The following is a 54,061-nucleotide window of genomic DNA, read 5'->3' as shown; positions in this document are numbered from 1 at the left end:
CTAGCGAGGGTTGCTGTGCGAACACCGCCTATGCCATATCGTCTATTGAGACTGGCTGATGTTTGTGGGTAATCAGGTATGTTTTTGCAAAATAGTCGCAACAAGCTCCTTATTACTTATGAGAATATCTTCCAGTTTTGCCCTGACATTTGTAAATTTCGTGAAAAATAACTTGTTATTTTGCAGCAACTTTTCATTAAACAGCTTTACTGCACCTAAAAACATTGCACTAGAATGACGACCAGTTGGACCATAAAAATATATTGCAGGATGAAGGCCAAGACTGCCACGATCATTACCCGTAATTCTTGATGCTAAAGCTATAGTTTTTTTCAGAACCTCTAAAGTACCTTCACCAGAAATATCATCAGCAAATTTTTCTAATTTCATAATTCCAAATTGCTGATTCGCATTTGCTATTAGAATGAATTCAATCAAAATTTGGATAGCTGCTCTGATGCCCTTAGAGCCACTTAACGGCAAATCCAATGTTTTAATAGGTTTTTTAATTTCAGGGTCGAACAACAAACGATGTAATTTAAGTGACTGAGCTTCAATTATTTCAGCTTTTTCTTTTTCAAATGACGACCAATAACGATGTCCTTTACCTGCTCTAATTATCGCTCTTGCAGCAATTGGTACTGGCTTTTTCCTATTCTTTAATAACAATTCTTCAAGTTGATCTAGCGGGGTACCCTTCATATTAATATTAAAAAAAGAAGTCTCTGCTTTATCTGTATCTCCTTTTACCCACTGAACGGGTAAACCTCGTGCAGTTAAAGTACTTAGCTTTTTCCTTTGCTCTGGGGTCATATCGCTAGTGTCGTTGTCATTTAGAAGATTTTGGTAATAACTCCATGAACCAATTTTCTCATTAACGAGTTTGCGTGTTTTCGCGGCTGCTTTTTTCTGTTCAGTTGATATTTCATGACCAAATAATTTATGAGAGATTTGGCCATCACCGTAATCATCCTCCATCCAGGCACGAATAACACTTAGTCGATGTCCTCCATCAATAACAAATAAATACGAAGGAGACATCCATAGAATTACAGAAGGAATGAGATCCCCGTTGATATAACATTCGAGCAAAGACAATACTTGATCAGGCGTCCAATGATTTGTTTCTCGTTGAAAATCCGGCTTTCTCAATAATGCTACAATTGGGCTACCAGAAGCCAACTCTCGGGCAGGAATACTGTTAAAAGTTTCAAAAGTCGGGTTTTCTTCTTGTTTGTGTGCAAAATCAGCTCTTTTGATCATTGCATCAAGGTTTACTAGGTTGGATTTCGCAGCCATGTTAGTTCCTTTTTAAATTTATTTTTCCAAGTGAAAGCTATTGCTTACGACAACTCTCGAATTAGGCTGTCTGAATAATCATTTGCACCTCTTACCTATTTCCTTATTAGTAACAAATTCAACAACTAATAGCGAATAGTTAGCCCAATGTTAAGTCAGGCTTTAGCCTGACTAGGTTTAAAACCAAACCTTCACATTTCTTAGCGACAGCGGGCAAGCGGAGCTTGGCTAATCGCGACTCCAACTTGCCTTGTGGAGGTGAGCTTGTTCGAACGGGAAAACAGGACGTTTTCCCGAGGCGCGTGTTTTGCACGGATTGCTGCCTCGCGCCGGTTCGATTAAACAAGTGAAACCGGAACAAGATTAGCAAGTTGGCGGAGTTATGCACTTTTCCCCTGTTTTGGTGCGTCAAAACAGGGTCGCGCCCCGGGAAGGGCGTGAAAAAATCATGGATGATTTCGCCAATTCAGTCCCCACTTCAATCAGGGATTTTTACTTCGGACTTCCTGTCCTTCGCCTTTCAGGCCGCACTGAAGTGCGTTTAAATTTGTTCCCGACAAATTTATCACCTCTTTCTTATCCCTAAGAAAGGGGCTCGCCCTGCATGAATGCAGGGAGAATAAAGCTAGGGATAGCGATGAATTTCAACTTTATTAAAGTACCGCTGTCGCCAGCGCGACGCCCAAACTATTAACCTATAACCAAGCCAATTTGCGCAGCAATTAATACAAAGCTTAAAATTAACCGCGCCCAAAGTTCACGACTAAAGTCGCTCCTACTAAAAAGAGCGCAAAGCGCTCTTCAAAAACAAAAAACGCCGCTTAATCAGCGGCGTTTTTAAACAATCAACGGCTACAGGCTACTTAACCTTTGGCACGCTTCTCAAGCATTGCTACTGCAGGTAATACCTTACCTTCAACAAACTCAAGGAACGCGCCACCACCGGTGGAAATGTACGAAATTTTATCTTCCAAACCGTATTTATCAATCGCAGCTAACGTATCGCCACCGCCAGCAATTGAGAATGCATCACTCTCGGCAATCGCGCGTGCGACCACTTCAGTACCTTTGGAGAAGTTATCAAACTCAAATACCCCACAAGGGCCGTTCCATAAAATGGTTTTGGCGCCTTTTAAAATCTCGGCGGCGGCTTCTGCGGTTTGTGGGCCGTAGTCCATGATTTCTTCGTTATCTGCTACCTGATCAACCGATTTGATGGTTGCCACAGCAGTATCAGAGAACTCGGTACCTACGCGCACATCGATGGTTTCAGGAATATCCAGCGTATCCATTAAGCGTTTGGCTTCCGGGATTAAGTCTTTTTCGTGTAACGACTTACCAACATTGTGGCCACGAGCTGCAACAAAAGTATTGGAGATACCACCGCCCACCACTAACTGGTCAACGATTTTAGATAAGGCATCCAGCACGGTTAACTTGGTCGAGACTTTAGAGCCACCTACTACTGCCACCATAGGGCGTGCCGGGTTATCCAGTGCTTTACCTAACGCCTCCAGCTCTGCCGCCAACAAAGGGCCAGCACAAGCAACCGGTGCATATAAACCTGCGCCATGAGTAGAAGCTTGAGCGCGGTGCGCGGTGCCAAAGGCATCCATTACATACACATCACATAGTGCGGCATATTGTTTGGATAAAGCTTCATCGTCAGATTTTTCGCCCGGATTAAAACGCACGTTTTCCAGTACCACCAGTTCACCGGCATTTGCATCCAGACCGTTTAAATAGTCACTGGCCAAACGCACCGGGAAGTCCACCTGCGCGGCGATGTAATCCACTACCGGTTGCAGTGAAAATTCTGCTTCAAACTGGCCTTCAGCGGGTCGACCTAAGTGCGACATCACCATCACTTTAGCGCCGGCATCAATTGCTGCTTTGATGGTAGGTAAAGACGCGCGAATACGCGCATCGGACGTGACTTTGCCATCCTGCACCGGCACGTTTAAATCCTGACGGATCAATACACGTTTACCGGCTAAATCAAGATCAGACATTTTAATTACTGACATGAGAGTTCCTTCAATTTTGTTGTTTCAAATTTAAATGATGATTCGTTATTGCGGCCGATTGCTGCGTTGCAACAGCCGCTATTTATTCCATTTATCGTGCGTAACCTAACTGGTGCATCACATTGGCGGTATCCAGCATGCGATTAGCAAAGCCCCATTCGTTGTCACACCATACCAGTGTTTTTACCAGCTGTTTATGACTGACGCGTGTCTGGCTGCCATCCACAATGCACGAATGCGGGTCGTGATTAAAATCACAGGATACCAGCGGCTCTTCAGTATATCCGAGCAAACCTTGCAAACGCCCCTGCCCCGCTTGTTTCAGCACCTGATTTACATCGCTAATGCACACTTTGCTATCCAGCGTGACACTTAAATCCATTGCGGTAACATTGATGGTCGGCACCCGCACCGCAATGGCTTCAAACTTACCGGCAAATTTCGGCAGAATCCGTTCAATACCCAGTGCCAGTTTAGTATCCACCGGAATAATCGACTGGCTGGCTGCGCGGGTACGGCGTAAATCCGGGTGATAAGCATCAATCACCTGCTGGTCGTGCATGGAGGCATGGATTGTAGTAATGGTGCCGCTGGTCACGCCAAAAGCGTTATCCAGTGTTTCAATTACAGGCACAATACAGTTAGTGGTACAGGAGCCGTTGGAGACAATCGCATCGCTGGCGCTAAGTACATCGTCATTAATGCCAAAAATTACGGTGGCATCTAAATCGTGGCTGCCCGGCTGTGCAAACAACACTTTTTTCGCACCTTGTTTTATATGGGCTAATCCGGCTTCGCGGTCGCCATACACACCTGTACATTCAAGCACGATATCCACATCATGTTGCTGCCAGTTAATATCGCTAATCTGCTCATGGCATAACAAACTAATGGGATTGCCTGCCACTAACAGCGTTTTGCCATCCAGCGCCACATCAAAGCCAAAACGCCCGTGTGAGGTATCGTATTTAAGCAAATGTGCAATGCCTTTGGGCTCGGCAAGTTCGTTGATGGCTACCACCTGAATGTGCTGATCACGGCCGGTTTCATACAAAGCGCGCAATACGTTGCGACCAATACGACCAAAACCATTAATTGCCACTCGCAACATAATGCTTATTTACCCCAGAAAATGAAAAATGGCTAAAACCCGAAATTTAAAAATAAAAAGGGCGCTGAAAAGCGCCCTAGTGTACCCGTTCAACTTACGACTGAACAGCCGTCAGTTACAGTTTGCTGGCCGCTTGTGCTACCGCTTCGGCAGTAAAACCAAAGTGTTTCATCAACGCGCCACCCGGTGCCGATTCACCGTAGGTTGTCATACCAACCACAGCACCATCAAAACCGACATATTTGTACCAGAAGTCCTGATGCGCCGCTTCTACCGCCACGCGTTTAGTCACCGCTTTTGGCAGAACAGATTCTTTATAATCCGCATCCTGCTGGTCAAATACGCTAGTGCTTGGCATAGATACCACACGAACCGCTTTGCCTTGTTCGCTCAGTAGTTTAGCGGCATCAACTGTAATGCCTACTTCAGAACCGGTAGCGATTAAGATCACATCGGGTGTGCCAGCACAATCCACTAATACGTAACCACCTTTGGCGATATTTGCCAGCGTTGCTGCATCACGGCTTTGCGCAGGTAAACCCTGACGGCTAAATACCAATGATGTTGGGCCAGAAGTGCGTTGCAACGCCGATTTCCATGCTACTGCGGTTTCTGCCGCATCACACGGACGCCAGGTATCCATATTCGGGGTTAAACGCAGGTTAGCCACTTGCTCAACCGGTTGGTGAGTTGGGCCATCTTCGCCCTGACCAATTGAATCGTGCGTGAAAACATAAATGTTTGGAATGCCCATTAGTGCCGACATACGTACCGCATTACGCGCATATTCCATAAACATCAGGAAGGTTGCGCCATACGGGCGGAAACCACCGTGCAAACCCAGACCGTTCATAATACCGGCCATACCAAATTCACGTACACCATAATAGATGTAGTTACCGCTGGCATCATCTGCCGTTAAGCCTTTAGAGCCAGACCATAAGGTCAGGTTAGAGCCGGCTAAATCGGCAGATCCACCTAAAATTTCCGGCATGAAAGAAGCAAAAGCACCGATAGAGTTTTGTGATGCTTTACGACTGGCTACGTTTTCTGCTTTATCCTGGGATTCCTGAATAAAGGCCGCCGCTTTTTGCTCAAAATCGGCTGGCAATTCACCGGCTAAACGGCGCTCGTATTCAGCGGCCAGCTCTGGATGCGATGATTTGTATGCTTCGAATTTTGCATTCCAGCTGGCTTCACGCTCAGCGCCAGCCGATTTTGCATCCCAACCTGCGTATACATCGGCAGGCACTTCAAACGGTGCATGTGGCCAGTTAAGGAATTCACGTGCTGCGGCAATTTCGTCATTACCTAATGGTGCACCGTGACAATCATGGCTACCCGATTTATTCGGAGAACCAAAACCGATAATAGTTTTGCAGCAAATTAAAGTGGGTTTTGAGGTTTCAGCTTTAGCCGCTTCAATCGCCGCTTTGATTGCATCTGGGTTATGCCCATCTACATCTGCGATAACGTGCCAGCCGTAGGCTTCAAATCGTGCTGGGGTGTTATCGGTAAACCAGCCTTCCACATGACCATCGATAGAAATACCGTTGTCATCCCAGAATGCAACCAGTTTGCCTAAGCCTAACGTGCCGGCCAGTGAACATACCTCGTGTGAGATACCTTCCATCAGACAACCGTCACCTAAGAAACAGTAAGTGAAGTGATCAACAATATCATGACCTTCACGGTTAAATTGCGCAGCTAAGGTTTTCTCAGCAATCGCCATACCGACCGCATTACTGATGCCCTGACCTAACGGGCCAGTGGTGGTTTCTACGCCTTCGGTATAACCGTACTCCGGGTGACCCGGGGTTTTAGAATGCAGCTGACGGAAGTTTTTCAACTCTTCAATTGGTAATGCATAGCCACTTAAATGCAGCAGTGAATAAATCAGCATGGAGCCGTGGCCGTTTGATAATACAAAGCGATCACGGTTGGCCCATTTCGGATTAGCCGGGTTATGTTGTAAAAAATCGCTCCACAACACCTGTGCGATATCGGCCATGCCCATTGGGGCGCCGGGGTGACCAGAATTGGCCTGTTGTACCGCATCCATACTCAGGGCACGGATCGCATTAGCTAGTTCTCGACGTGAGGCCATAGCATCTCCTATATAAATGGTTTACCACCTCAACTGTGGTATCTAATCTCAAATGGGTTGCCATTCTGGCTTAGCTGCCAGCTAACTGCAAACACAAGTGAAATAACATAAGAATATATAAAAAAATATTTAACACAGACAAAATGTAACAATCTAAACCGGCTGATATTTCATCAATCACTTAAGTTTTTTGTTTGTGGAACGATAACTTAACAAACAGCCATTTAGACGTCTAGATGTAAATACTGACAAACTAAATTTTTCAGGCTAGAATTACGCCCATTGTGCCGGTCTCACCGGAAAATTGTAGTAAAGGATACCCTATTATCATGGCTAAACAGCTTTTTACCTCTGAATCTGTGTCTGAAGGACATCCGGATAAAATTGCCGACCAAATCTCTGATGCCGTATTAGACGCCATTTTAGAACAAGACCCTAAAGCGCGCGTAGCGTGCGAATCGTTTGTTAAAACCGGTATGGTACTGGTGGGCGGTGAAATCAATACCACTGCCTGGGTCGATATTGAAGAACTAACCCGTAAAACCGTGCGTGAAATTGGTTACACCCATTCGGATATGGGTTTTGATGCCGATTCCTGTGCGGTATTAAACGCTATTGGTAAACAGTCCCCCGATATTAATCAGGGTGTTGACCGCAGCCGTCCTGAAGATCAGGGCGCAGGCGATCAGGGCCTGATGTTCGGTTATGCCTCTAACGAAACCGATGTATTAATGCCGGCACCGATTACTTATTCGCACCGTTTGGTGAAACGCCAGGCCGAAGTGCGTAAAAACGGTACCCTGCCATGGTTACGCCCCGATGCCAAAAGTCAGGTGACTTTTGCCTATGAGAATGGCAAACCAGTGGGCATTGAAGCGGTAGTTTTATCTACTCAGCATTGCGACAGCATCAGCACGGAAGACTTGCGTGAAGCAGTGATGGAAGAAGTCATTAAACCGGTACTGCCTTCTGAATGGCTTAACGCCAACACCCAGTATTTTATTAACCCAACCGGCCGTTTTGTTATCGGCGGACCAATGGGTGACTGTGGTTTAACCGGCCGTAAAATTATCGTTGATACCTACGGTGGTATGGCACGTCACGGTGGTGGTGCATTCTCAGGTAAAGATCCATCCAAAGTTGACCGTTCAGCTGCCTATGCCGGGCGTTATGTTGCCAAAAACATCGTGGCAGCTGGTTTAGCAGAGCGCTGTGAAATTCAGGTGTCTTACGCCATTGGTGTGGCAGAACCAACCTCAATCAGTGTAGATACTTTTGGCACCGGCAAAGTCGACAACTTAACCCTGGTTGAGCTGGTACGTCGTCACTTTGATTTACGTCCGTACGGCTTACTTAAAATGCTTGATCTGGAGCGTCCGATTTATCAGGCAACTGCGGCCTATGGTCACTTTGGCCGTGATGAATTCCCTTGGGAAGCCACCAATAAAGCCGACGATTTACGCGCGGATGCCGGTTTGTAAATCATAAAATAATGCAAAGCCCCGACGGTTAACACTCTCGGGGCTTTTTTGTCGCTACTGATTGTGGCAAATTGACGTACTAATAATTTTCCCTGATTGAAACGGAGTTTTATATGTTAAAAACATTGTTATGGAGCGCAGTATTACTAACACTGACCAGCTGTAGTACCTCTCCTACGGGACGTAAACAACTCAAACTCTATTCTTCAACTCAAATGCAACAAATGGGTGTGCAGAGTTTTGACAATATCAAAAAAGAAACCAGTGTATCCAGGCAACAAGTGGCTAACGAATTTGTGCAATGTGTTGCCACGCAAATTACCTCACATTTGCCGGAAAACGTATTTCAGGGAAAATGGGAAGTGGTGGTTTTTGATGACAAACAGGTAAACGCCTTTGCCTTGCCAGGCGGAAAAATTGGTGTTTATACCGGCTTGCTTGAAGTCACTGAGAATCAGGATCAACTGGCCGCAGTCATCGGTCATGAAATTGGCCATGTAATAGCCGATCACGGTAATGAACGTTTGTCGACCAGCAGTCTGGTTGGTTTAGGCTTACAGGGTGCGGACATTGCACTAAAAGCAGGTAATGTAGAACACGCAGGTACCATTATGCAGGCCATTGGTGCAGGCTCCCAGGTATTAATTCAGTTACCTTTTAGTCGTATTCAGGAAAGTGAAGCCGATGAAATTGGTTTGCAACTGATGGCGAAATCCGGCTTTGATCCCAGTCAGGCGGTTAATCTGTGGCATAACATGGAAAAAGCTGGCGGGGGCCGCCAACCGGAATTACTCTCCACTCACCCTTCGCCACAAACCCGTATTCAGGATTTGCAAAGTCAAATGGCCCAGGCGCAGCAATTAAGAGCGCAGAGCACTAATCACCCTAATTGCCAAAAGAGTTAACATGCAGTCTATGATCGGGCAACTTGAAAATGCAGGTTACCGCCTGAGCATGGAGAAAGACGAATTACAGTTCGACGTTATCCATGGCTTTTTAAAAGATGCCTATTGGTGTAAAAATATTCCATTTGAGGTGGTGCAACGGGCTGCACAAAACGCACTGACTTTTGCTATTTTCCAGCATGATAAACAGGTGGCCTATTGCCGGATAGTAAGCGACTTCGCCATATTCGCGCATTTAGCCGACGTATTTGTGCTGGATGAGCATCGTGGTAAAGGCCTTTCCAAATGGTTGGTGCATGCGGTAAAACAGCATCCGCAACTGCAAGGATTGCGCAAATGGACACTCGCTACATCTGACGCGCATGAGTTATATCGTCAGTTTGGCTTTAGTGAGCCAACCAGTCCACATACCTTAATGGAAATAAGTAATAACCAAATATACATGGCTTAAATCAGAGCGTGTTGAAATAAACGCTGATGTTGACGGGTCATGGGCTACATACAATTTTTGGAGATTTTTTATGCATATAGTCTGTGCGGCCTGTGGCGCCATTAACAATATTCCTGATGACAAATCGCATCTCGATGCGAAATGCGGCAAATGCCAGTCAGCATTACACACTCATCATCCCGTTGAACTGAATGATGCAACCTTTTATCGCTACATTGAGAAAAATGACTTACCTGTATTAGTTGATTACTGGGCAGAATGGTGTGGCCCATGCAAAATGATGGGGCCGGTTTTTGCCAGCGTCGCCGCGCAAACCGAGTCGATTTTATTTGCCAAGGTTGATACTGAAAATGCGCAACAAGTGAGCGCCGATGCCGGTATTCGTAGCATTCCAACCCTGATTTTGTTCGCTGGCGGTAAAGAGATTGAACGTGTTAGTGGTGCGTTATCGGAATCCCAGCTTAAAAGCTGGCTAGCGCAAACCGTTCAGAGCCATTTTAGTCGTTAGTCAAACTGACAACTCAGAAACACAAAAAAGGCGCTAACTAAACGTAAGCGCCTTTTTTCATTTTGATGAGCCGTCCTAAATAAAGTTAACGCCCGTCACCTTCCCAGCGGAATAACCAGGCACCTAACCCTAAAAATACCACTATCATCGCCAGTAAAATACTGACCTGGTGCTGTAAATCGATCAAGGTTGCTCCGTCTGTCATAATCGCCCGGGCAGCGCTGACTAATTGCGTTAATGGCAGAAATTCAGCGAAAGTTTGCAACGCTTTAGGTGCACCTTCCATCGAAAACCACACACCGGACAGCATCATCATTGGCCAGCTCACCAGATTCAGCAGCCCACCGGCCAGTTCCTCACTGTTACTTCGCGCTGCCATCAATAATCCCAGCGCTATCATCGCCATTGCACCTAGCGCCGCTATTACCAGTAAACTGAAATAACTGCCTAACATGTAAAAATCGAACATTAAATCGCAGGCAGTAAATACCCCGCCGGTAATCACCAACACAATAAACAAGCGTGAAAATATCTGCGCCAGTAAAAACTCGGCGGCATGTAATGGCGTGGCTTTCAGGCGTTTGAGTACCGAGCTTTTGCGGTAACGCACAATTACATAACCCACGCCAAACAAACAACTGAACATCATATTCATACCTAAAATGCCCGGCAGAACCCAGTCGATATAACGTATTTCACGCCCTTCCAGCACCTGTTTGTGATAATCAGGCAGACTGCCCTGAATTAATCGTTCAGTAAAATAGCCTTTAGGTGAGCTGGAGTTGATCCAGTATGTTTGACTTGAAGGCTCGACCAGCAAATCCAGTCCGTGTTGCTGCAATTTACGTTTAGCGACCTCAATATCCGAATAATCCACATATTGCACATGTTGCATGCTATAAAAGCTGTTGTCGGAACTGTGTTCACCCAATACACCAATTTTGTATTCAGGACGTCCGTCACCACTGAAGATAAAGGCAAAGCCCACCACCAGCAATAATGGGAAAATCAGGTTCCACCCCAGTGAAGACCGATCGCGGAAAAATTCCAGATTACGTGCTTTAAATACCGCCCAGAAACGACTTATCATGCGACTTCTCCTGCACTTTGTGGCTCAACTTCCATAGGACGCTCGGCAGTTAATCCATGCCCGGTGAGTTTCAAAAATAAATCGTCCAGATTAGCCGATTTTACATGCAACCCTTCCAATACCACCGATTCTTCCACCAGCAGTTTTAAGGTCTGCTCAACCTTGTCAGTATTGATATACCAGTAATTTTGTTCGTGACTGGGCAGACACTCACTCATTACCTTGTCACTAAGCTGCTGATGCTGCAATCGGATCAACACACCTTTAAAGTGTTCGCTTAACAAGGCTTTAGGTGCACCGCGAGCGATGATTTTGCCTTTATCCATAATGGCAATGTCATCACACAATTGCTCGGCTTCATCCATATAATGGGTGGTCAGAATAATGGTTTTGCCCAGTGTTTTAATTTTATTAACCAGATCCCAGAAATTGCGTCTGGCGTGCGGATCTAATCCGGTGGTGGGTTCATCTAAAAACAACACTTGTGGATCATTGACCAATGCCAGCGCCAGCAATAGTCGCTGTTTCTGTCCACCGGATAATTTGCGGTGTTCGGTATTGGCAAATTCATGCAAGTCGCACATATCCATCAGCGTATGTTCGTCTACCCCGTGATCGTAAAACTTGCGGAACAGGCTTAAACATTCGCGGGTAGTTAAATAATCCTGCAACGCAGTATGCTGAAACTGAATCCCAATTTGCGGTGCAACTTTACGGGTTAATGGCTCACCGTTAAACAAAATAGTACCACTGTCAGGTTTGGCGATACCTTCCATCATTTCGATGGTGGTGGTTTTACCGGCCCCATTGGGGCCGAGCAAACCAAAACAAATCCCCTTCGGTACTGAAAAACTCAGGTTATCCACTGCTTTCACGCCTTTAAATGCACGATTAAGTCCCTGCACCTCAATCATGGCAGGCGTGTTGTTATGCACCATCTTTGCACTCCACCTTGTTATTTCACACTATGGTTTTTATTTGCCTCACTTTATCTGGCTGATACCATTAACACCATTATTAAATGTAAGTGGTTATTTTAGCGTGCGAATTCCCCGTATTTACCATTCCGGTATTGTAAAAGTAGATAGTGAGATTGAACTGGAAGCAGACACGGTCAACCATCTGGCGAATGTACTCAGAGTCAAAACCGGCCAGCCGGTAGTGATATTTAATGGCGACGGAAATGACTATCCAGCTGAATTAATCGATGTGGCTAAGCGCCGTATTGTGGCGCGTATTGATGCCAAAATCGGTTTAAGCCCGGAGTCACCATTACCGATTCATTTAGGCCAGGGGGTCTCCAAAGGTGATCGCATGGATTTTGTATTACAAAAATCCGTAGAACTGGGTGTCACAGACATCACACCGCTAATAACCGAACGTTGCAATGTAAAACTCAACGATGACCGCTGGCTGAAAAAACACCAGCAATGGCAAAAAATTATCATTGGCGCCTGTGAACAAAGTGGCCGCAATATTGTGCCTAAACTGCACCTACCCATTAGTTTGCATGAATGGTGTGCCCAGTCCACCGAACAACTGCGCTTAACCCTGCACCCTAAAGCCGAAAAACGCATGGCAGATTTAAAAGTGCCAAAGGCAGGTGTGCGATTACTGATTGGCCCTGAAGGCGGATTAAGCGAGCAGGAAATTTACCAGTGCGAAGAAATGGGCTTTGATAGCGTATTGCTTGGCCCACGGATTTTACGTACCGAAACCGCCGCATTAACCTCAATCAGTATTTTGCAAAGTCATTTTGGTGATTTGTAATAATCAGAGCGTGCTGATCTTTGCGGTATGAATTTTGTTCTAACTAAACGTTTTTTAATCGCGACGCTTATTTGCAGGCCTAATGGATTAAGTCAAAAATAAGCAAAAAAGAGTAAAAAGGGTTTAGAACGAACCCTTTGGGCAACGTTTGCTTGGTATTTCTACTGCCTCAGCACTCATTTATGTAGAACAACTACACCACATTCGCGCTTCATTGTATAAATACCAAGCAACTCGTTGCAAAAATATACCGCAAAGATCAACACGCTCTAAATCCTTGGTAAGTATCTGGTCGATTATTCGGTCGTAGACATTGTTAAACGCTTGAAAATTCAGATATCTGACACCATTTATCTGCAAACAGCCTTAAAGAGGAAATCGCCTTGAGTATCAAACTCGGTATCGTGATGGACCCTATTCAGTCCATCAATATTAAAAAGGACACCAGCTTTGCGTTTTTGCTCGAAGCGCAGTCCCGTGGTTACGAACTTTATTACATGGAAATGGCTGATTTATACCTGAATCAGGGCGAACCGATGGCGCGTATGCAAACGCTACAGGTAGCGGAAAACCCCACTGATTGGTTTAACTTATCCAGCGAAGTGCATCAAAGCCTGACCGAGCTGGACGTGATTTTAATGCGTAAAGATCCTCCGGTGGATAACGAGTTTATCTACGCCACGCATATGTTTGAACTGGCAGAGCAAAGCGGTACGCTGATTGTTAACAAAGCGCAAAGCCTGCGTGATTTTAACGAAAAATTATTCACCGCCTGGTTTAGCGATTTAACCCCGCCCACACTGGTTACCCGCAATGCCACGCTTATCCGTGAGTTCCACCAGGAGCACAGTGATATTATTTGTAAACCATTAGATGGCATGGGCGGCGCGTCTATTTTCCGGGTTAAAGATGACGGTAACAATTTAGGTGTCATAATCGAAACCCTGACCGAAAAAGGTCAGCGTTTTGCTATGTTCCAAAAATTTGAACCGGCCATTAAAGACGGTGATAAACGTGTATTAATTGTAGATGGTGAAGTCATGCCTTATGCATTAGCACGCCTGCCAACCAAAGGCGAAAACCGTGGTAATTTGGCAGCTGGCGGCAGTGGTCGCCCACAACCAATTAGCGATTCTGACCGCGCCATTGCACAAGCGATTGCACCGACTCTGGTTGAAAAAGGTTTATTATTTGTTGGATTGGATATCATCGGCGACAAAGTCACCGAAATTAACGTCACCAGTCCAACCTGTGTTCGTGAAATCGAAGCTGCGTACGATATCAATATATGCGCTAAGCTGTTTGATGCAATTGAACGCCGCGTAAAACATTAATTTGAGACCAATACATAACCCTAAGGTAGTAGGAGTTAAATGCAAAACAGTTTTGAGAATCATTTTTTAATTGCGATGCCGGATTTACAGGATCCCAATTTTAGCCGTTCACTCACTTATATTTGTGAGCATAACGAACATGGCGCCATGGGAATTGTAATTAATCAGCCTGCGGGTATGACGGTTAAAGAACTGTTGAAAATGGTCAATATCGATAAAGACATCGACCAGAAAAAAGGTGAGCATATCGTGGTTGCCGGTGGCCCGGTAAGCCGCGATCGTGGATTTATTCTGCACACACCACAGCCGGGTTACAGCTCAAGTCTTGAAATTACCTCCGATATTATGGTGACGACCTCCAAAGATATTTTGGAAAATATCGCGGGTGACGCAGCACCACAAAAGTCGATCGTTGCACTGGGTTATGCAGGCTGGGGAGCGGGTCAGCTGGAAGAAGAAATTCAGCAAAACTCATGGCTGGTGATCGAATCAGATCCAGAGCTGTTATTTGATGTGCCCATTCACCGAAAATGGGAAACCGCAGTGCAAAAACTAGGGATTGATGTTTGGCAACTGGCACCCGGAACAGGTCACGCATAAGGAACTAAAATGAAAACCTACCTTGGGTTCGACTATGGTAGTCGCAGTATAGGCGTCGCAGTAGGCCAGGAAATTACCGGCACAGCAGCCCCGCTTAACGCCTTAAAAGCCGATGAAGGTGTGCCTGACTGGAACCTGATAGAAAAACTAATTGAAGAATGGCAGCCCCATGCCTTAGTTGTTGGTTTACCACTCAATATGGATGGTACCGAACAAAACACCACAGTGGCGGCACAGAAGTTTGCCAACCGCCTAAATGGACGTTTTAAGTTAAAAGTACATGGTTGTGATGAAAGATTGACCACCGCCGATGCCAAAGCCCGGCTTTTTGAGCTGGGCGGTTTTAAAAAACTCACTAAAGGAAAAGTCGACAGTGTCTCAGCGTGTTTAATCCTCGAAAGCTGGATGGAGAGCCAATACTGATCCAAATCAGACATAATGAAAATTTTATATAAAATTACATATTGTATCTTGACCTTGCAGCGCTTTATTACAACACTTTGCCTTTCAGTTTCATTGAATTTAACTCCCATTCTCTGAGTAGCACATGTTAAAAAATATCACGATAGAGGAATTGGTACCGGGTATGTATGTCACTCAGGTACTCAAACAAACCGCTAAGATAAAAGTCAAATCACAGGGATTAGTTAAAACCAAAAAAGTCATTCAACAACTGCGTACTAAAGGTATTCAGGAACTGGAAATTGACTTGTCACGCAGCACTCATCTGGCCCCAACCAATGCACTGGAAGTCGAAAATGATGTAACACATGACAAGTCTAATTTTGGTGCGCATTTAAAACAGTCCATGGTGTTATACAATCAGGCCAAACAGATACATGGCCAGTTACTTAACCGTGTTAGCCGCGGGAAAGTCCAGCATTTAAGCGAAGTTCAGGGCATTTCTCAGCGGGTACTGGATATGGTGTTTGATTGCAGCGAAGCTGTAAACGCCATCACCCAAATTAAGCAGGCCGACGAATACCTGCTCGAACACAGTCTCAACTGCGCAATATTAATGACGCTATTTGGTCATTACCTGAATTTAGATCGCGATGTGATTCAGGATATCGGTATTGGTGCACTTTTGATGGATGCTGGCATGGTTAAACTACCCTTGTTGCTCACACAAAAGTCTTCAGAATTGTCCGACAAAGAATTGCAGAAAATGCAAAAGCACGTGCAGTTTGCACTGGATCTGGTGAGCAACATTGAAGGCTTCCATGACTCGACACTGCAAGTAATACGCCACCACCATGAACGACTGGATGGCTCTGGCTACCCCGCTGGTTTGACAGGCGATCAAATTTCTTTGTATGGTAGAATGGCTGCAATCGTGGATACCTACGATTCACTTACCGCAGAGCGGCCGTATCGACAAGCTATGACGCCTGCCGATGCCCTGCAGATGATGAAAGAAAGCAATAACAATAAATTGGATTTAGAGCTAATGGAAAAGTTTTCATCCTGTTTAGGCCTGTACCCAATAGGGTCAGTGGTTAAACTCAAAAGTGGTAAACTGGCGATGGTTATTCGCCTCAATGACGAGCATCCGCTCTCACCTGTGGTAATGAGTTTTTATGATATTGCCACCAATAACCATGAAACAGTGCAACAGATTGATCTTGCGGAAGACGAAGATGCAGTTGAGTCGAGCATATTGCCGGAAGATTTTGATATCAGCATGCTGAGTTTCCTCAGACAAGCCTTCTAGACAACCTATTATCGCCAGCTGGACTGGCGATAATAAATTACCAGTCTGCCAGTGCATTCAGGCTGAATTGTTGCCCCTTGTAATTAAGTATGACCTTTTGTGGAGTAATCCTGACCAATTGTAAATTGGGATTAATCCAGTCGCCTTCCTGTAATTTAACCCCGTTCAAGGTAACCCATCGCTCTTGCTGATCCGAGGCATACATATGTGCAGAAAACGACATTTTGGGTAAAGCATCACGCACCCATTGTGGTACCTGATCAATTCTCGGTACGCCAGCTGCATCTTCGCTAATGGGTGGCGCGACAGGCTCAGCCTGTGGTTCGTTTAGATCTCCGCCAATTTCAGCCACAGCCTGATTAAATTTTTTCAATAATTCAGGTGATACTTCGGACGCTTCATCTTTGCTTTTTGTGGGCAATGAAGCACCTTGATCAGCGATATCAACGGGATTATTTTGCACCTGACTGCCACTATCTACTGTAGCTTGTGAGTCGTCATTTTTTATCTCAGCGTTTTCAGCACTCAGTTGTGTATGTTCGCTTTGTGTCTCTTGCTCACCCTCAGTTTTTTGCTCATCAACAGGCTGTGCAGCATTGCTTTCAACTGCACTTGGGCTGGGTTTATTGATTTTTGACTCAACAGCAACCGTTTCACTTTTAGCTTGCTTAAGCCAGGCTTCAAAAGCAGCACCAGACCATCCAACAGTTAACCCTGCAGCCATCATAACAGCGACCCAAACAAAACGTTTTCCATAGTATTGCCACATGGAGGGAATGCCCGACACGGATGGCAAAAACAAGCTGCGGTTAAACTGATCAGATATTGCATTGTCATGCCCCTGAGAAGCAGAGCTTTGCAATAACATGCCCTGTACCGAAGAGGTCACCGTTTGTGGGGAGTCGATTTCGACAGTTTGGCTGGGGTCAATTTCCAACTGTAAGACCCCCATTTCCTGCAAGCCAAGCACCATTTCAGTACTGGTGACCAATCCCGATTTACGAATTCGCACCGGCCCGTTTTGCTCGGTAATTTGCACAATCACCATGCCGGGTTTAAGGTCACTAATAGCAACGATACTCATAGCGCACCTCCCAATCCGTAACCCAGGGCGGTGGAAAGAATAAACACCGCAACCAGTATCCAGCGCCACTGACGATTCTGGCGCTGACTGACCACATCTTCACCGAGAATTTGCTGGGCTGCAGCTAAGAAAATATGACGTTTTACCTGTGCATCCTGCCTGGTAAAACTCAGGGTCAATGCGCGGTCGCACAGCAAATTAATTACCCGTGGAATACCGCCGGTAACGTTAAACACCGCTTTTAAACTTGATGGACTGAATATACTGATGTCGCCACCGGCCACACTCAGGCGGTGCGCGATATAGGATTTCACCTCGCCCGGGGATAAGGGCAATAAGTGATAACGTGCGGTAATACGCTGTGCTAATTGACGTAACTCATTACGTTTTAATAACTGTTGCAATTCGGGCTGGCCAATTAACACCACTTTAAGTAATTTTTCGCGATTGGTTTCCAAATTGGTCAGCAGGCGTAATTGCTCTAACACCTCGGGTAGCAGATGCTGTGCTTCATCAATAATCAGCACCGTATTAATCCCGGCTTTATGATTATTCAGCAGTTTATTGAGAATTAAATCGGTGAAATATTTAAGGCTGGCTTTGGTATTTTGATACTCAATGCCTAACTCGTCACAGACCGTTGCTAGCAACTCAATTGCGGATAAGGTTGGATTTAAGATCATCGCAACCTGAGTTTTATCGGGTAATTGCTGTAACAACTTACGCGATACCGTGGTTTTACCTGTGCCCACTTCGCCGGTTAACATCACAAAACCGCCACTTTCACGTAGCCCAAAGGTTAAATGCGCCAGTGCTTCTTTATGGCGCGGGCTCATATAGAGATAATCAGGGTTAGGTGCTATCGAAAATGGATTGTCCGATAATCCGAAATAATTCAGGTACATATAATAAAAGGTGAGCTAAATAAGCTAAGTAGTGTGACAAACTAACCATTAACGTCACGCAAGTCAAAAGCATAAATGTAAAACAGCTTTGCTTGCGGCATAATGACCACGAAACTCACAGAATACAGTACAAATATGAAGGTTTTTTTAGTGGGTGGCGCTGTACGCGACGCCCTTTTAGGTCATCCGGTTAAAGATAAAGATTACGTCGTTGTTGGTGCGAGTGTGGCGCAAATGCTTGAACAAGGCTATCAGCAAGTTGGACGTGATTTCCCGGTGTTTTTACACCCAAAAACGCAGCAGGAATATGCACTGGCGCGTCAGGAGCGCAAAGCCGGACGAGGCTACAGCGGATTCGAAGTCGATGCTTCCAGCAATGTGACACTGGAGCAGGATTTGCTGCGTCGTGACCTTACCATTAACGCTATGGCCATGGACGAAGACGGTTCCATAATCGATCCTTACCATGGTCAGCAAGATTTAGAAAATCGTCTGTTACGCCATGTCTCCGATGCCTTCGTGGAAGATCCGCTGCGTGTATTGCGCGTGGCACGTTTTGCCGCGCGTTATCATCAATATGGATTTTGCGTTGCGGATGAGACCCTAGAGTTAATGCAGCGTATTGCTGAATCCGGTGAACTAAAACATTTAACTGCAGAGCGAGTATGGCAGGAAACCGCGCGCGCGTTGATGGAACCCAACCCTGAGGTTTATTTTCAGATTTTAAAACAGGTGAACGCATTATCATTTTGGTTTGCCGAACTGGACGTACTGTGGGGCATTCCCAATCCAGCCAAATGGCATCCGGAAATTGATACGGGAATTCACACTTTAATGGTGTTGCAACAAGCAGTGGCTCTGTCGGGTGATCTCGCAGTGCGCTTTGCCGCGCTGACCCATGATTTAGGCAAAGGCAAAACACCACCCGATAACTGGCCCGCGCATCATGGTCATGAAACTCTGGGATTAGCGCCCATCAATGCTTTATGTGATCGTATAAAAGCGCCTAATGAATGCCGTGAATTAGCCTTAATGGCCTCACAATTTCATACCCACGTGCATAAAGCGTTTGAGTTAAAACCGGCAACCTTGCTTAAAGTATTTAACCGGTGTGACGGCTGGCGCAAACCACAACGTTTTGCCGAATTTCTCAATGTTTGCCGCGCAGATGCCAAAGGTCGCACTGGCTTTGAAAATAGCGACTATCCACAGGCCGATTATGTTTGGCAGGCGTTAGAAGTCGCCAGCAACGTGGATGTAAAACAAATTATTGAACAAGGATTTCAGGGGGCACAAATCAAACAACAACTGGAGCAGGCTCGCGTTGCAGCGTTAAGCGATTTTAAAACGCGTTATCCCATACCCCATTAATTTATTAATGGGGTGAGCGAGAGCAGCAAGTGAAACTTAAATTTTCAAAATAACGCTGCTCACCCCATATCCGGCAAGATGTGTACATTTCAAGGGTAATAATCATCACAATTTCTGATTACACCTATAAAGAAAAAAAATACAAAAACCAATAGAAATAAGGCCTGCAGCCCATACCTAAGTAACTCTGCCTTACTAAACCTGGAGCTACTTAACTAATGAACAAACTTGCAGTCATTTGGGTTGCATTATTACTTCACTTTTTACCGGCACATGCCGCCAATCTTAATCAGGGCATTGCAATTGACTATCTGGATGGAGAGTCCAGATTATCCGGATTGCGACTCGCTTATCGACCTTATTACGGCACCTTTAGCCAAATCAAACAGTTAGGCGAACTCGATGTATATTGGGAAATGAGTGTTAATTTGTGGGAGTTTGGTGAAAACAATCATCACGATACCAATCTGGCGATTGCTATTTCGCCTGTTTTTTCATCTCAATTCACCACTGTAGCCAACAAATATCCACTTAAATGGGAATTTGGTATTGGTGTATCGCTCATTGATGACACCCAATTTGCCGGTAAAGATATTGGCTCCCACTACCAGTTTGAAGACAGATTAGGATTGGTAATGCTGTTAGACGAGCAACAAAGTGTGTCCATGCGATACATGCATTATTCCAATGGCGGCCTCAATAGTAAAAATCCGGGGCTGGATTTTTTTAACCTGTCTTATGGTTACCGTTTCTAATGCAAAAAAGGTGTTGTGCAACAACACAACACCTGTGTTTATTTAGAGCGTATTGATCTTTGCTGTATATTTTTGCAACGAGTTGCGCGGTATTTAAACCATGAAGCACGAATGTAGTGTAGTTGTTCTACATAAATGAGTGCTGAAGCAGTAGAAATGCCGCGCAAACGTTGCCCGAAGGGTTCGTCCTAAACACTTTTCACTCATTGTTGCTTATTTTTGACTTAATCCATTAGGCCTGCAAATAAGCGTCGCGATTAAAAAGCGTTTAGTTAGAACAAAATTCATACAGCAAAGATCAACACGCTCTAATCTTTTTATTTTAAGCCAAACAGCACACGGGTTATCCATAACCGGCGCACCAGTTCATAACCAATGGCGCACCCTGCCACTGTGGCTGCAGTTAATAAGACGAATTCGAGTCCATCGTTTAGCGCTAACGGGCGCAGCCACATGGCGAATACCACGATTAAAGTCTGATGAAAGATATACCAGGGCAATACCGCATCATTGGCATATTTTAGTGCTGGCGTGGAACGATTTAGGTAATGCCCCCCCAAACCTATTACCGCAAACAACCAGGCATAACGATTAATAAAATAAGCCACTGAATATGCGCCTTGCATCAAATCGGGATAGGCAGAACCTTCCACACTCGGCATAAAGCCATGGTTATCAAAGAAAATAAAAATGTAACCACACACAGCAATACCCAGTAGTACAAGGCGTTTATCTATGCACTGTTGCCACCAGTTTTTATGCATCACCAGCATGTAACCCACACTAAAGGCAAGCAGGTACTTACTATGTGCATACCAATCGGTAACCAGGTCATGCGTTTCCGGATAGTTACGGCCGTAACCCATCCAGATGGCAGTTTGCACCACCACTAACACAGCAAACACATGCCAAAGATTTAATTTGCTCGCCAGTGTCGATTGAGCCAGCTTTTTTAATGCGTCACCAATAGCCAGCATGATAATGCTGTAAACCCATAAATAAGGTAAATACCACAGATGATTCCAGGTTAATAAACCAATCACGCTTTGCATTTCGGGGAAAAAATCTGCGGGTGCATTGATATATTGCAGCCAGAAAGTCAGGTAATCCTGTTGATAACCATTATTCAGTTGCAACTGATAAAACAGCTGCGGCGCCACTATTACATACATGGAAAAAATCAGCGGTATCATCAGGCGTTTGCTGCGTAACCAAATTAAACTGCCCGCGCTATATTTGCCTTTTATTAATGCCAGTGCCATACCACTTAAAATAAACAACAAACACATTCGCCACTGGTTTACCAGCAACATCAAATCCTGTAACCAGCTATAGGTATCGGGACTTTTTACATGCCATCCCCAATCCTGAACGTAATACATGCCAATGTGATACAAAATCAACAGCATAAATGCCAAAACCCGCAGCGCATCAATATCATAACGACGACCATTTTGTATTTGAGTCATACCTGTTCCTCACGGTAAAGTTAGGGCATTAGAGTGCGCAACTTTTTCACCCCAACCAATAGCCAGATGCCAGTCGGTAAGGCCTGAGGGATAAGTGGTGGATATTAGGGATATCCATTTTTCATTTATGACACTGTTTGAACGATACGATAAAAACAAAACATTGTGGCTAACACTGCTGTTTGCTTTGTACCTGCTGATCCCCAACACCATCAACGCCTTATCGGTATGGACTGAACATAACCGAAACGGCGCGCCGGATATCGCACTGTGGGAACCATTCACCTGGGAATACACCAGTGCTCTGGCAGTGTTGTTATTGATCCCTGTGGTGCTTTACTGGTTTAAATTTGTACCGCCCAAATTCACTGGTATTGGCAAACAGATAGTGCTGCATATCGGCGCATCCATCGTATTTTCACTGGCGCATGTTTTGTTAATGGTGTGGTTTCGTGATCTGGTATACCAATGGCACGGATGGGAATATCAGTTTGGTAATTTCTGGTCGGAATTTGTTTATGAATATCGCAAAGATGTGTTGGGTTACCTCAACTTTTTTGTCATGTTGCAGATTTATCACTTCATCTATAGCCGACTAAAAGGCGAGGCCAATTTAATCTCAAATGAATTGTCAGAAAACGATGTCACGCCATCAAGTAATATAAAAGTACCGGAGCACTTACTGGTTAAAAAACTGGATAAAGAGTTTTTGGTTAAAGTGAGCGATATTGAGTGGATGGAATCGGCTGGAAACTACGTTAATTTGCATAGTGGGGGGCGAATTTATCCGCTGCGTGCCACGCTGGCCAATACCATAGAAAAACTACAAACAGCCGGTTTCAGCCGCATTCATCGTAGTTACGCGGTTAAACATCTGGCGATTGACAATATTAGTTACGCCCCCAGTGGTGATGGCGAAATCACGCTTAAAAGCGGACACAAATTAACATTATCCCGTCGTTATAAAGATGCATTTAAACAACAATTTAGCTGAACCTTGGTTTATCAAAAAGGAATAAATGGTGAATAAAGTCAGGTGGGGAATTATCGGCGTTGGCGATGTATGTGAAGTAAAAAGCGCACCGGCCATGCAGTTAGTTGAAAACAGCGAGCTGGTTGCCGTTATGCGCCGCAGCGGCCATTTAGCCGAGGATTACGCCAGACGCCATAATGTACCCAGGTGGTACGACGATGCGGATGCACTGATTAACGATCCTGATATCAACGCCATTTATATTGCTACGCCTCCCGATGGCCATTTGCCTTATACCCTAAAAGCCGCGGCAGCAGGCAAACCTGTGTACGTAGAAAAACCGATGGCACGCACTTATAACGAATGCCAGCAAATGATCGCGGCCTGCGAACATGCCAAAGTACCGCTGTTAGTGGCTTATTATCGACGTTACCTGCCAAATTTTTTACAGGTAAAACAATGGCTTGAACAAAAGAAAATTGGAGACGTACGTCAGGTAAATGTGCGTTTAGTTCAGGCAGCCAATCCGCAGGTGTTACACAACATTGATAAACCCTGGCGGGTTGATCCACAAATTGCAGGTGGTGGTTATTTTTATGATCTGGCTTCGCACCAGTTAGATCTGCTCGATTTTCTTATTGGCCCAATTATTAATGTGAGTGGCTTTCGTGCTAACCAGGCCGGTTTATATCAAGCTGAAGACAGCGTGGTTGCCAGCTGGCAGTTCAAAAATGGCGTATTGGGTAGCGGTAACTGGTGTTTTTGCGCGGCTCAAAGCGAAGAGCGCGACCTGATTCAAATTATCGGCAGTGAAGGCCAGATAGAGTTCCCAGTTTTTGGCAGCGGCCAGGTCACCTTAAAACAGCTTAAGCATAAACCACAACTCGTTGAATTTGATTTACCCAAACATATTCAACAACCATTAATCGATGCCGTCGTAAAACAATTACTGACCGGCAGCGCATGCAATTCAACTGGCGATTCCGCGGCACGCACCAATTGGGTCATGCAGCAGATTGTTTAGTATTCGGTCGGTGCAACCTGCAATAAATGATCGATTAATAAACGCAAGCGCAATGGCTGATTTTGGCGATCACGGTACAAAAGATAAGTGCGTCGCTGTGGCCCTAACCAATCCGGAGCGATATTAATCAGTGATTTTTCACGCATTTGTTCGCACACCACCCGTTTAGGCAAATAACCAATCCCCACACCGGCTTCAACGGCTTTCATGGCGATATTCATATCATCTACCGATAAACGCACGTTGCCCTGAGGGTGATATTCAACCGATTCACGACTGGTTTTATGCTCAAAGTGCCAGGGACTAACAGGAAAACTGACCACCAGCGGATGTCTGGCTAAATCATTGGGGTGCGCAATATTATGCCATTGTGTCGCGTTTTTACTGGCACACAAAATAAATTGTACTCCGGTTAGCGGACGTGCAATCCAGCCCATTAAACTGGGCTCCCCTACCCGTATCGCTAAATCAATCGCATGTTCACCCATATCAATATTCCAGTTAGACATGCGTACTTCTAAATCAATTTTTGGATAACGTAACTGAAATTCGTTAAGTGCATCTGCCAACCAGCGATAAGTGGTATTCACCGGCACCGCCATACGTAACAACCCAGCAGGTTCATGTTTTTCGGCGTTGAGTTCGCCGGAAATATCATTCAGCTCCCTGAACAACGGCCCGCAACGTTCTAAGTATTGCTGTCCCGTGCCTGTCAGATTAATCCGGTGCGCATCACGATGCAGCAAGCGCAGGCCCAGAGCACTTTCTAATGCGCTGATACGCCGGCTCAGGGTTGATGGCGGCATCTCCAGCTGTTTAGCTGCCACACGAAAACTCCCACTTTTGGCCACCACCCAAAACAAACGCATGTCATCGAGCGAATAATTAAGTTTCATATTTGACATTTAATGGTTCAAAAACACCTATTTATTTTATATATGAAACTTATACACTTAACCCAGTTTTTCATCAACCGCAAAAAACATGAACCGACAGTCCACCACGTCCACTTTGATTTTGCTACTTATCAGCGTATTTTGCTGGGGCAGTGTATTCCCATTTTCAAAACCCGTGCTCGAGAGTATGTCGCAGCAGTCTCTGGTGATCTGGCGTTTTAGCATCGCATCCTTGTGTTTAATTATTTATCTGCTGGTCAAACGTCAGCCCTGGCCACACTTACGTTTTGGACAATATCTGTGGTTAGCCTTTATTAGCGTGCTTGGCGTAGGGGGTTTTAATTTACTGCTGTTTACCGGCATTAAACATACCGCGGCAACCAATGGTGCATTGGTGATGGCACTCAGCCCGCTGGTAACCGCGTTAATGGTGGCGGGGTTGGCGCGCAAATGGATTAGCCGCGCCCAAAGTTTTAGCCTGTTAGTAGGATTATTTGGTGTCTTGCTGGTGATCACCAACGGCAGTTGGCAACGCCTGATGCAATTTCAATTTAATCAGGGAGACATTACCGTTATCGCCGCTATGTTACTGTGGTCGGCTTACACCACAGCCTCGCAAAAGGTAACGAGCTGGCTTCCGGTTATTCCCTTTACGTTAATCAGTTTGCTTACCGGTGATATTTTTATACTTATCGCCAGCGCTATTCAGGGTGACATTCATCCAATACAGGAGCTGATTAATTTATCGGGCGGTGGCATCGTCTCAGTGGTTTACATTGGCATTTTTGGCACTGTGGTGGGTTATTTGTTTTTCTTAAATGGTGTGCAAAAACTCGGTTCCGCGACCGCCTCATTGTTTTTTAACTTTATTCCTGTATTTGCCGCACTCACCGCCATGATGATGGGTCAAAGCGTTACTCCCATTCAGCTAAGTGGTATGGCGATTGTTTTGATTGGTTTATCCTTACCTCCACTATTGCGCACAATGAAGCAACGTAGAACCAATCGTTTGTGTGAAGTGAATTAACTCCTCTCCAAATGTTTTGTACTTCCATGTTCTGCGGCCATCGAAATTCTGCTTTGGCCGCATTTTTTATTTAATAGGTTGTGTCCGCTCTGGTGTGGATTATTTAATAAGCGTTTTTGCTTACAAATCCTTTAAATGCAGTGCTGAATATAATTTTGATATCCAACCACACAGACCAGCGGTGAATATAGTCGAGATCGTATTCCACCCGTTTAACCATTTTATTGATGGTTTCTGTTTCGCCGCGATAGCCATTTATCTGAGCCCAGCCAGTGATACCGGGGCGCACTTTGTGACGCAGCATATAACCCTCAATCAATTTACGATATTCCTCGTTGTGCGCCACTGCATGTGGCCTTGGCCCCACAATCGACATTCGCCCTTGCAACACATTAATAAACTGCGGTAATTCATCTAACGAGGTACGGCGAATAAAAGCACCTAACCGGGTGATACGCGGGTCATTTTTCTGAGCTTGTTTAACCTGTTTGCCATTATCCTGCGTCGACATAGAGCGAAACTTATAAATGGTAATCGGTTTGCCATCCAAACCATAACGGGTTTGTTTAAAAATAGCGGGACCGGGTGAAGTTATTTTAACCGCCGCTGCAATCAGCAACATTGGCAGCGCAATCACAGACAAAATCAAACTAGATAACACTATGTCTTCAATTCGTTTTAATACGTCACTTCCACCCTGGAACGGCGTATCAAACACACTTAACGTTTGGATAGAGCCAATATTCTGCCATCGTGCATGAATCAGGTTATAGATAAAAAAGTTAGGGATGATATAAACCGTGGCGGTGGTATCACTGCATAAATTAAGAATGCTCATAATGCGCTTTTCTGCGCTCATTGGCATCGATAAATAAATGTAATCAACCTTGTTTTCTTTGGCTAACTGAATCACGTCATCGACGTTACCTTTAATACTGTAACGCATTTCGTGGGGAATGCGTTCATCACAGCGGTCGTCATAAAACCCTTTAAAATTAATGCCTAAATATTCGTTGTCTGAGATCTGCTCGGCCAGACTATAACCAGAGGCAGTTGCACCAATAATCACAGCATTGCGACTGTTATGCCCCTTTTTACGCTGAATGTATAACACTTCCCTGAAGACAATACGCCATCCCAGTAAACAAAAACCCGCCGCCACCAGCCAGTAAGAAAGTACAAAGGTTTTATAGGGAACGAGCCAATGCAAAAAGTACGCAAAGACAACTGTGGCGCACACTGTCAGCAACCACACAGCCAGTACACTTTTAATCATCATTAATGATGGTGATGTGCGCCATGAACGATAAATGTCGCTCGATTCTGCACACAACATAAAACTGATAATACACACAAACAGCACCACCAGGCTTGCCGCATTTACTGCAAGTCCGTTAGCAAATAACACATAAAAATAAATGGCGGTGATGACAACCAAGTCAGCCAACCGATATAGTGTAGAAAAACTGCTTTGATTAGACTGAATAATTCCTTTGCGCATTTTTTGCGAAACACTCTTTTGCGAAACAATGTGACTGGCCATTTTCATCCGTTCCTCTGTGAATATGTTTGTTCGCCATTCGGCGGCTGTGCCCATTCGTTAACCACCCGAAGCTGAGCGCTAAATCCAATCCCCTTGTTTTTCGCGAAATTCGCGCTTTGTTGCCAATTTGCAACAAAGACCGTTTTTCCGCATTTTTACTACTAGCTCTAATACTAAAACTTAAATTAAATCAGTGACTAACCGCTTTATCCCTGGTCACTTCTTCTGTTTTTATTGTTATTAATGCTGTTGTGATGTCCCCGATTGGCAACAATCACAGTACTTTTGCGCTCCGCGTTCCTGCTAATAGGCTCACTGACCAAGCCCTTATTCAGTAAGGGGTTAACGACCATACCTACGCTTTTATACACGCTCAAAAACGCGCATTTACACCTAAAAATTGCAAATAAAGTGCCATTCATTAACTGTTAAAAATATGTAAATACACACGACTTCCAGCGAGGACAAAAACTGATATAAAAAAGGGTTAAAGACTAAAAACCGAAAATTGTTCAATAAACATACAATTCACGTAATAAATACACCCCGTACACAATTGGCTGTAAAACCCAAATTTGGCTCCAGCCCAATAAACTCGGGTGTTGCCAAACAGCAACAGATCAGCAAATTATCTGCCGCATATAAAACCAATAAGTCGTAAGATTATTTTTAGCAACGCTGAAAGTCAGGTGTTAACCGCGTTGTAAATGCATGGCATGCAAATCGCATTACTGATCAAATTCATGACCGGATAGATTACTGGCTACTTAGATTTTGTAGCCGTTGTTCAAGGGATAGGAATTTAATGCGTGATGCAAAAAAGTTGCTTGCGACAACTGTCACACTAATTTGTGCTTCATCATATGCTGCTGATCAGGAGCAAAAAGGCAGCGTAAATTTAGGTGCTTTTCTACTTACACCTCAGTTCAAACTGCAACAAAGCTACGACGACAATGTTTTACATCAGGCAAACAACGAAAGGGACAGCTGGAAAACGCTAATTAGCCCTTCCATCAACATACGCAATAATTTTGGCCCAAATGATTATCGCTTTGGTTATCAGCTTATTCGTGGAGAATATGCGAAGAGTCAGGCCGATAACTACACTGATCAGCAGGTGTGGACTCAACTGAAATATCGTGTGCACGAGCGCCATCAATTGCTGCTGGATGCAGATTTTCAGTCGAGTCACGATGCCCGAGGCACACGTTATTCGATTGGTCGCGGCGACCAATTAGCTCATCCGGATAAATTCAAACAATCAAACGCAGAGGTCACTTATCGTTATGGCGGATATGGAGCTACTGGCCAGCTTGATTTACGTTATCAATACAAGGATGTCGATTATAAAGGTGATGAGCCTGACTACCGCGCACGCGACCGCCACACCAATCTATTAGGGAGTACCTTTTACTACAAGGTTGCGCCCAATACCGATGTATTGCTTGATGTATCGGTAGCAGATATTACATACGATTATTCATTAAACGAACGAAACCGTCTCGACAGTAAGGAAAAAAAAGCGTTAGCCGGTATCAGGTGGCAGTCTAGTGAAGCCACCACCGGCTTTGCTAAAGCCGGGGTTCGACGTAAAGATTTCGACTCGGCTGAACGTGACAGTTTTAATGGTTTTGACTGGGAAGTGGGTGTTCAGTGGCAACCAGTTAACTATAGTCATTTTGAACTATCGACCCAAAGCGACATAAAAGAAACTGACGCTCAGGGTAATTTTATCGAAAAACGCGACTACCAAATAAACTGGCAACACGACTGGAATGAACGGTTTAACTCCAGTGCCGAATTACATTATCAAGATGCCTTATACGTGCGTAATAGTGGTGTGGCTAATCCACAAGATCCGGATCGCCAGGACGATATCTGGGCTAGCCAGTTAACGCTCAATTATCAGTTCCGTCGCTGGTTAATCTTCAGTCTTTCTTACCAGTTTGAACAGCGTGACAGTAATTTCACTAATCTCGAATTTAACCGCAACCAGTATGGGTTATCCATGAATGCGAGCCTTTAATTATGAAAAAATCTCTTTTTATTCTTTTAACCTTGTTAACCAGCCTATGCCTCAGCCATCCAGCGTTAAGTCAAGCGAGCAGCGACCTGGCACATTACCGACTGGGTTCGGGAGACAGTATAAAAATCAGCGTTTATGGACAAAGTGATTTATCGATTGAAACGCGTTTGCCCGATACAGGCAATATCAACTACCCCTTTTTAGGTGATATTCAAGCCGTTGGGTTAACCACAGCTCAATTAGAGCAGCACATTTACCAAGGCCTGAAAGGTGACTATTTAGTCTCGCCTTCGGTATCGGTCACTATCACCCAATATCGTCCCTTTTTTATTGATGGCGAAGTCAAAAAACCCGGTGGTTATCCTTATCAACCAGGGTTATCTATAGACAAAGCCGCGGCGCTGGCGGGAGGTTATACCCAGCGCGCGGCCAAAGATGAAATTATTATATTGCGCGACATCAGTGGTACTCAGCAACAAGTAACGGCTAAGACATCTGATACCGTGCAGCCGGGCGACATAGTGCGAATACAACAGAGCTTTTTTTAGGCAAGGAGAGCGCAGATGAATCCATCTAATCAAATGGCAAAACAACTCGATGCCCATATTTTTAAAGGCTCAACCTCCATGTCTCAAAATGATGCCAGCGCAACCGAAACGCTCGATGTTGGCCGATACTGGCGTGCGATTTTGGCCGCAAAATGGCGCATCATAGGCTTTGCGCTACTGATGACGATAGTGGCTGGTTTGTACGTAATGCCAATGCCCGCCCGTTATGTGGCTACCTCCTCTTTGTTGATTGATGCAGAGCATGCAAAAGTACTATCAATACAAGAGGTGTATGGTCTCAACTCTAACAGCAAGGAATACCTGCAAACTCAATTTGAGGTTCTAAAGTCGAGAAAAATAGCGCAGCGAGTCATCGAAAAGCTTAATCTGGTAAATCATCCCCTGTTTAACCCGCCTGCGCAGACTGGCCCAGTGCAGTGGTTGCGAGAACTCAAAAGCGATGTTACCCATTATCTGCGTGATGCCATGCCAGCTCTTGCTAACACCACCGAAACGGATGCCATTAACAATCAAAACAATACCGCAACACAAAGTTACGACAGTAAACTCGATCGGGTTATCCGCCATTTTTCACAGAATTTAACCATCTCGCCGGTTAAAAACACTCAAGTGGTAAATATCAGTTTTGAAAGTGAGTCGCCTCAGCTCTCAGCCACCATAGCCAATACCGTAGCTGAGGTGTATATCGAGAATTACCTGCAATCAAAACTGGATGTAACCACTCAGGCCACCACTTGGCTAAACGGTAGCCTGGAAGGGTTACGTCAAAAACTCACTGCTTCTGAGCAACGTTTATCGGATTTTTATGAACGTGAAAAACTGGTGAATATTGATGGCGTCGAGGGACTAACCACAGACGAAATCCAGGGCCTGAGTAAACAATTACTCACTGCGCAAAACAATGTTAAACAACAAAAAGCCATTTACGACAAAATCCGCGATAAAAGCGGTGATATCAATGGCTTGCGGCAACTGCCCGAAGTAATGAATAACACGTCAGTGCAAAATGTTGACCGTGAATTAATCCGTGCACGCAGCAAAGTTTCTGAACTTAGCCGTATTTACGGCCCCAAACATCCTAAAATGATCGCAGCACAAGCTGAGATTACCAGCATAGAGCAGGCACGAAATAATCAGATTGCCACATTAATTGATAGCATTAGCGCCGATTATCTCGCAGCCTATCGCTCGGCTCTCACTAAAGTCAGCGAACTAAAACAGGAATTGGAAGACGCCAAGGCTCGTTATCGCCATCTTTCAACACTGGAAACCCAGCGGGTATCGTTACAGCGCGAAGTGGATATTAATCAGCAATTGTACAATTCGTTTTTTACCCGCTTAAAAGAAACCAGCGAACTGGATGGTTTTAAAACCCCTAATGCCAGATTATTGGATGAAGCGTCCGCACCTTTAACTGCCACCAAACCGAAAAAGGCCCTGTTAGTATTGGCTGCGGCATTTGCCAGTGTGATCTTTGGTATCATGGTCGCGGTATTTTCCGATGCCTTTAATCGCGGTATTCGCTCAGTTGAAGACGTAGAAAATACGCTCGGACAACGCTTGCTTGGCTTAATCCCCCTGCAAAAATATCGCCGCAGCAAAAACTTGCCAATACGCCGTTTTTTCGAGAAAAAACATTATCAATTCAGTGAAGCCATACGCACGTTACGCACCAGCATAATGTTACTGAGAGCCGATAAACCCAACAAAGTCATACTGGTCACATCCAGTGTGCCACGTGAAGGTAAAACCACAGTGGCAATTAATCTCGCCTTTGGCATGGGTTGTATGGGTAAAGTGTTACTGGTTGAAGCCGACCTCCGTCGCCCGGAACTGGCCAGCCAGTTTGGATTGCCGGGTTTTCATCCGGGGCTGACTAACATTATCGCCGGCACTCACAGTGAAGATGAATGCATTGTTACCGATGAAGTATCTGGTATCGATTTGCTGGTTGCAGGCTCAGCGACCAGTAATCCTCAGGAATTGTTAAGCTCGGTAAGTTTTAAAAAACTCATTGCTCTTCTCAGTCAGCAATACGACCACATCATATTGGATACAGCCCCCACTCAGGCTGTCAGTGACGCCATGATAGCGTCCAGTGTCTGTGACTCATTAATTTATGTGGTTAAAGCTGACAGCACCAGTGACAAGGTGATCCGCTCCGGATTAAGTCGTTTTCTGCAATTGGGACGCCGAATTGATGGCGTGGTACTGAATAAAGTTGATTTAAAAAAGGCCACAAAAATGGGCGTTTTCAGCGGTTTTTATGATCAATATGGTTATCAGGCTGCTAGCTATCAGATGCCACCAGCCGAAGCCGACAGTTTGCCACAAACCAAAGCGGGTTAAATGACCCGCTTTGGTTTAAAAAATGGATAAACTCATGAGAAAGTCACTTTAAACCAGTCCCAAATCCCCAGAGAAAAGTGTTCAAATAAATTGATGCCTAAGGCAGATTTAATTAAATACAAACACAACAAACCAAACAAACAGCTGAATAACATAAACGCACTCATCAACGCGGCTTTAAGCATATTCGATACTCGCTGCTCTCTATCACTTAACTGACGGCGGTTTTTACCAGCCAGAAACACATAGTAATATCGGTATTTAAACCAGGGCACGGTGCCACGAATATCAATATTATGATGTCCCCACTGGCGCGAGGCTAAAGCCGCTTTTAAGCTACTTAACTGACTCTCAGAAAATGAATTACTAATGTCTTCAGGCATGCGTTGTAATAAGTTCCTGATTTCCGGATCATCCCTGACAGGGCTTTTTAGTATCTTTCTCACACCACTACTCCCATTAGCGCTGTTGCCATTCGATTACATTTTTATCCAGCACAAATGCTTAGTCTACGCCCCTAACCATACGAATTTTTAGTTGATTTACCCAACAGTAAACCAGCAAACGCCTGCGTCAGCTGTTCAATAAATCACCCATTAGTTCAAACTGTTGCCAATTAGCGACAAATTTGCAGATAAAATTACGCTTTAGTTAGAGACAAACTGGATAACCCCAGTTATCAGCCACATTCGCTAAACGCACTGCATAAATTACACCTAATTGCCAAGCCTTGTCACGCACGGGCTTGCTGCATACCCGATAAAAACATCACCTTCTCTAGCATGCAAAAACGGGTAACCACACCAAGTTTACTCATCGGCTGGTACAGAAGTTGCCTTTACCCTTAAAACGGCGTTGCCAGACGCTTACCAATAACAGCAACAGGGATGCATCATGACTCTCGCAGATATCGTTTTTACTCAGGTTGGTGGATTGCGCACCGCATGTGTCACACGTAAACAACTGGTAGAGTTGATCACAGCTCACGCTACAAGAAATCACACCAGCGCAGCGTCAATTGATCCTATGCTGATTTTTTCCACCAATGGTCACAGCATTTCCATTGCCAACCGCGACAAAACCATGGGCGCGTTGCTGAATCAAGCCGATTTACTGCACGCAGATGGCCAAAGCGTGGTGCTGTTTTCACGTTATTTTAGCGAACATCCCATACCTGAACGCAGCGCCACCACCGACATGATCCATGATGTGCCGCAAATGAGTCCTCTGCGCTTACGTCACTTTTTACTTGGCGCTAAACAATCTACCGTCGAAAAATGCGCCGATACTCTGGCCGACATGCATAGCAACTTTGTTATCGCTGGCACCCATCACGGCTACTTTTCTCAGCAACAGGAAGACGAACTGATTGAAAAAATCAATCAGGTGCGCCCAGATGTCCTTTGGGTTGGTCTGGGTAAACCCAAAGAGCAGCTGTTTGCCCTACGTCACAAACATCACTTGAAAGTGCCTGTGGTCATTAGCTGCGGCGGCTGTTTTAACTTTGTTACCGGTGAATACAAACGTGCACCACAAGCCATGCAGGAAATGGGACTGGAATGGTTACACCGGGCGGTAACCGAGCCCAGAAAGTTGTTATGGCGTTACCTTACCACCAATCCGCACGCTGTGTTTTGTGCAGTAAAACATCGTCATCGCCAGTCCTTACGTTAACCTATTTTTGAAGAGGCCTGTCCAATGGAAAGATATCAAGTTTTGTTTTTGCATAAATGGTTTTCACTGTCGGGCGGCGTGGAGAGGGTACATAAAAACCTCTCTATTGCCTTGGCGGAACAAGGCGTTACATCCTCATTTTATGTGTATAAAGTGTCGGGGGATAAATACCCGGGGTATAAAAAATTATGTGAGCAATTCCAGGCGGCTTGCCCACCAGCTGGTTCGGGCTTTCGTGCGCGTTTACGCCACCTGTTTGAGCATATCCGTCAGCACAATATCAATGTGCTGATTTCGGCCACCGAAACCGCCAACATGCTTGCGCTTTGCTGTTCGCTGGCATTTCCCGAACTCAAAGTCATTTACACCCGCCACTGCGCACTGGATGTCAGCGACCAAAAATTACCGCCCTGGTTAATCAAGGGCTTATACAACCTCTACAGCTTGAGCAACCAGAGCATAGTCACGGTATCACGCCATTTACAGGGCGAGCTCAGCAGCATCATCAAAGTAGGCAAAAGCTCAGTGCGCTTTATTCCCAATGCCGTAGTCAGTGACAGGGTTAAACAACTGGCCAATTCCAATACCGATGACTTCCAGTCAGAGCGTTATTTTTGTGCAGTCGGCCGTTTGGTGGAGCAAAAAGGCTTTGATTTGTTGATCCGCGCCTATGCGATTGCCAAACAACGCAATCCTGAATTACCCATTCTTGTGATTGTCGGTATCGGCATTGCGCGCGAACAATTGCAACAACTTGCCGCACAGTTAGACGTGGGTGAACAGGTGATTTTTACCGGTTTTACCGACAACCCCTACTACATCATCAATGGTGCGGTGGCGTTCATTTTATCTTCGCGCCACGAGGGTATGCCCACTGCGTTGATTGAAGCCATGTATTTAAATACGCCTGTGATTGCCTTCGACTGCCCCACTGGCCCGGCTGAACTCATCCGTAACGGCGAAAACGGCTTTTTAGTGCCTTATATGGATGTCGATGCCATGGCGCAGGCCATTGGTAATTATGCCTCGTTATTGGGTAAATCTATCACCCAGGATGTAGAAGATTTTCACTATCAGAACGTGGCGCAAGCATATATGAGCCAGTTTTTATAATGAAAAGCATAGTCATAGTGATCCACGACCTGCGCGGCGGTGGCGCAGAAAAAATGATGGTCAGGCTTGCTAATCAACTGGCCGCTGGCGGCGATGCGGTCACCTTGCTGTTACTGGCGCAAGGTGGCAGCAACAAAGCCTATTTAAGCCCTGCTGTAAAGCTGGTTGAGCTGGGTTGCGATCGTACCTTGCGCGCATTTATGCCGCTGCGGCGTTATTTGCAGCAGCACCAGCCCGACGCCATTCTCTCAGCATTAACCCATGTGAATGTGATTAGCGCTCTGTGCTGTTTTAGTCTGGGTATTAGCTCGCGTCTTAGTGTCAGTGAACGCAATACCTTTTCGCTGGATAAAAACAACAACCGCAGCGTGGTAATGCGCCTCACCTATGCGCTGGCACCCTGGCTATATCGTTGGTTACCTAATCCGGTAATTGCGGTATCTCGCGGGGTCGCCGACGATTTAATCACATCTACCGTGGTGCGCCCGCAGGATGTGATCACCGCACCCAATCCAGTCATTAACGAAGAAACCCAACAGGCTGCCTGTCAACCGGCACGTCACCGCTGGTTAGTTGAACGCCCGGGCAAGGTAATTGTTGCAGTGGGACGCCTCAGCGCCCAAAAAGGCTTTGACTTGCTGCTGCAAGCCTTCAGCCAATTGGATAACGACTGTTATCTCATCATTTTTGGTGAAGGTGAATTACGCAGTGCACTGCAACAACAAATATCCCAAGCCGGACTGGATGCCAGAGTGGAGCTGGCAGGTTACTGCGACAACCCGATTGCCGAAATTCAGCAGGCCGACTTGTTTGTGCTCTCCTCCCGTTTTGAAGGCAGCCCAAATGGGTTGGTGGAAGCCATGTCGGTGGGTACACCCGTAGTGGCTTTTGACTGCCCGCATGGCCCCAAAGAAATTATGCAAAACGGCCAGGGCACCTTGGTTGAATACCTCAACGTGAATGCGCTGGCGCATGCTATGGCAGATAGCCTGCAACGCAGCCATTGCAGCACACTCAGGCAACAAATTATCAATTCGGTACAAGGTTTTCAGGCTTCGGTGGCGGCTGCCGTGTACCGCAAAAATATGTTAGTGCCGAGCAAGCACGAGGAAAGCTTATGCAAATAAGCATCGAGCGCATCAAACGCCTCTATTTGCTGCTGGCGCTGCTGTATTATCTGGGCTTTGTGAATTTTATTAATCAGCTCATCAGTAGCAACCATCAGGGCGATGAATTTGCCCAGAACGTGGCTGGCAGCGGTTTAAAACAGGTTGTTGGAATTGTATTGCTGGCAATGGGGCTTTACCTGATTGCGCGATTGCCAATTAAACAAATCTGGCAAGGCATCAAACATAATGCGCTGTGGATTTTGCTGGTCGCCTATTTTGCCCTGTCTGTGAGCTGGTCGCCGGTACCTGCCATTAGTTTTCGCCGCGTTATCGCCTTTGTCACCTTGCTGGTGGTGGCTTACTGTTTGGTTGAACTGTTCGAGCCGGTATCGCTACTCAAACTGGTGGCGCGCACCATTGCCGTGGCCGCCGCGCTGGGGCTGTTATATTTTATTATCAGTCCCGAAAACGCCTCCATTCGCCAAAGTGACATTCGTGCCAATGCCTTTTTGGGCATTATGGCGGACAAAAACACCGGCGCTCGTTTGTATGCTTACGCGTTGCTGATCATGTGGGGATTAAAACTGTACCAACGCAAATGGGATATCGCCGCCTGTTTGGTATTGTTGGTGTGTATTTTACTGGCACAATCGGCCACCGCGGTGGTGATGACCACCGCTGGCATTGGCGTTATCACGCTGCTGCGTTTGTTACGTAGCCCTCGCCCTCAACACAACCTTAATCGCATTTTGCTGTTTTGCCTGTTATTGGCTGGCGGTTCACTGTTAATCAGTTATTTCTACGAAGACCTACTGGCGTTACTGGGGCGCGATCCAACCCTGACTAATCGGGTAATTATTTGGCAGTTAATGGATACCTATGTCGCCCAACATCAATGGCTGGGATATGGCTTTGGCGCATTTTGGGCCAGTGATGCCGTAGACGGTTTTGTGGATAGTTGGGGCTATATTGGCAATGCTCACAGCGGTTATTACGAAGCCTTGTTAAATGGTGGCATGGTCTGCCTAATTATCGTTTGCCTGTTATTTATTAAAACCCTGGCCGATTTGGTTAAGCGCTACATTAGCCGCCCAGACGGGCATTTTTATGCGGTGTTGATTCCGATAATACTGCTGCAGGTTGTGGTCAACTACGTGGCTTTTATCATCATTAACCACAACTGTTACGACATGTTTATTTTTGCCTTGGTGAGCTTTATGGGCTGTTATCCCGCCGCCCAATACCAATTGCAGCCCAGACCGCACGTGGGTCATTTTAACCGTGCGCTGCAACTAACATGTGGGCAGCCGCATGAGTAAACAGGCGAACCAAAACATGGCGTTTAAATCAGGCAACCAAAAGCTGGCCAACCTGCTGTGGATATTCTCGGGCAATTACGGCAACGTACTGTTTTCAGTTTTTTCTTTTTTCACTTACGCCTACTTCCTCACTCCTGAGCAATTTGGGGTGGGCATATTTTGTATCGCGATTGTGGAGTCGGTTGGCGTGATGTATGGCGGCGCGGTGGAAGACCCTCTGGTACGTCGCCCCGAGATCAAGCCCTCGGAAATTAGCACCACCTTTTGGATGGGTGCATTAATTAGCATCATCAGTGCCTTTATTGCACTGGCGGTGGCGTGGCAACTTGATTACCCCTTTGTGTTATTACTCGGATATTGTTTTAGCAAACTGACCTTATCCATGGCCTGTCGCCCTATGGTGGCAATCTGCCGTAAAAAACGTCAGTTTAAATTGCTGTCGTTACGTACCCTGGTCGCACGCTTTTTAGGCACAGTGGCAGGCATTGTGGTGGCCTTTCAAGGTGGTGGCGAATGGGCAATCGTTAGCCAAGCGGTGTTTATCGAGGTTTTCTCGCTGCTATTTTTGCTGAATCTGGCGCGCCAATATCTGGGTGCGCCGATGGATATGCGCGCATTTGTGGAATTGCTCAAAGAGGGCTTGCCGATTGGCTTAAAAGCTACCTTTTGGAGCCTGCTCACCCGCGGCACGATTATTGTTTTGGGGTTAGTGAGTAATCCCACCGTGTTGGGTTATTTTGGTTTTGCTAACCGCTTGGTGCGCTTACCCCTAACCGCCTCCACCAACAGTTTAAATAGCTACGCGCTGCCGGTTATCGCCAACAAAATTAATCATCAGCATGATGTGGCCGACTTTTTTAACCGCATTACGCTGGCCACCACCGCAGTGTTCACGCCAATATTTTTACTTGGCTGCGCACTAGCACCGGCCTTTATTCCGCTCATTTTTGGCAACAAATGGCAACAATCGGTTGAGTTATTCCAATACCTAAGCCTGATCTTTGGGCTTAAATTCTGCGTGTTGTATAACTCGCGCGTGCTCACCGCGTATGGCCGCGCCAAGTTAGGGCTGGGGCGAGAATTTATCAATCTGTGCCTGTTTTTTATCGTGCTGGTGGCACTGGCACCTATCTATGGCGGCATGGCGGCGGTCATTGCTCTGGCCATTCACGCGCTGCTCGATTTAGCGATTAAACATGCCTCGCTGGCCAAGCTTGTAAGGCTTAATTACGCCGAACTGGTTGCGGGTTTGTGCCGCATCTTGCTTTGCTGTGTGCTGATGATGTTAGTCGCCGACCAAATTTGGAAGTGGGCAAGCCAGACTTTGCAACTGAGTCCGGTATCGGCACTGGCGCTGGCTTTGATGGCCGCCAGTTTCACCTATTTGTTTTCGTTATGGCTGATTTTTCCGCGTAGCCTGCGCCAGATAAAGGAGTTACTGAGCAAATGACAAGTGTGAATTCGCATCCGTCACCATCGGGCGTTGCCCCAATCAGCCAGCTCACAGGGAGAGGATTATGAGCTATTCGCGTTTTTTCTGGCTACATATTAAAAAATCGGCCGGCATCTCCACACGCCAACTATTGCAACCCTATTATCAGGAAGTCGACCGTACTCACTGGCCGGTGAACTTTATACAATCGGCTCCCGAGTTACACAACGATATTCTGAATAATTACCGCATGTTACTCGGTGAATACCAGTTTAAACGCGGCCTGTTTGCCAGCGAGGTGTTGTACCCACAAAAGTGGCACTCGATGCTGTCATTTGCTTTTTGCCGCGAACCCACCGACCGCTGCATCAGCATGTTTTATTACCTGTATTGGCAAGGCGGTAATTGGAAAAAGTGGCTAAAAAGCTGCGTACGCAAAACCGTTAAGACCGGCCGTTTGCACCACAGTACTGCCAGCGCTTTCGATTACTTTTTAGGTTTTATTGAGCAGGCACAGCAAGCTGACTCAATCTATCAGCCACTCGGCAGTCATTTTTCAACCCACACCAACAGTATGTGGCGAGATGTGACCAACCATCACAACCAGATTTTATTAACCCGAATTTACCGACTGGAATCGCTGCTGCCGGCACTTAATCAGGTATTTGCCGATTGCGGATTAGACAAACGACTGCAAACCGATCAGCGCAGCAATACCACCCATTTTAAGGGCCAATATCGCCCGTCTGGCGCACAGCGTAACAAAATAGAGCAATTGTTTGCCGAGGATTTTGAATTGTATGAGTCGGCCATTGTTTGTTAATCATCAGGCTATGCGCCACTGGCAACAACAAGGAGTAAAGCATGACAACTAAACCCGTTTTCTCAGCCGCGTTTATGGCCAGGCAACAGGCACCACTGAAAACCTCATTATATGCACTGTTGCCGTGCAAAGTGGGCCTGACTCTTCGTTGGAATGCCAATCGTTTACTTCGGCAAAGCAGTTATACTGAATCGCAATATTTACGTCTGCGTCGATGTCATGGTGATAGTTATTCACTGCGTCCTTTTGATCAAACCCAATCAATATTTGTCCACATTCCCAAATGTGCCGGTATTTCGGTTAATAAAGCCTTATACGGTAATTTAGCCGGTGGACATAAAACCTTTAACCAGTACCTGACCATTTTTGAGCCCAAGCTGATTCTAAATTATTTTAAATTCACCATAGTGCGTAACCCGTGGGACAGACTAGTATCGGCCTACCATTTTTTGCAAAAAGGCGGAGCCAATTCAACTGATTTGCAATGGGCAAATCGACATATTGCTGACTACTCCTCATTTGAACAATTTGTAAAACAATGGCTTACCCCGGAAAACGCCCGCAGCTGGTATCACTTTCGTCCACAGAGCGATTTTATTATTGATAGCAGCGCGCAAATCAGCCTTGATTACATTGGTTATTTCGAAACGCTGGAGCAAGATTTTGCTTACATTGCTTCGCGGTTAAACAAAGATGTGCAACTGGCTAAAACCAATAAAAGCCAGCATGTGGACTACCGCAGTTATTACAACGATGAAACCCGCGCCATTGTGGCCGACGTATACGCCAAAGACATCGCGCTGCTCGGTTATAACTTTGATAACAGCCAAATCGTGCGGGCCAGCGCCGCGCCAATAACAGGAGGCACAGCCCATGTATAAGGTTTTTCCCAGCCATCAGCCTAAGTTGTCGTTTTGTATTCCGGTCAAAAACCGCCTGTCGGACATTCAGGCCACCTTGCGCCAGAATTTGGAAGACAACCGCCCCGATCAAGCCGATATCGAATTTATTGTAATCTGTTTTGATGACATCAATTTAACTGATGGCCAAACTGAACAGCATTTACAGCGCTGGATTGAACTGAATTTTGCCGACGACTTACGCTGTGGTTACCTGCGTTTTTATCATCTGAACAACCTGCCCAACTGGCACTTTGGCAAAGCCAAAAATGCCTTTAAGCCCTATATCAAGGGCAAAATATACGCCAGTTTGGATGGCGACAACTTTACCGGAAAACGTGGCGGCCGCCACATTATCGATGTGTTTGAGCAACACCAGTATCAATGTGTATTACACCAATTTCAGGGCGGTTATGGGGATGGCACCTGCGGACGTATTGCGCTTAACAAAGAGCACTATCTGCAAAACGGTTATGATGATGATTTCCTGCCGCGCCAATGGGATGAGCTTGATGCCATATTAACCACACTGGTGCATCAGCCACAGGTAACCTTTATTCATTATCCGGGCGCCCAGCGTGATATTTTGCAGCGCAGTTACCCGATTCGGCGCTTTTTAAAAGAACATAACCTCAAGGTAAAACAAAAGGTGATTGCTGAACCGGGTTTGTTTAGCAGCGATGCTTCCAACAAACAGCCAGTTGCGGCGGTGGGTCAACACGACTCAGACTATGTTAGTCAGGATCAATATTTACGCCTCGCGTCCATTTACAATCACCATTTATCGCTGATTAAAAATGCCAGTGTCACGCGGCTTAAAAATCGTTATCAGCAAGAACTGCTCGACTGTTTAGAACGCATGTTAGCCACACTTGAGCCAGCGAAATTGGCCAACTGGTTTTTAACTTCAGCGATTACACCAATCAGAGTCGGTCAGAATGAATCAAGCCACGCCACTAGCCTTTCAGCCAATACGCTGTTATTTGCGCCACTGCATACAGGCTTGCTGGACAATCAGCAGTTTCAACGCTGGTATCAATATCACAGTAGCTTGGGAGTCGAGCAATTCTACTTGTTGGCCGAACCGCAACTGCCGATTCATCGACTGGATTTAAGCCACTGCCCCAATGTGCAGATTTTAACCCCCGCTGCGAGTTTGCCCTGTGCAAGCGACCAACAACAACGCTATTTGCTGGAAATCATGTTAAAAGCCTATGGCAATGGCAAACAGTGTTACCTGCTAACCGATAACAGCTGGGTTCCGATGGATATCAGCAAACTGCAACTAAGTGCGCTGAGTAATATTTACCCTGCCAACAACATCAAGCGCGCTAACATGAATCTGCCAATTCATCGCGCCAATAACCCAGCGTGTGAATACTTGCAAACAGGCAAAAGCAGTCAGGTTGCGCCATCTAATCGTTTGGTGGCTAAGCTACGTCATTTCTGGCAGCGCTATCGTAATGCGTTTGCTCGTAGTAACCAAAACAAAGTAACGCCAATGCCTTTGTTCAACGCCCGCGATTCGTTATTACTGAACTGGCAATCAGATATGCAGCTTGCTTACAAACATGGCCGTATGTGGGTCAACGCCAAGCGCCAAAGCTACCCATATGTGCGTTTTCACGGACAAACCCAATGACATTATCGAATTTGCCAAGAATTGCGATTATCCACCCCGAAGCGGGGGTGTCATCGAACGGCGGTTCACAGCTAAGTGCGCTTGAGCTGACGCGTCATCTGCGACCTTATTGTCAGGTGGAATTACTCTGTAGCGCCAACAACATAGAGGCGATGGGTGACGATGCACACCAGTTCGTCACGCGTTTACCGGCAATTCCACGCGGTCGCATCAAGCCCTGGTTGCAACATCCCGTGGCCGGCCCTTTACTCAGACCCTTTAGCCATAACCCTGAGATATTTTTTGAACTGTTAACCAGTTTTATTCCCTATTTTTTGTATTTAATTCGCCACCCGTTTGACTTGCTGTACCCCAATAATGGTTACGCCGGTTTAATGTTAGCCACCCGCGTTCGCGCTTTGAATGGTGTGCCATTGTTGTATACAGAACGCGCCGGATTGTTAGCCAACGGCAAAATATTACGCAAAGATTTAGCTTATAAACCCGACCACTTGGTGGTGTTTGACCAACACACCCAAGACAAAGTTAATCAATGGCGGCCGCAGCAAGCCTGTTCGGTTTTACCCAATGGAGTTGATTTATCGCGCTTTGCCAGTGAGGGCGAACGCCTGAATCTTGGCCTACCCGGTAAAGTGGTATTGTGTGTGGGGTCGCTGGCGCGCTCTAACCACAAACGCATTGAGCTAACCATTGCTGCCATGGCCACCTTAACCAAGTTTACTGATTGCAGCTTGCTAATTTGCGGTGATGGCCCCGACAAAGCTTATTTTGCTGATTTAGCCGCCCAGCAGTTGGCACCACAGCGCTACCGCATTGCTTCCTTTGGTTTTGAGCAAATGCCGCAGGTATACCGAAGCTGTGATTTATTTACCTTGGCATCGGCCAATGAGCCCTTTGGCCGTGTGTATCTTGAAGCACTCGCCAGTGGTTTACCTGTGGTCGCGCCCGATGACGCTATGCGCCGCAGCATTTTGGCGGAGGCGGGCAGATTCTGTGATGTGAGCGATATTGAGGCCTATGCCAATTGCCTGGCTGCAGCACTACCATTAAAACAACAAACCGATTGGCAGCAATTGGCCAAACAACAGGCCGAACGTTTTAGCTGGCACAACATCGCCAGACAATACGCCAGTGTGATTTATCAAATGACAGGTCATCAGCATCACTTGCAACAACGGCACAGCGCATGAGTCAACGAATTTTTTATTTTCCCTATCATCATGTAAACCGTTACGTTGAGCTAAATCGCCAGACGCTGCAGCAAACCGGCGCTGAAGTACACAGTTATCGCCAGCTTTATAGCCTACATAACCTGCGCCAGCGTAATAACAATACTGTGGTATTAAACTGGTTTGAAGACAGACCCTATCGGCGCAGTTTTTCTAAACCCAAACGCTGGCTTGAGCTGCTACGAACCATCGGTGCTTTACTGGTTATGCGGCGATTTTGTCAAAAGGTGATTTGGGTACGGCACAATCACCGACCACACAATGTGAATAATGCAGCCAAAAGTCTGCACAACAATGTGCCGGTATCGCACCTCGTAAACTGTTGGCTACTCAACGCGATTGCCGACCATGTGGTGACCATGGAGCCGACTGCTTTTGCATCCGAGCAAATCCCCCACCCTTTGTATCGTAGCGACCAGCAATTACAAACCGCAAACAGTGAAAATAAACAGCACAACTCACATTCTAGTTTCCTGTTTTTCGGCACCATTAAACCCTACAAACAGCTAGAGCAATTGCTGCAACATTGGCCTGCGGATATCACCCTAACCATTCTCGGTTATTGCGCCGATCCGCACTATTACACTGAACTAAACAATCTGATTAATCAGCGTCGGCTAAAGGTGAATTGGCACAATGCCTATGTGGATGAAAAACAGCTAAACCACACACTAGCAGATTGCCGTTATGTGATTATGCCGCACAGCGACGAGAGCATGATTTCATCCGGCACCTTTTACCATGCCGCCAGCTATGGCACTAATTTTGTCTGTTTCGACAGCGAATTTGCACGCAGCAAAGCAGCCCGTCACAACTTTGTGCATCTGGTGGATAAGGAGCGCCTCACTGAGCAATTAAAAAAGCTGCCCTATATTGAGCGCCAGGAGGTCATTACGCAGTGCTTACGTGACTATGGTGAAAGCGCCCGTTTGCAGGCGTGGCAACGCCTGCTTTAACACTTCAAACTAAACTTTAGGTTGAAATCACACTATACGGCCGGACGACTCTTAACTCTCAACCCACGCTTTACGCTCAAATAACACTGCCACTTTAGTCTGTCTAGCCAACTTGCTGGCCACATAGCCCACCATTACCGCCAGGATCACCGCACATAACATGGTGAGTGCGTGGGAATAAATGCCCAGCTTTAACAGCAGCATGCGGGTTGCGGCCGGAAATGGAAAATGGGTTAGATAAATAAACAAACTGATTTGGCCAATAAAAATCAATAACTTAACCACACTAGTTTGGCCTGCCAGTTGCACCAAACTAATACAGCATTTGAGATACAACAACACAGTCGCGAACGATAAAAACGGCAGTAAGTAGGGAGCTAAATAGGGTTTGATAAACGCCACAATCGGGCTAAGGGCAACAAACAACAGCAGTGCCAAATAAGGCGGCGTTGGGCGTAATAACCAGCTTTTTAGTGCCTCGGCATAATAAAAGCCAAAGGCATAAAACACATAAATCCAGGCCAGTCGTTCAAAAATAGAACCTTCGAACCAGCCATACCACATACCATTTAGCATATTTATCAGCAGTGCAACGCCGACCATTAACGCAGCCGCGCAGTGCCTTAATAAAGCGGTTAAAACAAAACTCAGCAGTAAACAATAAATAAACCAGATAGTGGGCACCGGATCCCATAAAATATAAAGAATCTCATCGGCCGCCATATGAGTATTGGTAAAGCTGTTGGATAGCAGGCGCGTCAGGTAAATAATCAGGCTCCAAACCACATACAAATATACCCAATCAAGTGCTTTGGCGTAGAGTTTTTCCGGGCTGCCGAACAAAATGGTGCGCCGTACTAACATGCCGGACACCATAAAAAACATCGGCATCAGCCATACTCGGAAATAATTGGCCAAGCCCACCACCCAATCACCGGCATGGGCAAAACTATTTAGCGTGCCTTCGGTGGTGTGATACACCACTACCAAACAAATACCTGCACCTTTGGCTACATCCAACCAATCCGCTCGTTCAGCCATATTATTTTTCTCCCCAGCCACTATTCAAACTGATATCCAAACAGGGCGATTTCATCACGGTAATACTGAGCAATTAATTCAATTGATTCAGTATCAAAGGCTAGCCTCGGATCCGTTTTTTGCCCTTCGATTTTATGTGGTAGTGGCATCTCATCTAGCTGTAATTGCTGACGAATATAGTCAAAGTCTTGATGTAAATGCTCAAAACGCGCCACATAATCCATGCACATATCGCCCGCAAAGTTGTTTAACCAGTAGGTTTGTGGCCGCAGGAAGCCCTTACCAACAAACTGACGCAAAAACAGATTAAATGACATGCCCGCAGCAATGCCATAATTGCGCTGATGGATGGGGTCGCGCATCGCATTCTGATACCAGGAATAGGCACGAAACCAAGGGTTACGCACCACAGCGAATTTGAAATAACGCTGATACTGCAACCGATCAACCACCAGACGGTTATTGGGGTTAGCGGCCGGTCTGAATTTATGCCGTAACCTGCGCGCCACATCTTTTAGATTGTCGAGATTACGAAAGGTATGGCGTTCCAGCATCGGCGCCTGCAACATACGAATGCTGCGATGATCTTGCCCCGCTCGCCCCTGATGTCCTTTAAAATGGCCAAGTGCATGTTCAATACTGGTACCGGCGCATTTGGGAATATGAATAAAAATGCACTGATGCTGATGCGAAATCATGGGGTGTTATCTCCTTGAGCTGGAATGCCGACCACACTGCGCCCCGCATCCGTCGCTGGCGCAAAATTATCAATTGCAAACGGGCCAACCGGTAAATGGGTAAAGGCTGGCTGCTGTTGGTTTAATTGTTTGGCAAAATCCGCTGGCAGCTGTGTTTCAAACTGATAGGGCACATCAATTTGGCCTTGTACTCTGGGCTGCTCAGCCTGCAAATTAACCATCAGGTTATTGGCGAAATAACCAAATCCGACGTTATCAATAACCGCATAACCTTTGTTTTGCCAAAACGCCTGATTAATAAAAATATTGTTTTGTACCCAGCTCCAGTACGTGTAATCCTGCGCAAAGTTAGATGCCCCTACACCGTTAGCACTTTGATCGAGCACAAGATTATTAAAGATCAGCGTACGCCCTGCTGGCGCGGCATATAACCCACCTAGCTTAAACGCTGCCCAACTGCGACCCCGCTCATCGCCCAGATGATGAATAGTATTGTTGAAGATATAACTTGGCCCTAATTGATTGGGGATGGCGCTAATGCCGCAATAACCTTGCTCAAGCTCATTACGGTAAAACAATATATTGCTTTGGCCACCATCCAGCTCCACCACATCATCATTGGCGTACGCAAAATAGTTGTCGTAAATCGCCGAATCACGCACAAAACCGCCCCACATGCGCACGTTCGACTCACCTTCAATTACGTCATTTAAGCGGTGTTGCTCACTGCCATAAAATCGATTGTGACGCAGCACAATCTGGCCTTTAAAATCAGGATCAGGATGGTTGGCCGAGGCCAGAAATGCATTGGGGCCTTTGGGGTGGCCGAATTCCCAGCTATTGGCTTTGGCACGTGGCGAGTGCACATGACAGTGCTCCACCACCACCACACCGGTGCGCCTAAGCGCAAAGGCTGAATCGTAATTACTCGGTTCCTGGTCTTCTACCGATTCATAATATTGGCCGTTTTTGACTATGTTAGGAGCACGACCCCAACCGGAAATATCGCAGCCGTTAAACCAAAGATGATGGGCTTTATAACTGGAAATGGCGTTTAATCTGCCGCCCACCACGGTAATGTTTTCAAACAGGATATAACTGTTATCACCAATACCAATCGCGGCATTATCGCCCTCCCCCGCAACAATCGGCGTATCGGGTGAGCCTATAATCTTGGCCCAGCCGTTGGCGCTGCCCTGAATATGTAACGCGTTTAAATCGAGCTTGCCGCCTTGATAAATGTCGGCCAAGTGATACACCTTGTTTGGATCAATTGGTGGACTATTCGCCCGGGTCGAAAAGCTCTGCTGAATTTGCTCGGCGGCCTGACCTGGCTTAAAGAGCGTAATCTCAACCTCGTAGCTGGTTGCTGGTTGTAAATGCACTATGCTGCCAGATAGCGCACCGCGCACCGGTTCCCATTGCAAATCCAACCCTATTTGCCACTGCTGGCTACCCAGTGGCCGAAAACGCACATTAGCTTGCTCGTTGGGCTGACGTTCAAACAGGGTAACGCTGGCTGAGTGAAACAAAGGCTGTATCTTTATTGCCGCAGTTGGAGCTGTATTGAGAATGAACTGCCAACCTTGATCCAGCTCGTTTCTTTGTGCTGCTTGCTCAAGAACTGCAACCGGAAATTGCTTACTACGCCGTAACTGATTGAGTAACCGATAACTATCGAGTGGATATAACCACAGCGCAACTTGCACATAGCGTACTAGCTCTTCGCTGTCAGACTGGGCCAGATTAATTAACAGCGTCGATAAATTTTGTCCCTGTAACTGGCCGAGCACTAAATAACTTACTTCGGTGACGAGGGGCTGTAGCTGCCCTGCGACATAAATATTCACCTCAGAGCCAGTTAATATGTCGCCAATTTGCGCCACTTTTTGAGATGGAGCTAGCTGATTAAAGTTCTCAAGTGAGTTAAGTTGTTGCAATAATTGCTCACCAGGTTGCTTTTTAAGGCCATGTACTGGTGCAGTTTGAACAGCATATCTCTCACTCTGAGCCTTTAATAACAAAGGCTGTAGCAACAACAACAGTAAAAAAATCCATTTTGTAGCTTCCGTCTTTATGCGCATAAACCTGCCTGTCTGTGCCTTTTGCTGTTCGCCATAACAAATAACTAAGCAATAGCCAGGCCAGACAAGCATAATCAAATTCAGGAAGTAAAATTATGAAAAAAGTGTTTTGTGCCAGAGAGTTAGGTAATTTATTGAGTATTTTTCGGATCTAGTATACAAGTATTTAACATTTAAGTGATTTGGCTGTTTAATTTTAATCCAGACTGTTTTAGGGTAATACCTGAAAACGCTTTCAGCCATTTAAATAAGACTTAGAGCACGGCAGCACGACTACAATTTGGCGACACTATACAAAACAAATTATGCAAAATTCCAAGGATACAAAAGTCTTCAAAATTGACTATGACCGCCCCACTTCACAACAGTTATTTGATCTGCTGCGTGATGAGATAGTGGCGATGGTCTTACCGCCGGGTGAAAAACTATCAGAAAATAGCTTATCTGACCGCTTTGGTGTGAGTCGTACGCCGGTGCGTGAGGCCATTGCTAAACTGGTCACACTGGGATTTGTCGAAGTTCGTCCACAACGCGGTACCTTTGTTTCCAAACTCAGCATGACGCAAATTCTTGAAGCTCGATTTATTCGTGAAGCACTGGAAGTCGCCATCACCGAACATGTGGCAGGACATGCTCCACCAGAGCTAGTTGCAGAATGTGAAGTGATTATTGATCGTCAACATGAAGCCGCCGAACAACAGGATGCTTTGCTGTTTCAGCACCTCGACGATGAATTTCATCAAAAACTGGCAGATTGCACCCATTTTGAACGTGCCGCAGGTTTAATCCAGTCTGAAAAAGCCCACATGGACAGAGTAAGAAACTTAAGCCTGCAGGAATTAGGTGGACAATACGAACGTGTACTGGAGCAGCACAGAGCCATACTGGAGGGCATTAAAGCAGCAAAACCAGATATATGTCGTGAAGCCATGCGCACGCATACCCGCGAAATCCTAACGATTCTGAGTAAAGTACAATCCATGCACCCCGATTACTTTGAACAGCACAGTGCCGACAGTGAAGTGACACCGCAATTTACCGGTTAATTAATCAAATACATAAAAAAGCCCCGTTATATAGCGGGGCTTTGTAGTTAATTGAGACTAAAAATTAGAACTTAGCACTGATCCCCAGATTATAAGTCGCGCCTGGGAAGTAAGCACGGAAGGTCTGACTGTCATTTTCCAGGTAAGTCGAAATCGGCTCATTGGTCAGATTATAGGCGTCAAAACTTACGGTCAGATCGTACTCTGTAGCGACAGGTAATACATAGCTGGCAGAAATATCGATCTGGCTGCGATCACGCGAGTACAAAGGCGTACCCCAGATATCACCGCTATCTGCGCCGTCCTGATGGTAATAGGTAATACGTGTCTGGAACGCGTCGTTCTCGTAGTACACAGTCAGGTTGTTAGAATCAGCAATACCGGTAATTTGTGTGCCTTCATCTGCATCCTGACTGATTTTGTTAGCACTGGCGTTAAAACCTAAACCTTCAACAATAAAGTCCAGTGGCTGTACCCAAATCACTTCCAGGCCGGTTAGCTTAACTGAACCTTTAATATTAACCGCTGCACTAACGTTGGTAATACATTGATCAGAGGTTGCACCACCGCAGTTAGCTAACTGCTCTTCCTGAATAGAACTCAGGTCAGTGATATCCACGCCCCATTCAGTTAAATCAGAAAACTGAACCAGATTACTTTCGGTGCGAGTGAAACCAGTAATGTCTTTTTGATAGTAGTTAACCCCAACGTAACCTAAATCACTGAAGTAATATTCACCACCAAAGTCAAAGTTAGTAGCTTCAAACGGTGCCAAAGCCGGGTTACCAGTATCAATGGTTTCGATCCCTGCCGATGTCCAGTTAGTGTTTGGATACATCTTGGACGGATTAGCACGGGTTAAACTGCGCGAGGCACTGGCACGGATTTTCACATCATCCGCCACATCATATACAGCACTGAAAGATGGTAATAAACGGCTGTAATCGGTATTTGTAGCACCGTTTAACGTGGTGATATCCTGCTTGGTATCCACATAACGTACACCACTGTTGGTACGCAAATTACGTCCCGCAATCTCGGTTTCGGTATTGATTTCAAAATAAAGTGAATTAACCGTTTCAGTAATATTACCTACGCTGCCACCAAACTGATTACCAGTGCTGGGCTGAGGTTCAAAACCATCATAGTTGATATCGTTTTTAAATTTATCCCAGTCCAGACCAACAATACCGTTTAAGCCCTGATATCCATCAATGTTTTTACCTAAATCGGTAACACTCGCATCTACCAGATACTGACTAAAGTTTTGCGCAATATCAGGCTGATTAGACAAGATGTAATCACCGTAACCTGTGCCACTATATCCCTGAGAGTTGTTTTCGTTTTTGTCATAGGCAAAACCGAACAGGATACCGTTATGCTCAGGATCCGCTCCCCAACCAAAATCAGCGTGGAAACCTGTTGTGGTAATTTGGCGTGAACCACGGGCAAAACGTAAATCCATTGATTGAACGTCACCAGCTGCACCCGGTCCGGCTACCAAACTCCAGTCATCACTGGCAGTCGTTAGATCACCGCTGTAATCCATGGTAGGAACGATGCTACCGTTACCGTATGCGAAGTTCACCGTGCCTTTAGGTGCAAAGTACAATACGTAAGGCTCATCACGGGTAAATTCAGATTTAGTGCGGCTGGCAGAAATATCCATTTTGAATTCATCATTTACATACCAGCTAAAGCTCGGCATAACGCTGTAAAAAGATAAATCTTCGTCATACTGACGGGTACCAACCCAGGGGCGGGAACCATAGAAAGTACCACTAACAATACGTTCGCCTTCACCACGATCTACTGACTGAATGTTTTCCGGCAACCAGGCCAGATCATATTGCAGGTAGTTATTACGATAAATCAGCATGGCTTCAGTACGTTCAGCGGTATAATCAGAGTCCGCTTTAATAATATCCAGCGCCATGTTCATGTCTTCATTGGGCTTATATTCAAATGATGCCAAAGCAGATACATAATCTTTGGTGCCGCCCATAGTCATCATACGGGCAATACGTGGCATGCCCAGATTATCCAGTTGCTCGTTGCTTAAACCAGATACCTGATTGATGTCCAGCATATCACCGGCATTCACACCAGAGTGGCTTGCTGCATAATCAGCAGACGCAATATTGGTATACTGGAAATTGTTCCAGCCAGTACTGCCTTCAATACAGCCTGCGGTACCATTACTCCACTCAGCCACACAACCGTTCTGGAAGTTGGCATCCTGTTCAAAACCATCAACCCGGGTTTTCGCGCGTTTACCTACAATGGTAAATAAAGCACCAAACTTGTCGGTCGCATAGCTGTAGGTAAATGCAGCTTTAGGGCTTACGCCACCTTGTGTTTCCTTGTACGCACCTTCCATTGAAAAACGCACGTGCTGGCCTTCGCCCATTTCTGATGCACGCGCCGTACGCATGTTTACATAACCTGACACACCACCTTCAATTTGTTGTGCAGTGGCGGTTTTATCTACTGATAAGCTGCTGAATAATTCAACCGGGAATAAATCCAAATCAACCTGACGGTCACTGTTACCCGCATCCAGACTTCCGGTCGAAGCCACCGACATTGAATTACCGTTTAATACAATTTTAGTAAAGCCCGGACCTAAACCACGTACCGCAATTTGCTGACCTTCACCGCTCACATCACGGTTAATTTTAACACCTGGGATACGTGCCAGAGATTCAGCCAGATTAAGACTTGGCATTTTACCAATATCATCAGCAAAAATTTCATCGCTAAAGCCATTAGAATCACGCTTTGCATTGGTAGAGTTAAGTAAGCTACCACGGTAACCCTTAACCTCGATCACTTCCTGATCATCATCTGAGTTTTGTGGGGCGTCCTGAGCTACTGCACCGGCGCTTGCCGCGGCAATACTCAGCAGTAACAGACCTTTTTTGCTTAATTTAAAAGGAGTTGAGTTTTTCATCATTCACCTGTTGTGTATTAGTAGTGTGTATTCTCGAACTGAGAGGTTGTACAACGTTGTTCAATGGAACAAAAACAAACTTGTATACAAGTATTCAGGAAAGGTATCCGATTGAATTAAAAAGATCTATGCGAATGTAATGCGTTTGTTATTTTTGCGTTTACGTTAATTAACAATCCACCAACAAAGCTGTAAATTGTGCGTAAAACGCTGATTCCGGGGGCTTATTTAAGCTATTTATGCCGCTTGCCTGTATTTAGGGTTATAATCGCCTTAACTTTATTTTTGTTTGTGGTATTACATGTTTTCCGATTTGGATCTTGACGATAAACTTTGTCGAGCAACAGCAGATTTAGGCTTTAAAACTCCCACCAGTATTCAGCAACTGGTTATTCCGGAGGCAATGGATGGTCGCGACATTCTGGCCTCGGCTCCAACTGGTACCGGCAAAACGGCTGCCTTTTTATTACCTGCGCTGCAATTTATCCTGGATTACCCTCGTCGTGATCCGGGTTCAACACGTGTACTTATTCTTGAACCCACCCGTGAGCTGGCATTACAGGTGTTTGAACAGGCACAGGCGTTAACCAGGTATACTCAAATTAGCTGTGGTTGTATTACCGGCGGTATTAATTACGGTAGTGACCGCGATTTACTGCAAGCAAACTTAGATATTCTGGTCGCAACGCCCGGCCGCTTGTTTGAGCATATTGAAAAAGAAAGCTTTGATTGCCGCGATATCGAAATTTTAATTCTGGATGAAGCTGACCGTATGCTGGATATGGGGTTCTCGACGGTAGTAAATCAGATTTCAACGGAAGCCCGCTGGCGTAAACAAAGCATGCTGTTTTCTGCCACGTTAGAAGGCGGTGGTGTCGCCAAATTCTCACGTGAAATTCTAAAAAACCCCGTCACACTGGAAGCGCAATCCTCTCGTAAAGAGCACGCCAAAATACATCAGTGGATTCATCTGGCTGATGATTTAAATCATAAATACCAGTTATTGCTACATATTTTAAAAGAGCAGACTGAATCCGCGGTTATCTTTGTGCGCACCCGTGAACGGCTGATGATGCTCAAAGACAAATTGTTATCTGACGGTATTGAAAACTGCTACTTGCAGGGAGAAATGCCACAGGATAAACGCAATATGGCGTTAGCGCGCTTTAAGTCAGGCGAGGTAAAAGTACTAATCGCGACCGATGTAGCAGCTCGTGGAATCGACGTGCCTGATGTCAGTCACGTTATTAACTTTGATTTACCATACAAAGCAGATGTTTATGTGCATCGCATTGGGCGCACTGGACGCGCGGGTAAAAAAGGCACCGCCATCTCACTGGTTGAAGCGCATGATATGGATATTGTTCGCAAAGTTGAGCGTTACACTGAACAACAATTGCGCCGCCGTATTATTGAACAGTTACGTCCGAAACATAAAGAATCGCGTCCGGCAAAAGCCAAAAAGAAATCTAAGGCAGCAAAAGTAAGCAAAAAGAAAACGACCTTGAAGAAAAAAGGGGCCCGCCCAGCAAGGCCAAAAGCACCAGCGAAGAAAGATTAAAAAAGCGGCTTTAAGCCTAATGCCGATCAGTTAAGAAGTTGACATTCGGCATAAGAGGATCAAAATCCGATGATCGTAAGGTCATCGGATTTTT

45 protein-coding genes are annotated in these 54,061 nt (G+C 45.7%); 29 read left to right on the top strand and 16 right to left on the bottom strand.

Features of this window, described 5'->3' with window-relative positions; genetic code table 11:
- Positions 1-72: 72 nt before the first annotated feature.
- From H8B19_RS17490 to tkt, 4 genes are all read right to left on the bottom strand, one after another.
- The gene (locus H8B19_RS17490) at positions 73-1,299 is read right to left on the bottom strand and encodes a DUF262 domain-containing protein (protein ID WP_186508308.1); all 1,227 of its coding nucleotides are present in this window, start codon (positions 1,297-1,299) and stop codon (positions 73-75) included.
- A gap of 863 nt (positions 1,300-2,162) precedes the next feature.
- Entirely contained in the window at positions 2,163-3,326 is a 1,164-nt protein-coding gene (locus H8B19_RS17485; protein ID WP_186508307.1) for a phosphoglycerate kinase, read from the bottom strand.
- A 91-nt stretch (positions 3,327-3,417) separates the two neighbouring features.
- Positions 3,418-4,437, bottom strand: a complete 1,020-nt coding sequence (epd, locus tag H8B19_RS17480) for an erythrose-4-phosphate dehydrogenase (RefSeq protein ID WP_186508306.1) — start codon at positions 4,435-4,437, stop codon at positions 3,418-3,420.
- Positions 4,438-4,552: 115 nt separating this feature from the next.
- Positions 4,553-6,544, bottom strand: coding sequence for a transketolase (gene tkt, locus H8B19_RS17475; protein WP_186508305.1), 1,992 nt, complete (start codon positions 6,542-6,544; stop codon positions 4,553-4,555).
- A 329-nt stretch (positions 6,545-6,873) separates the two neighbouring features.
- On the opposite strand from tkt, the gene metK reads away from it, so the two are divergent.
- The 4 genes from metK to trxC all read left to right on the top strand — a co-directional run bounded on the left by metK (position 6,874) and on the right by trxC (position 9,889).
- A complete protein-coding gene (gene metK / locus H8B19_RS17470; protein WP_186508304.1) occupies positions 6,874-8,025 on the top strand; it encodes a methionine adenosyltransferase in 1,152 nt (383 codons plus the stop codon).
- Between the two features lie 113 nt (positions 8,026-8,138).
- Positions 8,139-8,930 (top strand): M48 family metallopeptidase, encoded by a 792-nt coding sequence (locus H8B19_RS17465; protein WP_186508303.1) that lies wholly within the window; start codon positions 8,139-8,141, stop codon positions 8,928-8,930.
- A 1-nt stretch (position 8,931) separates the two neighbouring features.
- Entirely contained in the window at positions 8,932-9,381 is a 450-nt protein-coding gene (locus tag H8B19_RS17460) for a GNAT family N-acetyltransferase (RefSeq protein ID WP_186508302.1), read from the top strand.
- Positions 9,382-9,451: 70 nt separating this feature from the next.
- A complete protein-coding gene (gene trxC, locus H8B19_RS17455) occupies positions 9,452-9,889 on the top strand; it encodes a thioredoxin TrxC (RefSeq protein ID WP_186508301.1) in 438 nt (145 codons plus the stop codon).
- Positions 9,890-9,974: 85 nt separating this feature from the next.
- Here the strand turns inward: trxC and H8B19_RS17450 are convergent, their stop codons facing one another.
- Both H8B19_RS17450 and H8B19_RS17445 read right to left on the bottom strand, forming a co-directional pair.
- A complete protein-coding gene (locus H8B19_RS17450; RefSeq protein WP_186508300.1) occupies positions 9,975-10,979 on the bottom strand; it encodes an ABC transporter permease in 1,005 nt (334 codons plus the stop codon).
- Positions 10,976-11,917 (bottom strand): ABC transporter ATP-binding protein, encoded by a 942-nt coding sequence (locus H8B19_RS17445; protein WP_206683207.1) that lies wholly within the window; start codon positions 11,915-11,917, stop codon positions 10,976-10,978. Before H8B19_RS17445 ends, H8B19_RS17450 begins: the two co-directional genes overlap by 4 nt.
- 103 nt (positions 11,918-12,020) lie before the next feature.
- Here H8B19_RS17445 and H8B19_RS17440 point away from each other — a divergent pair, with 103 nt between their 5' ends.
- The 5 genes from H8B19_RS17440 (at position 12,021) to H8B19_RS17420 (ending at position 16,397) form a co-directional block, all read left to right on the top strand.
- Positions 12,021-12,749: a 16S rRNA (uracil(1498)-N(3))-methyltransferase gene (locus H8B19_RS17440; protein ID WP_186508314.1), complete on the top strand. Its 729-nt coding sequence runs from the start codon at positions 12,021-12,023 to the stop codon at positions 12,747-12,749.
- Positions 12,750-13,132: 383 nt separating this feature from the next.
- On the top strand, positions 13,133-14,083 hold the full coding sequence (gene gshB / locus H8B19_RS17435) for a glutathione synthase (RefSeq protein WP_186508299.1): 951 nt from the start codon (positions 13,133-13,135) through the stop codon (positions 14,081-14,083).
- Between the two features lie 39 nt (positions 14,084-14,122).
- Positions 14,123-14,683 (top strand): YqgE/AlgH family protein, encoded by a 561-nt coding sequence (locus tag H8B19_RS17430; protein ID WP_186508298.1) that lies wholly within the window; start codon positions 14,123-14,125, stop codon positions 14,681-14,683.
- A 9-nt stretch (positions 14,684-14,692) separates the two neighbouring features.
- Complete coding sequence (gene ruvX / locus H8B19_RS17425) at positions 14,693-15,106, top strand: Holliday junction resolvase RuvX (protein WP_186508297.1); 414 nt, start codon at positions 14,693-14,695, stop codon at positions 15,104-15,106.
- A 124-nt stretch (positions 15,107-15,230) separates the two neighbouring features.
- The gene (locus tag H8B19_RS17420; RefSeq protein WP_186508296.1) at positions 15,231-16,397 is read left to right on the top strand and encodes a cyclic di-GMP phosphodiesterase; all 1,167 of its coding nucleotides are present in this window, start codon (positions 15,231-15,233) and stop codon (positions 16,395-16,397) included.
- Positions 16,398-16,434: 37 nt separating this feature from the next.
- On the opposite strand, the gene H8B19_RS17415 is transcribed toward H8B19_RS17420, so the two are convergent.
- Together H8B19_RS17415 and H8B19_RS17410 are read right to left on the bottom strand one after the other, a co-directional pair.
- The gene (locus tag H8B19_RS17415; RefSeq protein WP_186508295.1) at positions 16,435-17,481 is read right to left on the bottom strand and encodes a general secretion pathway protein GspB; all 1,047 of its coding nucleotides are present in this window, start codon (positions 17,479-17,481) and stop codon (positions 16,435-16,437) included.
- Entirely contained in the window at positions 17,478-18,386 is a 909-nt protein-coding gene (locus H8B19_RS17410; protein ID WP_186508294.1) for an ExeA family protein, read from the bottom strand. Before H8B19_RS17410 ends, H8B19_RS17415 begins: the two co-directional genes overlap by 4 nt.
- A gap of 135 nt (positions 18,387-18,521) precedes the next feature.
- Here H8B19_RS17410 and H8B19_RS17405 point away from each other — a divergent pair, with 135 nt between their 5' ends.
- Together H8B19_RS17405 and H8B19_RS17400 are read left to right on the top strand one after the other, a co-directional pair.
- A complete protein-coding gene (locus H8B19_RS17405; protein ID WP_186508293.1) occupies positions 18,522-19,757 on the top strand; it encodes a multifunctional CCA addition/repair protein in 1,236 nt (411 codons plus the stop codon).
- A 218-nt stretch (positions 19,758-19,975) separates the two neighbouring features.
- Entirely contained in the window at positions 19,976-20,512 is a 537-nt protein-coding gene (locus H8B19_RS17400) for an acyloxyacyl hydrolase (RefSeq protein ID WP_186508292.1), read from the top strand.
- 317 nt (positions 20,513-20,829) lie between these two features.
- Here the strand turns inward: H8B19_RS17400 and H8B19_RS17395 are convergent, their stop codons facing one another.
- Complete coding sequence (locus H8B19_RS17395; RefSeq protein ID WP_186508291.1) at positions 20,830-21,981, bottom strand: acyltransferase family protein; 1,152 nt, start codon at positions 21,979-21,981, stop codon at positions 20,830-20,832.
- A 97-nt stretch (positions 21,982-22,078) separates the two neighbouring features.
- Between H8B19_RS17395 and H8B19_RS17390 the strand changes: the two genes are divergently transcribed.
- A complete protein-coding gene (locus H8B19_RS17390; protein ID WP_338401544.1) occupies positions 22,079-22,975 on the top strand; it encodes a LytR/AlgR family response regulator transcription factor in 897 nt (298 codons plus the stop codon).
- Positions 22,976-23,003: 28 nt separating this feature from the next.
- Positions 23,004-23,978: a Gfo/Idh/MocA family protein gene (locus H8B19_RS17385; RefSeq protein WP_206683206.1), complete on the top strand. Its 975-nt coding sequence runs from the start codon at positions 23,004-23,006 to the stop codon at positions 23,976-23,978.
- Here H8B19_RS17385 and H8B19_RS17380 read toward each other — a convergent pair.
- A complete protein-coding gene (locus H8B19_RS17380; RefSeq protein WP_241737663.1) occupies positions 23,975-24,883 on the bottom strand; it encodes a LysR family transcriptional regulator in 909 nt (302 codons plus the stop codon). The genes H8B19_RS17385 and H8B19_RS17380 overlap by 4 nt on opposite strands.
- Before the next feature lie 79 nt (positions 24,884-24,962).
- Here H8B19_RS17380 and H8B19_RS17375 point away from each other — a divergent pair, with 79 nt between their 5' ends.
- Complete coding sequence (locus H8B19_RS17375; protein ID WP_186508289.1) at positions 24,963-25,901, top strand: DMT family transporter; 939 nt, start codon at positions 24,963-24,965, stop codon at positions 25,899-25,901.
- A 103-nt stretch (positions 25,902-26,004) separates the two neighbouring features.
- Here H8B19_RS17375 and H8B19_RS17370 read toward each other — a convergent pair whose 3' ends face one another.
- The gene (locus H8B19_RS17370; protein WP_241737662.1) at positions 26,005-27,450 is read right to left on the bottom strand and encodes an undecaprenyl-phosphate glucose phosphotransferase; all 1,446 of its coding nucleotides are present in this window, start codon (positions 27,448-27,450) and stop codon (positions 26,005-26,007) included.
- Between the two features lie 799 nt (positions 27,451-28,249).
- Between H8B19_RS17370 and H8B19_RS17365 the strand changes: the two genes are divergently transcribed.
- The 3 genes from H8B19_RS17365 (at position 28,250) to H8B19_RS17355 (ending at position 32,388) form a co-directional block, all read left to right on the top strand.
- Positions 28,250-29,470, top strand: coding sequence for an outer membrane beta-barrel protein (locus H8B19_RS17365; protein ID WP_186508288.1), 1,221 nt, complete (start codon positions 28,250-28,252; stop codon positions 29,468-29,470).
- Positions 29,471-29,472: 2 nt separating this feature from the next.
- Positions 29,473-30,018: a polysaccharide biosynthesis/export family protein gene (locus tag H8B19_RS17360; protein ID WP_186508287.1), complete on the top strand. Its 546-nt coding sequence runs from the start codon at positions 29,473-29,475 to the stop codon at positions 30,016-30,018.
- Positions 30,019-30,096: 78 nt separating this feature from the next.
- Positions 30,097-32,388, top strand: coding sequence for a GumC family protein (locus H8B19_RS17355; protein ID WP_422121169.1), 2,292 nt, complete (start codon positions 30,097-30,099; stop codon positions 32,386-32,388).
- A 32-nt stretch (positions 32,389-32,420) separates the two neighbouring features.
- On the opposite strand, the gene H8B19_RS17350 is transcribed toward H8B19_RS17355, so the two are convergent.
- Entirely contained in the window at positions 32,421-32,834 is a 414-nt protein-coding gene (locus H8B19_RS17350) for a 3-phosphoshikimate 1-carboxyvinyltransferase (RefSeq protein WP_186508286.1), read from the bottom strand.
- A gap of 448 nt (positions 32,835-33,282) precedes the next feature.
- Here H8B19_RS17350 and H8B19_RS17345 point away from each other — a divergent pair, with 448 nt between their 5' ends.
- The 10 genes from H8B19_RS17345 (at position 33,283) to H8B19_RS17300 (ending at position 44,584) form a co-directional block, all read left to right on the top strand.
- Positions 33,283-34,062 (top strand): WecB/TagA/CpsF family glycosyltransferase, encoded by a 780-nt coding sequence (locus H8B19_RS17345; protein WP_186508285.1) that lies wholly within the window; start codon positions 33,283-33,285, stop codon positions 34,060-34,062.
- 24 nt (positions 34,063-34,086) lie between these two features.
- Positions 34,087-35,175, top strand: a complete 1,089-nt coding sequence (locus H8B19_RS17340; protein WP_186508284.1) for a glycosyltransferase — start codon at positions 34,087-34,089, stop codon at positions 35,173-35,175.
- Complete coding sequence (locus H8B19_RS17335; protein ID WP_186508283.1) at positions 35,175-36,302, top strand: glycosyltransferase; 1,128 nt, start codon at positions 35,175-35,177, stop codon at positions 36,300-36,302. Before H8B19_RS17340 ends, H8B19_RS17335 begins: the two co-directional genes overlap by 1 nt.
- Positions 36,293-37,603 (top strand): O-antigen ligase family protein, encoded by a 1,311-nt coding sequence (locus H8B19_RS17330; protein WP_186508282.1) that lies wholly within the window; start codon positions 36,293-36,295, stop codon positions 37,601-37,603. The genes H8B19_RS17335 and H8B19_RS17330 overlap by 10 nt, the downstream gene beginning before the upstream one ends.
- The gene (locus H8B19_RS17325) at positions 37,596-39,053 is read left to right on the top strand and encodes an oligosaccharide flippase family protein (protein WP_186508281.1); all 1,458 of its coding nucleotides are present in this window, start codon (positions 37,596-37,598) and stop codon (positions 39,051-39,053) included. Before H8B19_RS17330 ends, H8B19_RS17325 begins: the two co-directional genes overlap by 8 nt.
- Positions 39,054-39,120: 67 nt before the next feature.
- Complete coding sequence (locus tag H8B19_RS17320) at positions 39,121-39,858, top strand: sulfotransferase family 2 domain-containing protein (RefSeq protein WP_186508280.1); 738 nt, start codon at positions 39,121-39,123, stop codon at positions 39,856-39,858.
- A 41-nt stretch (positions 39,859-39,899) separates the two neighbouring features.
- Positions 39,900-40,739, top strand: a complete 840-nt coding sequence (locus tag H8B19_RS17315; protein WP_241737660.1) for a sulfotransferase family 2 domain-containing protein — start codon at positions 39,900-39,902, stop codon at positions 40,737-40,739.
- Positions 40,732-42,399: a glycosyltransferase family A protein gene (locus H8B19_RS17310; protein WP_186508279.1), complete on the top strand. Its 1,668-nt coding sequence runs from the start codon at positions 40,732-40,734 to the stop codon at positions 42,397-42,399. The genes H8B19_RS17315 and H8B19_RS17310 overlap by 8 nt, the downstream gene beginning before the upstream one ends.
- Positions 42,396-43,589: a glycosyltransferase gene (locus H8B19_RS17305; RefSeq protein WP_186508278.1), complete on the top strand. Its 1,194-nt coding sequence runs from the start codon at positions 42,396-42,398 to the stop codon at positions 43,587-43,589. Before H8B19_RS17310 ends, H8B19_RS17305 begins: the two co-directional genes overlap by 4 nt.
- Positions 43,586-44,584 (top strand): glycosyltransferase family protein, encoded by a 999-nt coding sequence (locus H8B19_RS17300; RefSeq protein WP_186508277.1) that lies wholly within the window; start codon positions 43,586-43,588, stop codon positions 44,582-44,584. Before H8B19_RS17305 ends, H8B19_RS17300 begins: the two co-directional genes overlap by 4 nt.
- Before the next feature lie 51 nt (positions 44,585-44,635).
- On the opposite strand, the gene H8B19_RS17295 is transcribed toward H8B19_RS17300, so the two are convergent.
- The 3 genes from H8B19_RS17295 to H8B19_RS17285 are packed head-to-tail and all read right to left on the bottom strand — an operon-like array spanning position 44,636 to position 48,407.
- Positions 44,636-45,625 carry an acyltransferase family protein gene (locus tag H8B19_RS17295; RefSeq protein WP_241737659.1) on the bottom strand — a complete coding sequence of 330 codons (990 nt, stop codon included), beginning with the start codon at positions 45,623-45,625 and terminating at the stop codon, positions 44,636-44,638.
- Positions 45,626-45,645: 20 nt separating this feature from the next.
- Positions 45,646-46,323 (bottom strand): sulfotransferase family 2 domain-containing protein, encoded by a 678-nt coding sequence (locus H8B19_RS17290; RefSeq protein WP_186508276.1) that lies wholly within the window; start codon positions 46,321-46,323, stop codon positions 45,646-45,648.
- Complete coding sequence (locus H8B19_RS17285) at positions 46,320-48,407, bottom strand: right-handed parallel beta-helix repeat-containing protein (RefSeq protein ID WP_186508275.1); 2,088 nt, start codon at positions 48,405-48,407, stop codon at positions 46,320-46,322. Before H8B19_RS17285 ends, H8B19_RS17290 begins: the two co-directional genes overlap by 4 nt.
- A 305-nt stretch (positions 48,408-48,712) precedes the next feature.
- Here H8B19_RS17285 and H8B19_RS17280 point away from each other — a divergent pair, with 305 nt between their 5' ends.
- Positions 48,713-49,453: a GntR family transcriptional regulator gene (locus tag H8B19_RS17280; RefSeq protein ID WP_186508274.1), complete on the top strand. Its 741-nt coding sequence runs from the start codon at positions 48,713-48,715 to the stop codon at positions 49,451-49,453.
- A 64-nt stretch (positions 49,454-49,517) separates the two neighbouring features.
- Here H8B19_RS17280 and H8B19_RS17275 read toward each other — a convergent pair whose 3' ends face one another.
- Entirely contained in the window at positions 49,518-52,406 is a 2,889-nt protein-coding gene (locus H8B19_RS17275; protein ID WP_186508273.1) for a TonB-dependent receptor, read from the bottom strand.
- 301 nt (positions 52,407-52,707) lie between these two features.
- Between H8B19_RS17275 and srmB the strand changes: the two genes are divergently transcribed.
- Positions 52,708-53,967, top strand: coding sequence for an ATP-dependent RNA helicase SrmB (gene srmB, locus H8B19_RS17270; RefSeq protein WP_186508272.1), 1,260 nt, complete (start codon positions 52,708-52,710; stop codon positions 53,965-53,967).
- Positions 53,968-54,061: the final 94 nt, after the last annotated feature.

This window comes from Neptunicella marina (genome assembly GCF_014270035.1).
GTDB classification, from domain to species: Bacteria; Pseudomonadota; Gammaproteobacteria; order Enterobacterales; family Alteromonadaceae; genus Neptunicella; species Neptunicella marina.
This window is presented reverse-complemented; position numbering and strand designations above follow the sequence as displayed.

Excerpts from the sequence above, each read along its gene's own strand:
- H8B19_RS17490 (WP_186508308.1), bottom strand. The coding sequence starts at position 1,299 with ATGGCTGCGAAATCCAACCTAGTAAACCTTGATGCAATGATCAAAAGA.
- H8B19_RS17485 (WP_186508307.1), bottom strand. The coding sequence starts at position 3,326 with ATGTCAGTAATTAAAATGTCTGATCTTGATTTAGCCGGTAAACGTGTA.
- epd (WP_186508306.1), bottom strand. The coding sequence starts at position 4,437 with ATGTTGCGAGTGGCAATTAATGGTTTTGGTCGTATTGGTCGCAACGTA.
- tkt (WP_186508305.1), bottom strand. The coding sequence starts at position 6,544 with ATGGCCTCACGTCGAGAACTAGCTAATGCGATCCGTGCCCTGAGTATG.
- metK (WP_186508304.1), top strand. The coding sequence starts at position 6,874 with ATGGCTAAACAGCTTTTTACCTCTGAATCTGTGTCTGAAGGACATCCG.
- H8B19_RS17465 (WP_186508303.1), top strand. The coding sequence starts at position 8,139 with ATGTTAAAAACATTGTTATGGAGCGCAGTATTACTAACACTGACCAGC.
- H8B19_RS17460 (WP_186508302.1), top strand. The coding sequence starts at position 8,932 with ATGCAGTCTATGATCGGGCAACTTGAAAATGCAGGTTACCGCCTGAGC.
- trxC (WP_186508301.1), top strand. The coding sequence starts at position 9,452 with ATGCATATAGTCTGTGCGGCCTGTGGCGCCATTAACAATATTCCTGAT.
- H8B19_RS17450 (WP_186508300.1), bottom strand. The coding sequence starts at position 10,979 with ATGATAAGTCGTTTCTGGGCGGTATTTAAAGCACGTAATCTGGAATTT.
- H8B19_RS17445 (WP_206683207.1), bottom strand. The coding sequence starts at position 11,917 with ATGGTGCATAACAACACGCCTGCCATGATTGAGGTGCAGGGACTTAAT.
- H8B19_RS17430 (WP_186508298.1), top strand. The coding sequence starts at position 14,123 with ATGCAAAACAGTTTTGAGAATCATTTTTTAATTGCGATGCCGGATTTA.
- ruvX (WP_186508297.1), top strand. The coding sequence starts at position 14,693 with ATGAAAACCTACCTTGGGTTCGACTATGGTAGTCGCAGTATAGGCGTC.
- H8B19_RS17420 (WP_186508296.1), top strand. The coding sequence starts at position 15,231 with ATGTTAAAAAATATCACGATAGAGGAATTGGTACCGGGTATGTATGTC.
- H8B19_RS17415 (WP_186508295.1), bottom strand. The coding sequence starts at position 17,481 with ATGAGTATCGTTGCTATTAGTGACCTTAAACCCGGCATGGTGATTGTG.
- H8B19_RS17410 (WP_186508294.1), bottom strand. The coding sequence starts at position 18,386 with ATGTACCTGAATTATTTCGGATTATCGGACAATCCATTTTCGATAGCA.
- H8B19_RS17405 (WP_186508293.1), top strand. The coding sequence starts at position 18,522 with ATGAAGGTTTTTTTAGTGGGTGGCGCTGTACGCGACGCCCTTTTAGGT.
- H8B19_RS17400 (WP_186508292.1), top strand. The coding sequence starts at position 19,976 with ATGAACAAACTTGCAGTCATTTGGGTTGCATTATTACTTCACTTTTTA.
- H8B19_RS17395 (WP_186508291.1), bottom strand. The coding sequence starts at position 21,981 with ATGACTCAAATACAAAATGGTCGTCGTTATGATATTGATGCGCTGCGG.
- H8B19_RS17380 (WP_241737663.1), bottom strand. The coding sequence starts at position 24,883 with ATGTCAAATATGAAACTTAATTATTCGCTCGATGACATGCGTTTGTTT.
- H8B19_RS17375 (WP_186508289.1), top strand. The coding sequence starts at position 24,963 with ATGAACCGACAGTCCACCACGTCCACTTTGATTTTGCTACTTATCAGC.
- H8B19_RS17370 (WP_241737662.1), bottom strand. The coding sequence starts at position 27,450 with ATGAAAATGGCCAGTCACATTGTTTCGCAAAAGAGTGTTTCGCAAAAA.
- H8B19_RS17365 (WP_186508288.1), top strand. The coding sequence starts at position 28,250 with ATGCGTGATGCAAAAAAGTTGCTTGCGACAACTGTCACACTAATTTGT.
- H8B19_RS17360 (WP_186508287.1), top strand. The coding sequence starts at position 29,473 with ATGAAAAAATCTCTTTTTATTCTTTTAACCTTGTTAACCAGCCTATGC.
- H8B19_RS17355 (WP_422121169.1), top strand. The coding sequence starts at position 30,097 with ATGTCTCAAAATGATGCCAGCGCAACCGAAACGCTCGATGTTGGCCGA.
- H8B19_RS17345 (WP_186508285.1), top strand. The coding sequence starts at position 33,283 with ATGACTCTCGCAGATATCGTTTTTACTCAGGTTGGTGGATTGCGCACC.
- H8B19_RS17340 (WP_186508284.1), top strand. The coding sequence starts at position 34,087 with ATGGAAAGATATCAAGTTTTGTTTTTGCATAAATGGTTTTCACTGTCG.
- H8B19_RS17335 (WP_186508283.1), top strand. The coding sequence starts at position 35,175 with ATGAAAAGCATAGTCATAGTGATCCACGACCTGCGCGGCGGTGGCGCA.
- H8B19_RS17330 (WP_186508282.1), top strand. The coding sequence starts at position 36,293 with ATGCAAATAAGCATCGAGCGCATCAAACGCCTCTATTTGCTGCTGGCG.
- H8B19_RS17325 (WP_186508281.1), top strand. The coding sequence starts at position 37,596 with ATGAGTAAACAGGCGAACCAAAACATGGCGTTTAAATCAGGCAACCAA.
- H8B19_RS17320 (WP_186508280.1), top strand. The coding sequence starts at position 39,121 with ATGAGCTATTCGCGTTTTTTCTGGCTACATATTAAAAAATCGGCCGGC.
- H8B19_RS17315 (WP_241737660.1), top strand. The coding sequence starts at position 39,900 with ATGACAACTAAACCCGTTTTCTCAGCCGCGTTTATGGCCAGGCAACAG.
- H8B19_RS17310 (WP_186508279.1), top strand. The coding sequence starts at position 40,732 with ATGTATAAGGTTTTTCCCAGCCATCAGCCTAAGTTGTCGTTTTGTATT.
- H8B19_RS17305 (WP_186508278.1), top strand. The coding sequence starts at position 42,396 with ATGACATTATCGAATTTGCCAAGAATTGCGATTATCCACCCCGAAGCG.
- H8B19_RS17300 (WP_186508277.1), top strand. The coding sequence starts at position 43,586 with ATGAGTCAACGAATTTTTTATTTTCCCTATCATCATGTAAACCGTTAC.
- H8B19_RS17295 (WP_241737659.1), bottom strand. The coding sequence starts at position 45,625 with ATGGCTGAACGAGCGGATTGGTTGGATGTAGCCAAAGGTGCAGGTATT.
- H8B19_RS17290 (WP_186508276.1), bottom strand. The coding sequence starts at position 46,323 with ATGATTTCGCATCAGCATCAGTGCATTTTTATTCATATTCCCAAATGC.
- H8B19_RS17285 (WP_186508275.1), bottom strand. The coding sequence starts at position 48,407 with ATGCGCATAAAGACGGAAGCTACAAAATGGATTTTTTTACTGTTGTTG.
- H8B19_RS17280 (WP_186508274.1), top strand. The coding sequence starts at position 48,713 with ATGCAAAATTCCAAGGATACAAAAGTCTTCAAAATTGACTATGACCGC.
- H8B19_RS17275 (WP_186508273.1), bottom strand. The coding sequence starts at position 52,406 with ATGAAAAACTCAACTCCTTTTAAATTAAGCAAAAAAGGTCTGTTACTG.
- srmB (WP_186508272.1), top strand. The coding sequence starts at position 52,708 with ATGTTTTCCGATTTGGATCTTGACGATAAACTTTGTCGAGCAACAGCA.